Source organism: Oryzomicrobium sp. (assembly GCF_036820405.1).
In the GTDB taxonomy this organism is placed as follows: Bacteria; Pseudomonadota; Gammaproteobacteria; order Burkholderiales; family Rhodocyclaceae; genus Oryzomicrobium.
Genome location: NZ_DAISLS010000007.1, coordinates 169,650 through 224,594, shown reverse-complemented (window position 1 = coordinate 224,594; position 54,945 = coordinate 169,650). Strand labels below are relative to the sequence as shown.

General features: G+C 69.5%; 54 protein-coding genes (1 of these 54 cut by a window edge). 31 read left to right on the top strand and 23 right to left on the bottom strand.

Annotated features, from left to right (window positions below; all coding sequences use genetic code 11):
- Both V7Z98_RS08605 and V7Z98_RS08600 read left to right on the top strand, forming a co-directional pair.
- Nucleotides 1-119, top strand: the 3' portion of a protein-coding gene (locus V7Z98_RS08605) for a rhodanese-like domain-containing protein (RefSeq protein WP_293264135.1). It extends 214 nt beyond the left edge of the window; only the last 119 of its 333 coding nucleotides appear in the window; its start codon lies off the left edge, out of view; the stop codon is at nt 117-119.
- A gap of 39 nt (nt 120-158) precedes the next feature.
- Complete coding sequence (locus tag V7Z98_RS08600; RefSeq protein ID WP_334157675.1) at nt 159-1,496, top strand: TolC family outer membrane protein; 1,338 nt, start codon at nt 159-161, stop codon at nt 1,494-1,496.
- A 934-nt stretch (nt 1,497-2,430) separates the two neighbouring features.
- On the opposite strand, the gene waaA is transcribed toward V7Z98_RS08600, so the two are convergent.
- Together waaA and waaC are read right to left on the bottom strand one after the other, a co-directional pair.
- The gene (waaA, locus tag V7Z98_RS08595; RefSeq protein WP_334157674.1) at nt 2,431-3,765 is read right to left on the bottom strand and encodes a lipid IV(A) 3-deoxy-D-manno-octulosonic acid transferase; all 1,335 of its coding nucleotides are present in this window, start codon (nt 3,763-3,765) and stop codon (nt 2,431-2,433) included.
- Nucleotides 3,766-3,809: 44 nt separating this feature from the next.
- The gene (waaC, locus tag V7Z98_RS08590) at nt 3,810-4,946 is read right to left on the bottom strand and encodes a lipopolysaccharide heptosyltransferase I (protein ID WP_334157673.1); all 1,137 of its coding nucleotides are present in this window, start codon (nt 4,944-4,946) and stop codon (nt 3,810-3,812) included.
- Nucleotides 4,947-5,151: 205 nt separating this feature from the next.
- On the opposite strand from waaC, the gene V7Z98_RS08585 reads away from it, so the two are divergent.
- The 8 genes from V7Z98_RS08585 to V7Z98_RS08550 all read left to right on the top strand — a co-directional run bounded on the left by V7Z98_RS08585 (nt 5,152) and on the right by V7Z98_RS08550 (nt 12,676).
- Nucleotides 5,152-5,928: a glycosyltransferase family 2 protein gene (locus tag V7Z98_RS08585; RefSeq protein WP_334157672.1), complete on the top strand. Its 777-nt coding sequence runs from the start codon at nt 5,152-5,154 to the stop codon at nt 5,926-5,928.
- Between the two features lie 96 nt (nt 5,929-6,024).
- Nucleotides 6,025-7,041: an NAD-dependent epimerase gene (locus V7Z98_RS08580; RefSeq protein WP_334157671.1), complete on the top strand. Its 1,017-nt coding sequence runs from the start codon at nt 6,025-6,027 to the stop codon at nt 7,039-7,041.
- A gap of 48 nt (nt 7,042-7,089) precedes the next feature.
- Nucleotides 7,090-8,379, top strand: coding sequence for a nucleotide sugar dehydrogenase (locus V7Z98_RS08575; RefSeq protein WP_334157670.1), 1,290 nt, complete (start codon nt 7,090-7,092; stop codon nt 8,377-8,379).
- Between the two features lie 42 nt (nt 8,380-8,421).
- Nucleotides 8,422-9,489, top strand: coding sequence for a dTDP-glucose 4,6-dehydratase (gene rfbB / locus V7Z98_RS08570; RefSeq protein WP_334157669.1), 1,068 nt, complete (start codon nt 8,422-8,424; stop codon nt 9,487-9,489).
- 8 nt (nt 9,490-9,497) lie between these two features.
- Nucleotides 9,498-10,397, top strand: a complete 900-nt coding sequence (rfbD, locus tag V7Z98_RS08565) for a dTDP-4-dehydrorhamnose reductase (protein WP_334157683.1) — start codon at nt 9,498-9,500, stop codon at nt 10,395-10,397.
- A 5-nt stretch (nt 10,398-10,402) separates the two neighbouring features.
- Nucleotides 10,403-11,287, top strand: a complete 885-nt coding sequence (gene rfbA / locus V7Z98_RS08560) for a glucose-1-phosphate thymidylyltransferase RfbA (RefSeq protein WP_334157668.1) — start codon at nt 10,403-10,405, stop codon at nt 11,285-11,287.
- Between the two features lies 1 nt (nt 11,288).
- Nucleotides 11,289-11,837 carry a dTDP-4-dehydrorhamnose 3,5-epimerase gene (gene rfbC / locus V7Z98_RS08555; RefSeq protein WP_334157667.1) on the top strand — a complete coding sequence of 183 codons (549 nt, stop codon included), beginning with the start codon at nt 11,289-11,291 and terminating at the stop codon, nt 11,835-11,837.
- A gap of 8 nt (nt 11,838-11,845) precedes the next feature.
- Entirely contained in the window at nt 11,846-12,676 is an 831-nt protein-coding gene (locus V7Z98_RS08550) for a symmetrical bis(5'-nucleosyl)-tetraphosphatase (RefSeq protein ID WP_334157666.1), read from the top strand.
- A gap of 251 nt (nt 12,677-12,927) precedes the next feature.
- Here V7Z98_RS08550 and V7Z98_RS08545 read toward each other — a convergent pair whose 3' ends face one another.
- From V7Z98_RS08545 to V7Z98_RS08500, 10 genes are all read right to left on the bottom strand, one after another.
- Nucleotides 12,928-13,803, bottom strand: a complete 876-nt coding sequence (locus V7Z98_RS08545; RefSeq protein ID WP_334157665.1) for a lysophospholipid acyltransferase family protein — start codon at nt 13,801-13,803, stop codon at nt 12,928-12,930.
- 51 nt (nt 13,804-13,854) lie between these two features.
- Nucleotides 13,855-14,664, bottom strand: coding sequence for a GNAT family N-acetyltransferase (locus tag V7Z98_RS08540; RefSeq protein WP_334157664.1), 810 nt, complete (start codon nt 14,662-14,664; stop codon nt 13,855-13,857).
- Between the two features lie 147 nt (nt 14,665-14,811).
- Entirely contained in the window at nt 14,812-15,303 is a 492-nt protein-coding gene (locus V7Z98_RS08535; protein WP_293264109.1) for a glycine zipper 2TM domain-containing protein, read from the bottom strand.
- Between the two features lie 58 nt (nt 15,304-15,361).
- Nucleotides 15,362-16,297: a carbohydrate kinase family protein gene (locus V7Z98_RS08530; RefSeq protein WP_293264107.1), complete on the bottom strand. Its 936-nt coding sequence runs from the start codon at nt 16,295-16,297 to the stop codon at nt 15,362-15,364.
- Between the two features lie 202 nt (nt 16,298-16,499).
- The gene (locus tag V7Z98_RS08525) at nt 16,500-17,705 is read right to left on the bottom strand and encodes a DUF3426 domain-containing protein (RefSeq protein WP_334157663.1); all 1,206 of its coding nucleotides are present in this window, start codon (nt 17,703-17,705) and stop codon (nt 16,500-16,502) included.
- Between the two features lie 39 nt (nt 17,706-17,744).
- On the bottom strand, nt 17,745-18,644 hold the full coding sequence (gene prmA, locus V7Z98_RS08520; protein ID WP_293264103.1) for a 50S ribosomal protein L11 methyltransferase: 900 nt from the start codon (nt 18,642-18,644) through the stop codon (nt 17,745-17,747).
- Between the two features lie 4 nt (nt 18,645-18,648).
- Nucleotides 18,649-20,013: an acetyl-CoA carboxylase biotin carboxylase subunit gene (accC, locus tag V7Z98_RS08515; protein ID WP_293264101.1), complete on the bottom strand. Its 1,365-nt coding sequence runs from the start codon at nt 20,011-20,013 to the stop codon at nt 18,649-18,651.
- 13 nt (nt 20,014-20,026) lie between these two features.
- Nucleotides 20,027-20,482, bottom strand: coding sequence for an acetyl-CoA carboxylase biotin carboxyl carrier protein (gene accB / locus V7Z98_RS08510; RefSeq protein WP_334157662.1), 456 nt, complete (start codon nt 20,480-20,482; stop codon nt 20,027-20,029).
- Nucleotides 20,483-20,606: 124 nt separating this feature from the next.
- The gene (gene aroQ, locus V7Z98_RS08505; protein ID WP_334157661.1) at nt 20,607-21,131 is read right to left on the bottom strand and encodes a type II 3-dehydroquinate dehydratase; all 525 of its coding nucleotides are present in this window, start codon (nt 21,129-21,131) and stop codon (nt 20,607-20,609) included.
- Between the two features lie 254 nt (nt 21,132-21,385).
- A complete protein-coding gene (locus V7Z98_RS08500) occupies nt 21,386-22,015 on the bottom strand; it encodes a hypothetical protein (protein ID WP_293264097.1) in 630 nt (209 codons plus the stop codon).
- Nucleotides 22,016-22,144: 129 nt separating this feature from the next.
- Here V7Z98_RS08500 and mpl point away from each other — a divergent pair, with 129 nt between their 5' ends.
- Nucleotides 22,145-23,500, top strand: coding sequence for a UDP-N-acetylmuramate:L-alanyl-gamma-D-glutamyl-meso-diaminopimelate ligase (gene mpl / locus V7Z98_RS08495; protein ID WP_334157660.1), 1,356 nt, complete (start codon nt 22,145-22,147; stop codon nt 23,498-23,500).
- A 102-nt stretch (nt 23,501-23,602) separates the two neighbouring features.
- Here the strand turns inward: mpl and V7Z98_RS08490 are convergent, their stop codons facing one another.
- Nucleotides 23,603-24,337: a DnaJ domain-containing protein gene (locus tag V7Z98_RS08490; protein WP_334157659.1), complete on the bottom strand. Its 735-nt coding sequence runs from the start codon at nt 24,335-24,337 to the stop codon at nt 23,603-23,605.
- Between the two features lie 206 nt (nt 24,338-24,543).
- On the opposite strand from V7Z98_RS08490, the gene V7Z98_RS08485 reads away from it, so the two are divergent.
- Entirely contained in the window at nt 24,544-25,185 is a 642-nt protein-coding gene (locus tag V7Z98_RS08485) for a peroxiredoxin (RefSeq protein WP_293264093.1), read from the top strand.
- 136 nt (nt 25,186-25,321) lie between these two features.
- On the opposite strand, the gene V7Z98_RS08480 is transcribed toward V7Z98_RS08485, so the two are convergent.
- The 4 genes from V7Z98_RS08480 to V7Z98_RS08465 form a co-directional block, all read right to left on the bottom strand.
- The gene (locus V7Z98_RS08480) at nt 25,322-26,395 is read right to left on the bottom strand and encodes a COX15/CtaA family protein (RefSeq protein ID WP_334157658.1); all 1,074 of its coding nucleotides are present in this window, start codon (nt 26,393-26,395) and stop codon (nt 25,322-25,324) included.
- A 223-nt stretch (nt 26,396-26,618) separates the two neighbouring features.
- Nucleotides 26,619-27,581, bottom strand: coding sequence for a heme o synthase (locus tag V7Z98_RS08475; RefSeq protein ID WP_334157657.1), 963 nt, complete (start codon nt 27,579-27,581; stop codon nt 26,619-26,621).
- Between the two features lie 38 nt (nt 27,582-27,619).
- Complete coding sequence (locus V7Z98_RS08470; protein ID WP_334157656.1) at nt 27,620-28,195, bottom strand: hypothetical protein; 576 nt, start codon at nt 28,193-28,195, stop codon at nt 27,620-27,622.
- A complete protein-coding gene (locus V7Z98_RS08465; RefSeq protein ID WP_334157655.1) occupies nt 28,192-29,223 on the bottom strand; it encodes an SURF1 family protein in 1,032 nt (343 codons plus the stop codon). Before V7Z98_RS08465 ends, V7Z98_RS08470 begins: the two co-directional genes overlap by 4 nt.
- On the opposite strand from V7Z98_RS08465, the gene V7Z98_RS08460 reads away from it, so the two are divergent.
- The gene (locus V7Z98_RS08460) at nt 29,222-29,422 is read left to right on the top strand and encodes a twin transmembrane helix small protein (protein WP_293264083.1); all 201 of its coding nucleotides are present in this window, start codon (nt 29,222-29,224) and stop codon (nt 29,420-29,422) included. The two genes, V7Z98_RS08465 and V7Z98_RS08460, sit on opposite strands and share 2 nt — an antisense overlap.
- Nucleotides 29,423-29,463: 41 nt before the next feature.
- Here the strand turns inward: V7Z98_RS08460 and V7Z98_RS08455 are convergent, their stop codons facing one another.
- Complete coding sequence (locus V7Z98_RS08455) at nt 29,464-30,087, bottom strand: cytochrome c oxidase assembly protein (RefSeq protein ID WP_293264081.1); 624 nt, start codon at nt 30,085-30,087, stop codon at nt 29,464-29,466.
- A 196-nt stretch (nt 30,088-30,283) separates the two neighbouring features.
- On the opposite strand from V7Z98_RS08455, the gene V7Z98_RS08450 reads away from it, so the two are divergent.
- The 5 genes from V7Z98_RS08450 to V7Z98_RS08430 all read left to right on the top strand — a co-directional run bounded on the left by V7Z98_RS08450 (nt 30,284) and on the right by V7Z98_RS08430 (nt 35,759).
- Nucleotides 30,284-30,904 carry an SCO family protein gene (locus tag V7Z98_RS08450; RefSeq protein ID WP_334157654.1) on the top strand — a complete coding sequence of 207 codons (621 nt, stop codon included), beginning with the start codon at nt 30,284-30,286 and terminating at the stop codon, nt 30,902-30,904.
- Between the two features lie 326 nt (nt 30,905-31,230).
- A complete protein-coding gene (gene coxB, locus V7Z98_RS08445) occupies nt 31,231-32,469 on the top strand; it encodes a cytochrome c oxidase subunit II (RefSeq protein ID WP_334157653.1) in 1,239 nt (412 codons plus the stop codon).
- A gap of 36 nt (nt 32,470-32,505) precedes the next feature.
- A complete protein-coding gene (gene ctaD, locus V7Z98_RS08440; RefSeq protein ID WP_293264075.1) occupies nt 32,506-34,122 on the top strand; it encodes a cytochrome c oxidase subunit I in 1,617 nt (538 codons plus the stop codon).
- Nucleotides 34,123-34,174: 52 nt separating this feature from the next.
- Nucleotides 34,175-35,038 (top strand): cytochrome c oxidase subunit 3, encoded by an 864-nt coding sequence (locus tag V7Z98_RS08435; RefSeq protein ID WP_334157652.1) that lies wholly within the window; start codon nt 34,175-34,177, stop codon nt 35,036-35,038.
- A gap of 136 nt (nt 35,039-35,174) precedes the next feature.
- Nucleotides 35,175-35,759 carry a Yip1 family protein gene (locus V7Z98_RS08430; protein ID WP_293264071.1) on the top strand — a complete coding sequence of 195 codons (585 nt, stop codon included), beginning with the start codon at nt 35,175-35,177 and terminating at the stop codon, nt 35,757-35,759.
- A gap of 97 nt (nt 35,760-35,856) precedes the next feature.
- Here V7Z98_RS08430 and rpoH read toward each other — a convergent pair whose 3' ends face one another.
- Nucleotides 35,857-36,708: an RNA polymerase sigma factor RpoH gene (rpoH, locus tag V7Z98_RS08425; RefSeq protein WP_293264069.1), complete on the bottom strand. Its 852-nt coding sequence runs from the start codon at nt 36,706-36,708 to the stop codon at nt 35,857-35,859.
- Nucleotides 36,709-36,901: 193 nt separating this feature from the next.
- Between rpoH and V7Z98_RS08420 the strand changes: the two genes are divergently transcribed.
- The 11 genes from V7Z98_RS08420 to V7Z98_RS08370 all read left to right on the top strand — a co-directional run bounded on the left by V7Z98_RS08420 (nt 36,902) and on the right by V7Z98_RS08370 (nt 47,553).
- Nucleotides 36,902-37,618 (top strand): hypothetical protein, encoded by a 717-nt coding sequence (locus V7Z98_RS08420; RefSeq protein WP_334157651.1) that lies wholly within the window; start codon nt 36,902-36,904, stop codon nt 37,616-37,618.
- A 188-nt stretch (nt 37,619-37,806) separates the two neighbouring features.
- The gene (locus V7Z98_RS08415) at nt 37,807-38,172 is read left to right on the top strand and encodes a hypothetical protein (RefSeq protein WP_293264065.1); all 366 of its coding nucleotides are present in this window, start codon (nt 37,807-37,809) and stop codon (nt 38,170-38,172) included.
- 279 nt (nt 38,173-38,451) lie between these two features.
- The gene (locus V7Z98_RS08410; RefSeq protein ID WP_334157650.1) at nt 38,452-39,645 is read left to right on the top strand and encodes an ABC transporter substrate-binding protein; all 1,194 of its coding nucleotides are present in this window, start codon (nt 38,452-38,454) and stop codon (nt 39,643-39,645) included.
- Nucleotides 39,646-39,834: 189 nt separating this feature from the next.
- Complete coding sequence (locus V7Z98_RS08405; RefSeq protein ID WP_293264061.1) at nt 39,835-40,692, top strand: branched-chain amino acid ABC transporter permease; 858 nt, start codon at nt 39,835-39,837, stop codon at nt 40,690-40,692.
- Complete coding sequence (locus tag V7Z98_RS08400; protein WP_293264059.1) at nt 40,689-41,666, top strand: branched-chain amino acid ABC transporter permease; 978 nt, start codon at nt 40,689-40,691, stop codon at nt 41,664-41,666. Before V7Z98_RS08405 ends, V7Z98_RS08400 begins: the two co-directional genes overlap by 4 nt.
- Entirely contained in the window at nt 41,663-42,415 is a 753-nt protein-coding gene (locus V7Z98_RS08395) for an ABC transporter ATP-binding protein (protein WP_293264057.1), read from the top strand. The genes V7Z98_RS08400 and V7Z98_RS08395 overlap by 4 nt, the downstream gene beginning before the upstream one ends.
- Nucleotides 42,412-43,119 (top strand): ABC transporter ATP-binding protein, encoded by a 708-nt coding sequence (locus V7Z98_RS08390; protein WP_334157649.1) that lies wholly within the window; start codon nt 42,412-42,414, stop codon nt 43,117-43,119. Before V7Z98_RS08395 ends, V7Z98_RS08390 begins: the two co-directional genes overlap by 4 nt.
- The gene (locus V7Z98_RS08385) at nt 43,116-44,354 is read left to right on the top strand and encodes a thiolase family protein (RefSeq protein ID WP_334157648.1); all 1,239 of its coding nucleotides are present in this window, start codon (nt 43,116-43,118) and stop codon (nt 44,352-44,354) included. The genes V7Z98_RS08390 and V7Z98_RS08385 overlap by 4 nt, the downstream gene beginning before the upstream one ends.
- Nucleotides 44,355-44,392: 38 nt before the next feature.
- Nucleotides 44,393-45,922 carry an AMP-binding protein gene (locus V7Z98_RS08380; RefSeq protein WP_334157647.1) on the top strand — a complete coding sequence of 510 codons (1,530 nt, stop codon included), beginning with the start codon at nt 44,393-44,395 and terminating at the stop codon, nt 45,920-45,922.
- Nucleotides 45,919-46,635: a GntR family transcriptional regulator gene (locus tag V7Z98_RS08375; protein WP_334157646.1), complete on the top strand. Its 717-nt coding sequence runs from the start codon at nt 45,919-45,921 to the stop codon at nt 46,633-46,635. The genes V7Z98_RS08380 and V7Z98_RS08375 overlap by 4 nt, the downstream gene beginning before the upstream one ends.
- A gap of 111 nt (nt 46,636-46,746) precedes the next feature.
- Nucleotides 46,747-47,553 carry an SDR family NAD(P)-dependent oxidoreductase gene (locus V7Z98_RS08370; protein ID WP_334157645.1) on the top strand — a complete coding sequence of 269 codons (807 nt, stop codon included), beginning with the start codon at nt 46,747-46,749 and terminating at the stop codon, nt 47,551-47,553.
- Nucleotides 47,554-47,588: 35 nt separating this feature from the next.
- On the opposite strand, the gene V7Z98_RS08365 is transcribed toward V7Z98_RS08370, so the two are convergent.
- Nucleotides 47,589-47,978 carry a rhodanese-like domain-containing protein gene (locus V7Z98_RS08365; protein ID WP_293264045.1) on the bottom strand — a complete coding sequence of 130 codons (390 nt, stop codon included), beginning with the start codon at nt 47,976-47,978 and terminating at the stop codon, nt 47,589-47,591.
- A gap of 228 nt (nt 47,979-48,206) precedes the next feature.
- Between V7Z98_RS08365 and V7Z98_RS08360 the strand changes: the two genes are divergently transcribed.
- Entirely contained in the window at nt 48,207-48,596 is a 390-nt protein-coding gene (locus tag V7Z98_RS08360; RefSeq protein ID WP_334157644.1) for a putative zinc-binding protein, read from the top strand.
- The gene (locus V7Z98_RS08355; RefSeq protein ID WP_293264041.1) at nt 48,597-49,064 is read left to right on the top strand and encodes a YaiI/YqxD family protein; all 468 of its coding nucleotides are present in this window, start codon (nt 48,597-48,599) and stop codon (nt 49,062-49,064) included.
- Nucleotides 49,065-49,163: 99 nt separating this feature from the next.
- Here V7Z98_RS08355 and V7Z98_RS08350 read toward each other — a convergent pair whose 3' ends face one another.
- The 3 genes from V7Z98_RS08350 to V7Z98_RS08340 are packed head-to-tail and all read right to left on the bottom strand — an operon-like array spanning nt 49,164 to nt 54,899.
- Nucleotides 49,164-50,456 (bottom strand): TolC family protein, encoded by a 1,293-nt coding sequence (locus V7Z98_RS08350; RefSeq protein ID WP_334157643.1) that lies wholly within the window; start codon nt 50,454-50,456, stop codon nt 49,164-49,166.
- A complete protein-coding gene (locus tag V7Z98_RS08345) occupies nt 50,453-53,650 on the bottom strand; it encodes an efflux RND transporter permease subunit (RefSeq protein ID WP_334157642.1) in 3,198 nt (1,065 codons plus the stop codon). The genes V7Z98_RS08350 and V7Z98_RS08345 overlap by 4 nt, the downstream gene beginning before the upstream one ends.
- A 16-nt stretch (nt 53,651-53,666) precedes the next feature.
- Nucleotides 53,667-54,899, bottom strand: coding sequence for an efflux RND transporter periplasmic adaptor subunit (locus tag V7Z98_RS08340; RefSeq protein WP_334157641.1), 1,233 nt, complete (start codon nt 54,897-54,899; stop codon nt 53,667-53,669).
- Between the last annotated feature and the right edge of the window lie 46 nt (nt 54,900-54,945).

The following is a 54,945-nucleotide window of genomic DNA, read 5'->3' as shown; positions in this document are numbered from 1 at the left end:
GGCGCAGCATGCAGGTGGCGCTGTTCCTCGAACGGGCGGGGGTGGGGCCGGTCTTCAACCTGGCAGGAGGCGTTCACGGCTGGGCCGGGGACGTGGATCCGGCCATGCCCACCTACTGAGTCATCGACTCCCGCCATTCCCGTTACGGAGATTCCGGCATGTTGCTGCGCGCGTTGCTTGCCACCCTGTCCCTGACCCTGGCCGGCCAGGTTCTGGCCGCCGAAGACCTGGTGCAGATCTACCGCCAGGCCCTGGATAGCGACCCGCAGTACGCCGCTGCCCGGGCCACCCTGGAAGCGGGCCAGGAAAAGCGGCCCCAGGCCCTGTCGGGCCTGCTGCCTGTGGTGGTGGGCAACGCCAACACCACCTGGAACCACTATGACCTGAAGGTCGGCCCCTACCCGTCGGCCAAGCAGGGCTACAACTCCAACGGTTGGGCCCTCCAGCTCACCCAGCCCATCTTCCGCTGGGACCGCATTGCCACCTACCGCCAGTCCGGCGCCCTGGTGGCCCAGTCCGAGGCCCAGTTCGCCCAGGCCCGGCAGGACCTGGTGCTGCGCGTCGCCCAGGCCTATTTCGACGTGCTCTATGCCCAGGAAAACCTGGCCGCCCTGAAGGCCCAGAAGGTGGCCATCGGCCAGCAGCTGGCCCAGGCCAAGAAGAGCTTCGAGGTGGGCACCGCCACCATCACCGACACCCATGAGGCCCAGTCCCGCTTCGACCTGGCCACGGCTCAGGAACTGGCGGCCGACGCCGACCTGGAAGTGAAGCGCCGCGCCCTGGCCGCCATCATCGGCCGGGAGCCGGGGGAACTGGCCCGTCTCAAGGCCGATGCCCGCCTGACACCGCCCGAGCCCCAGGCCATGACCCCCTGGGTGGAATCGGCCCAGCGCGACAACTTCCTCGTCCAGGTGCAGCAGGCCGGCCTGGAAGCGGCCGAGCGCGAGGTGGACAAGCAGCGCGCCGGGCACCTGCCCAGCGTGGACGTGGTGGCCAACCAAGGCTATACCGGCAGTCTCAGCCAGAGTGTGCTGAACGGCTACCCAGCGGCCCTGGACAGCAAGACCAACACCTACAGCGTCGGTTTGCAGGTGACCATCCCCCTATTCCAGGGGGGCTACGTCAATTCCAAGACCCGGGAAGCCCAGGCCCAGCGCCAGGCGGCCATCGCCAACCTGGACAACGCCCGGCGCAGCGCCGCCCTGGCGGCCCAGCAGTCCTACCTGGGGGTGATGAGCGGGCTGGCCCAAGTGAAGGCCTACGAGGCGGCCCTGGCCTCGTCCAACCTGGCCCTGGAGTCGAACAAGCTCGGCTACGAGGTGGGGGTGCGCATCAACATCGACGTGCTCAACGCCGAGCAGCAGGTCTACACCACCACCCGGGACTTGGCCAAGTCGCGCCTCGATACCCTGGTGGCCCAGCTCAAGTTGAAGTCCGCCGTCGGCGCCCTGGCCGAAGAGGACATCGGCCGGGTCAACGTCCTGCTGGAGCACTGATCGCCTGGCGCCGGGCGAACCCGGCGGGCGCATCAACTCCGGACGGCGCTGGTTGGCTTCAGCCGGTATGCCGTCGAATCGGGTGGTCGCTGCCTGAAAAGGCGCGCCAGTATTGAATCTCCAGGCGCTATTCCGGGAGAGCAAGCGCTGGCGCCGTTCTCCAAGACCCCATTGTGAAGATCCAATATTGGTGCGCCTTTCCACGGTGGCTGCTCCAAGCCTTGCCTCGAATGGGGCAAACCACAGGGTGACCCACTGAGGCGCCAAGAGCATCAATGGGCACCTCGTACCGACGCGGCGAGATCGCTTTCCCTTGGTGAAGCGTGGTGCACCTTGGTGGTTCGCTTTTCAGACTCTCACATGGCGCTGGTGCAATCGGAAGCGCCGGGTTTCGCCTGACGGCGAGCTACTTTCTGTCCGGCGACAGAAAGTAGCCAAAGAACGCCGTGCCCGCTCCCCCGCCGGCAGACCAATAAAGCCGGCCTGCCGGTGCCCTGCGCTACTCGCCCGGGACGGGGGCTGCGGAACTCGGCCTACGGCCTCGGACAGTCCTCGCCCTTTCCCGTCCCGGCCTGCGTTGCTCGGCGGGGGAGAAGGGCACACGGGGGCGCACGGTTGGTGCGCCACGTTGCTTGGGCCAGTTGTGCATTACCCTGAAAGCTACGTCTGGTGCGGCGTTCCAGGGTGCGCTTTCCGAGAGCCGCGCCGGTATTGGGTTGGCGGGTATTCGCCTTGTAGATCAAGCATTGGCGCGGGGTTTCAGGTCGTGCGAGAAATTTGGCGTTGCGTACGCACCTGCCATCCCGCTGTGCTTGCCGCACCCCCGCACCCCTGCGAATGCTGCGTTGGAAGCGGTTCCGCAGGTTCGCACCTCGCGCCTCGCACCACGTAGCGATACGGCGAATCGCTTTCCTTTGCTGAAGCGTGATGCCCCTTAGCTCCGCATCGCGGCGTCGATCACCGCCATCACCCGTTCCGTCGCGCCGCGATGGGCCGTGCTGAAGGTCGTCGCGGCGTTTTGCATGGCGGCCAGCGCTGTAGGGTGGGTGAGGAGATCGGCGGCGGCCGATGCCAGTTCCGCCGCGTCTGCCACCTGCCGCGCTGCGCCGGCCGCCACCGCGTCCCGGGTGGCCTGGGCGAAGTTGAAGGTGTGGGGGCCGATCAGCACCGGGCAGCCGCAGGCTGCCGCCTCGATCAGGTTCTGCCCGCCCAGGGGCACCAGGCTGCCGCCGATGAAGGCCAGGTCGGCGCAGGCGTAGTAGGCCGGCATCTCCCCCAGCGAATCCCCCAGCCAGACGTCGGTGGCGGCATCGACCGCGGGTACCGTTTCCCCCGGCGCGGTCGAGCGGCGGGTCAGCGCGAGGCCGGCACCCTGGGCCAGGGCCGCTACCTCGTCGAAGCGCTGCGGGTGGCGCGGCACCAATACGAGCAGGGTCCGCTCCAGCCCGGGCTGGCGGCGCAGGGCGGCGAAGGCGTCCAGCACCAGGGGCTCTTCCCCTTCCCGGGTGCTGGCGGCGAGCAGCACCGGGCGCGGGCCGCCGGCCTGGAAGGCGGTGCGCCAGGCCCGGCCCCGATCGAGCAGGGCGGGGGGCGGGGCCACGTCGAATTTGACGTTGCCGCACACGGCGATGTTGCCGGCGCCGCAACCGGCCAGCCGTTCGGCGTCGGCCCGGGTCTGGGCGGCCACGGCGGCCAGGGCGGCGAAGGCCGGGCGGACCAGGGCGGAAAAGCGCCGGTAGCCCCGGGCCGAGCGTTCCGACAGGCGGGCGTTGGCCAGCACCACCGGCACTTGGCGGGCGGCGCAGCTTTGCACCAGGTTAGGCCACAGCTCGGTTTCCATCAGCACGCCGACTTTGGGGCGCCAGGCGTCGATGAAGCGGTTCACCGCCCCGGGCAGGTCGTAGGGCAGGTAGGCGACGGCTATGCGCTCGCGGCCGGGGAAGCCGGCGGCCAGGTAGAGGGATTCGGCGGTGTCCCGGCCGGTGGGGGTCATGCCGGTGATGACCAGGTGGTGGTCCGGATGATGGTCGAGCAGGGCCCGCACCACGGGCTGGGCGGCCCGGGTTTCGCCCACCGATACGGCGTGCAGCCACAGCCAGGGCGTGCCGTCGTAGGGAGTGGAACCATCCGGCGGGGCGCTGTGGCCGAAACGCTCGCCCAGATGGTGCCGGTAGCCGGGCTGGCGCCGGCCGCGCCACCACAGGCGCAGGCAGATGAGCGGCGTCAGGGCGTAGAAGAGCAGGATGTAGGCGAGGCGGGTGAGGTCCATGGCGGGCGGTGGGAACCGTGCGGGGTGGCTGGGCGCCTGGGGGGTCAGCCGGCGGCGGGCAGGTCGTGGCCGGCGAGGAAGGCGTAGGCGTGGGCGGCCACGTCTCGGGGTTCGGGACACTGGGCCTTGCCGCCCAGGTTGGCGTGCAGCCCGGCGGAGAGGACGCCGGTGAGGCCCGGGTCGGTGGCGACGAACAGGGCCAGGGTGGGGATGTTGAGCGCCGCGGCCAGGTGGGTGAGGCCGGTGTCCACGCCCACCGCCAGCCGGGCGCGGGCGATCTGGGCGGCCAGGTCGGCCAGGCCCGAGGCGGGAAGCGCCTCGGCGCGAGGGGGGGCGGAAAAGGCGCGCCCCGCCTCGATCTGCGCGAGGGGGGGCTGGAGATCGTTTATCCACGCGGGGTTTGGCGTGGTGGTGTCGGAGCTGTTGAGAGCGGAGGCGATGCGTCCGGCCCGCTCCCGCTCCCGGGGGCTGCCGCCGGGCAGGCGCAGGTCCAGGCCGGCGGCGAGCAGGGCCCGGCCCAGGGCGATCCAGTGGTCTTCCGGCCATAGCTTGTCGTCCCGGCTGGTGGCGGTGAGCAGCACGGCGTAGGGCCGTTCGGCCTCGGCGCCGATGGCCGGGGTGGGCAGGCGCAGGCTGCCGGCCAGGCCGTAATCGAGGGGCAACAGGTCGAGCTGGTCGGCGTAACCGAAGGCGGCGGCGGCCAGCCAGCGGTTGCGGGTGACGGCGTGGATGCCGGTGGGGATGCTGTAGGTCCGGTTGTAGAAGCGCGCCGCCAGGGGTTCCCGGGCCGATTCCGGGGCGTAGCCGGCCTTGGGGCCCCGGGCCTGGCGGGCGATCAGGGCGCTCTTGACCAGGCCCTGGGTGTCGAGCACAGCGTCGTAGGCAGTCTCGCGCAGGGTGCGGCGGAAGGCACCGATCTCGCCCCAGGTGGCGCCTTGCAGCAGGTGCTTACGCCAGCGCCGCACCGCCACCGGGATCGTCCGGGCCACGCCGGGGTGCAGGCCGGGCAGGGCCTGGAAGCCTTCCTCGACACACCAGTCGATGCGCGCCTCGGGGAAGTGACGGCGCAGGTCGCTGACCACCGGCAGATTGTGGATGACGTCCCCTAGGGACGAGGTCTTGACCAGCAGCAGGGTCGGCGGGGCGTGGGGGCGGGAGGCGGGAGCGGGCAGGGGCGGCAAGGTAGAATGGCGGCCGAATGAAGGGAGAATGCGCTAGTCGCGGAACAGGACCAGGCAGGCGGCATAGGCGCGGCGAATACCCACGGTATTGGCGCGGGTGGATTATACGGCCCTGCCGTCCATCCGGCCCGCCCCGCCGGGTGCCGGGCCATGCCGCCGGGCCTTCTTCCCTCTCGCCTTTCCGACCACTCCGAGTGCTCCGACCATGCCCCTGTCCGTCGTCATCATCACCCTCAACGCCGCCGCCCAGTTGCCGGCCTGCCTGGACAGCGTCGATTTCGCCGACGAGGTGCTGGTGGTGGATTCGGGCAGCAGCGACGGCACCGTGGAGCTGGCCCGCGCCCGGGGCGCCAGAGTGATCCACCAGGACTGGCTGGGGTTCGGTCCGCAGAAGCAGTTTGCCGTGGAGCAAGCGGCCCACGATTGGGTGCTGTGCCTGGATGCCGACGAGCGGGTCAGCGCGCCGCTGCGGGCGAGCATCCTGGCCGCGCTGGCGGCACCGACGGCCCGGGCCTACCGCTTCGCCCGCTGCAACCGCTTCCTCGGCCGCTACCTGCGCCACGGCGAGGGCTACCCGGACTGGAGCCTGCGCCTGTTCCACCGCGGCCATGCCCGCTGGTCCGACGACGCGGTGCACGAGAAGGTGGTGGTGGCGTCGGAGGCCGGACCGGTCGCCACCCTGGCCGGCGACCTGATGCACGATTCGGCCGAGAGCATCGCCGCCTACCTGACCAAGCAGAACCGCTACACCAGCCTGGCCGCCGAAGCGGCGGTGGCGGCGGGAAAGAGGGCGTCGGCGGGGCGGGTGGCGCTCTCGCCCCTGGTGCGCTTCTTCAAGTTCTACGTGGTGCGCCGCGGCTTCCTCGACGGCCTGCCCGGCTTCATCCACGTGACGATCGGCTGCTTCAACAGCTTTACCAAGTACGCCAAGATGCGGGAGATCGCATTGCGGGCCGGTCGGCACGGCTCCGGCCAGGGGTGATGCCTTGGGGCGGAGACGGAGTGGGGCTCCGGTATAATTTTCGTTTTGCCCGGGGCGCTATGCGTCCGGGCGGTCATTCAGGCGTGTGGGGGTAATTTGAAAGTTCTGGTCACCGGTGCCGCCGGATTCATCGGCATGCACACGTCGTTGCGCCTGCTCGACCGGGGCGACGAGGTCGTGGGGTTCGACAACTTCAACGACTACTACGATCCGACCCTCAAGGAAGCCCGGGCGGCCCGTCTGGCGGGTCACCCCAACGCAGCCCGCTTCCGCATGGTGCGCGGCGACGTGGCCGACACGGCGGCGGTGGCGGCCCTGTTCGCCCGGGAAGGCTTCGATCGGGTGGTGCACTTGGCCGCCCAGGCCGGCGTCCGTTATTCCCTGCAGAACCCCCACGCCTACGTCTCGGCCAACCTGGCGGGCTTCGTGAACATCCTCGAAGGCTGCCGCCACGGTCGCGTCGGGCACCTGGTGTACGCCTCCAGCTCCAGCGTCTACGGCGGCAACACCAAGATGCCGTTCTCCGAGCACGACAGCGTGGACCATCCGGTGAGCCTGTACGCGGCCACCAAGAAGTCCAACGAGCTGATGGCCCACACCTACAGCCACCTGTTCGGCCTGCCCACCACCGGCCTGCGCTTCTTCACCGTGTATGGCCCTTGGGGGCGCCCGGACATGGCCTTGTTCCTGTTCACCCGGGCGATCCTGGAAGGCCGTCCCATCGACGTGTTCAACCACGGCCAGATGGTGCGCGACTTCACCTATGTGGACGACATCGTCGAGGGCGTGGTCCGCGTGCTCGACCAGCCGGCCCAGCCCGACCCGGCCTTCGACCCGGCCAATCCGGACCCGGCCCGCAGCAATGCCCCATACCGGGTGTTCAACATCGGCAACCACGATCCGGTACAGCTGATGACCTACATCGAGACCCTGGAGAAGGCCCTGGGCAAGACGGCGGAAAAGAACTTCCTGCCCTTGCAGGACGGCGATGTGCCGGCCACCAGTGCCGATACCGCCGAACTGGCGACCGCCGTCGGCTTTGCTCCCGCGACCACGGTGGAAGAGGGCGTGCGCCGCTTCGTGGCGTGGTACCGGGACTACTACGCACAGTGATGCGTACGCACCAATGCACAAGAACGAGCGCAAGAAAGAGTGGAAGCGATGACTGATACCCGATTCAATCCGACCGTTGCCGTCATCGGCCTGGGCTATGTGGGGCTGCCGCTGGCGGTGGCGTTCGGCAAGCGCTTCCGTACCATCGGTTTCGACCTGGCCGAGAGCAAGGTCGCGGCTTACCGCCAGGGATTCGATCCCACCGGCGAAGTGTCCAGAGAGGAGCTGGCCGAGGCCGTGCATCTGGAGGCGACGACGGACCCGACCCAGCTTTCCCTGGCCGATTTCATCGTGGTCGCCGTGCCGACACCGGTGGACGACGCCCACCAGCCCGACTTCTCGCCCCTGGTCGGCGCCTCCGAGACCGCTGGGCGGCACATGAAGCGGGGCGCGACCCTGGTGTTCGAATCCACGGTCTACCCCGGGGCCACGGAAGAGGTGTGCATCCCGGTGCTGGAGCGGAGTTCCGGACTGCGCTGGGGGCAGGATTTCCACGTGGGCTATTCCCCGGAGCGCATCAATCCGGGCGACAAGGAGCACACGCTGACCCGCATCGTGAAGGTGGTGTCCGGGGACAGCCCCGAGACGCTGGAGCAGGTGGCGCGCCTGTACGAGTCGGTCATCGTGGCGGGGGTGCACCGCACTACCTCGATCAAGGTCGCCGAGGCGGCCAAGGTCATCGAGAACACCCAGCGCGACCTGAACATCGCCTTGATGAACGAACTGGCGCTGATCTTCGACAAGCTCGGCATCGATACCAACGAAGTGCTCGAGGCGGCCGGGACGAAGTGGAACTTCCTCAAGTTCAAGCCGGGCCTGGTCGGCGGCCACTGCATCGGCGTGGACCCCTACTACCTGACCCACAAGGCCGACATGCTGGGCTATCACCCCCAGGTGATCCTGGCCGGCCGCCGCATCAACGACGGCATGGGCAAGTTCATCGCTGAAAAGACCATCAAGCTGATGATCCAGGCGGGGCAGAACATCAAGGGCGCGCGGGTGAACGTGCTCGGCCTGACCTTCAAGGAAAACTGCCCGGACCTGCGTAACTCCCGGGTGCCGGACATCATCCGTGAGCTGGAGAGCTACGGGGTGGAGGTGTTCGTCCACGATCCCCTGGCCGATGCGGCGGAGGCAAAGCACGAATACGGCCTGACCCTGTCCGCCTGGGGCGATCTGCCGGTGGCCGAGGCGGTGGTGCTGGCGGTGGCCCACGATGCCTACCGCAACGACGGTGCCGCCATCGCCGAGAAGATTCTTCCCCGTGGCGGGCTGGCAGATGTCAAAGCCCTGTTCGGGCAGCCGCCCCGCGGCGACATCACCCTGTGGCGTCTGTGATTTCGCCGCTGTATCGACAACAAGCATAGGGAGCGGAACAACGTGATCCTGGTAACTGGCGGGGCCGGGTTCATCGGCGCCAATTTCGTGCTCGACTGGCTGGCGGAGAACGAGGAGCCAGTCCTCAACCTCGACAAGCTGACCTACGCGGGCAACCTGGAAAACCTGGCGGCGTTGGCCGGGAATCCACGCCACATCTTCATCCAGGGCGACATCGGCGACGCGGCGCTGCTCGAAAAGCTGCTGACCACGCACCAGCCCCGGGCCGTGGTGAACTTTGCCGCCGAGTCCCATGTGGACCGCTCCATCCACGGCCCCGAGGATTTCATCCAGACCAATATTGTCGGCACCTTCCGCCTCCTCGAGGCGGTCAGGGGCTACTGGAGCCGGCTCGACGACGCGGCGCGGGCGACATTCCGCTTCCTGCACGTTTCCACCGACGAGGTCTATGGCTCCCTGACCGCGGAGGCGGCGCCTTTTGCCGAGTCGCACCGTTACGAACCCAACAGCCCGTACTCGGCCTCCAAGGCCGCGTCCGACCATCTGGTGCGGGCGTATCACCATACCTACGGGTTGCCGGTTCTCACCACCAACTGTTCCAACAACTACGGCCCCTACCATTTCCCGGAAAAACTGATCCCGCTGATGATCGTCAATGCCCTGGCGGGCAAGCCCCTGCCGGTCTATGGAGACGGCATGCAGGTTCGCGACTGGCTCTACGTCAAGGACCACTGCAGTGCGATCCGGCGCGTACTCGCCGCCGGCCGCCTGGGGGAAACCTACAATGTCGGCGGTTGGAACGAGAAGCCGAACATCGAGATCGTCCATACCCTGTGCGACCTGCTGGATGAGATGCGGCCCCGGGACGACGGACAGCCCTACCGTACGCAAATCATCCATGTGGCCGATCGCCCCGGGCACGACCGCCGCTATGCGATCGATGCGCGCAAGATCGAACGGGAGTTGGGGTGGCGTCCGGCGGAAACCTTTGAATCCGGTATCCGCAAGACGGTCCGCTGGTACCTGGATAACCAGGACTGGGTCGCCAACGTGCAAAGCGGCGCATACCGCACCTGGCTGCAGACGAATTACGGCGAGGCGCTGACGTGACGGCTCCGCTGAAAATCCTGCTCTTCGGCAAGAACGGGCAGGTGGGCTGGGAACTGCAGCGCGCCCTGGCGCCGTTGGGCCACGTGCTTGCCTTGGGGACGTCGGGCCAGCCCGGTCTGGCTGGGGATTTTCGCGATTCCGAGGCGATCGCCCGGACTGTCCGGACGGTGGCGCCGGATGTGATCGTCAATGCGGCCGCCTACACTGCCGTCGACAAGGCGGAAGGCGAGCCCGAACTGGCCCGGTCCATCAATGCCGACAGCGTGGCGGCGATCGCCCGGGAAGCCGCGGCCCTGGGGGCCTGGCTGGTGCATTACTCCACGGATTACGTCTTCGATGGCAGCGGCGAGCGGCCCTGGTGCGAGCGGGACGTCCCCGCGCCCCTGTCGGTCTACGGTCAGACCAAGCTGGCGGGAGAGCAGGCAATCCAGGCGGCCGGGTGTCGCCACCTCATCTTCCGGACGAGCTGGGTCTATGCCACCCGTGGCGGCAACTTCATCAAGACCATGCTGCGCCTGGCGGCGGAACGGGACCAACTCAAGGTGATCGACGACCAGTTCGGGGCCCCGACCGGTGCCGAACTGATCGCCGACGTGACCGCCCACGCCATCCGCACCGCCCGACGGCAGGCGGACGTGGCCGGGCTTTACCATCTGGCCGCCGCTGGGGAAACCACCTGGTACGGCTACGCGCGCCATGTGATCGAATCCGCCCGCGCGGCGGGGCGCCCGGTCCTGGTCCGGCCCGAGGCCGTCCAGCCCGTGCCGACCAGCGCCTATCCCCTGCCGGCCCCGCGGCCGCACAACTCGCGTCTGGATACGGCGCTGCTGCAACAGACCTTCGATCTGGCTCTGCCCCATTGGAAAATTGGGGTGTCACGCACGTTGGCGGAACTTTTCGACAAATAATCACCATGATCCAGCGCAAAGGTATCATTCTCGCGGGCGGGGCCGGAACCCGCCTGCATCCGGCCACGTTGGCGGTGTCCAAGCAGCTTCTGCCTGTCTTCGACAAGCCGATGATCTACTATCCCCTGAGCACACTGATGCTGGCCGGGATCCGCGACATCCTGATCATTTCGACGCCCCAGGACACGCCCCGTTTCGAGCAGCTGTTGGGCGATGGCCGGCAATGGGGGTTGAACCTGACCTATGCCGTGCAGCCCAGCCCGGACGGTCTGGCCCAGGCCTTCATCATCGGCGAGTCCTTCCTTGCCGGGGCGCCAAGCGCGTTGGTGCTGGGCGACAACATCTTCTACGGCCACGATTTCCCGCAACTGCTGGGCAATGCCATGGCTCGGGAACACGGCGCCAGCGTGTTCGCCTACCACGTCCACGACCCCGAACGTTACGGCGTGGCCGAGTTCGATACGGCGGGAAAAGTCCTGAGCCTGGAGGAAAAACCTGCCCGGCCCCGGTCCAACTATGCGGTCACCGGCCTGTATTTCTACGACAGCCAGGTGGTGGAACTGGCCAAGGGATTGCAACCTTCCCCCCGTGGCGAACTGGAAATCACCGATCTCAATCGCCTCTATCTGGAACGGGGCGACCTGTCGGTCGAGATCATGGGGCGCGGCTATGCCTGGCTCGATACGGGGACCCATGAAAGCCTGCTCGAGGCGGGGCAATTCATCGCCACCCTGGAAAAGCGCCAGGGCCTGAAGGTGGCCTGTCCCGAGGAAATCGCCTGGCGCCATGGCTGGGTCGACGACGCCGAACTCGATCGGCTCGCCCAGCCCCTGGCCAAGAACGGCTATGGTCAGTACTTGCAGGGTCTGTTGAAGCAGAAGGTGTTCTAAGGTGAAAGCGGTTCCATCGACGATTCCGGACGTGATCCGCTTCGAGCCGAAAGTATTCGGCGACGAGCGCGGATTTTTCTTCGAGAGCTTCAATGCCCGCGAATTCGCCAAGGCCACGGGGTTGGAGGCACAGTTCGTCCAGGACAACCATTCCCGCTCCCGCCAGGGCGTACTGCGCGGGCTCCACTATCAATTGGCGCCGAAGGCCCAGGGCAAGCTGGTGCGGGTGACCGAGGGCGAAGTGTTCGACGTGGCGGTGGACATCCGCCGCGGTTCGCCGACTTTCGGCCAATGGGTGGGGGAGATTCTCTCCGCGGAAAACAAGCGCCAGCTGTGGATTCCAGCCGGTTTTGCCCACGGCTTCGCGGTGTTGTCCGAGAATGCCGAATTCCTGTACAAGACCACCGACTATTGGTCCCCCGAGCACGAGCGCTGCATCCGCTGGGACGATCCGACACTGGCGATCCCGTGGCCGGTGCCGGGAACGCCGCTGGTCTCCGACAAGGATCGCCAGGGGTTCAACCTGCGCGATGCCGAACTTTATGATTGAGTGATTTCATGGCCACCTACGCCATCGGCGACATCCAGGGCTGCTTCGACGCCCTGCAATGCCTGCTCGACCGCTGCCGCTTCGACCCCGCCCAGGACCGGTTGTGGTTCGTCGGCGACCTGGTGAACCGGGGGCCCCAGTCCCTGGAAACCCTGCGCTTCGTGCGCGGCCTGGGGGATGCGGCGGTGACGGTGCTGGGCAATCACGACCTGTACCTGTTGATGGTGGCCGCCGACGCGGTGCCCAAGCGGGGGCGGGATGACACCCTGGACGAGATCCTGGCCGCGCCGGACCGGGGCGAGTTGCTCGACTGGCTGCGTCGCCAGCCCCTGTGCCACCGGGAAGGCCCCTACTGCGTCGTCCATGCCGGCCTGCTGCCGGGCTGGAGCGCCGACCAGGCCCGGGTCCTGGCCCGGGAGGTGGAGCTTGAGCTGGCCGGCCCGGACTGGCGCCGCTTCCTGCAAACCCTGTGGGGCGACGAGCCGGCGGCCTGGCGCGACGATCTGGCGGGGACGGAGCGCCATCGGGTGATTGTCAACGCCATGACCCGGATGCGCTTCTGCTCGCCGGAGGGCGAGATGGAATTCCGCGCCAAGGGGGAGCTGAGCGACGCCCCCTCCGGCTTCCTGCCCTGGTTCGACGTGCCCGGGCGGCGCAGCCACGACGGCCGAACCGTGCTGGTCACCGGCCACTGGTCGGCCCTGGGCCTGTTCCTGCGCACCGATCTGCTGGCCCTGGATTCGGGCTGCCTGTGGGGTGGCGCCCTGACCGCCCTGCGCCTGGAGGATCGGCAGGTCTTCCAGGTGGAATGCGGCCAGGACGGCTGCGTCGCGCGCTGATGGGGCTGCGATCGGGCAGCCTATAAATTTTTGTTATGTTGCCCGGTGGGTGCTTCGTCAAGCTCGGCGACTGGCGCGGACCTTCTGTTTTTCACTGCCGGGCATCATTAATATTTTTAATGATGTGACCGGCTGATCGGCGCAATGCCGTCATTTCGCCGTCACTGCGGCCAAGGGCGAATCCGTAAACGGAGGGCGGCGCCTGAAAGTCAGAGGCGCCGCAAAATCAGCCCGTCAGCCTGCGGCGCCCATCAGTCCACGGCAAAACCCAGAGCGTTGGCGATGCTGGCCCGGGCGGTGCGCGCCAGGGTGCGGCGGTCGGCGCAGGGCGAATCGGGTCCGGTGTCGAGGGGGGGCAGAATCTGCACCCGCACGATCAGCCGGCGGCGCGTCAGGATGGCGCCCAGGCACTGGCCCATGGTGGTGTCCCCGGCATAGGCCGGCGCCAGGCTGGGGCGCCCGTCAGCCTCGTGGTACGACAGGGCGATGGGGATCACCGGCAGCCCTGTTTCCACCGCCGGTTGCAGCAGGGCGCCGTGGAAGTGCAGCAGATGGGTGCCGTCGGTGGTGGTGCCTTCCGGAAACAAGGCCACGTGGGCGCCGGCGGTCATCGCCGACTCGATCTCCCCGTTGACCACCTTGGCGTGGCCCCGGCTGCCGCGGCGCAGGAAGATGGTGTCGGTGTGGGCCGCCAGCCAGCCGATCACCGGCCACTGGCGCACCTCTGCCTTGGAGACGAAGGCCACCGGCAAGGTGGCGTTGAGGGCGTAGATGTCGATCCAGGACACGTGGTTGGCCACCACCAGGCCGGCAGGAGGCAGCACCGCGCCGTCGGCGTGGCGGACCTCCAGGGCGAAGCCGAGCATGGCCAGCAGTTGCCGGGCCCAGCGGCGCTTCAAGGCGCGGCGGTGGCGCGGCGAGGTCCAGGGATAGACCAGCATCAGGGTCAGCACGCCCTGGACGAGATGGAGCGCCAGCCGGGCGCAGCGGAACAGGCGCACGACCCGGGTGGTGGGGCGCGGGGCGGTGCGCGAAAGCGTGTCTGGCGCGGCCGCGGCGTTGCCGTCGGGATGGGCTAGGGAAGGAGCGGGGGCGTTCAGTTTCGGACTCGCGAGGTGAAACGACAAACGGGGAGACGCAGGCGCCTCCCCGGGATCGGGCGGTTGCCGCCGGCGCGCTCAGGCGCCGTTCTTCAGGAAGTGCTTGGCGTAGCGGGCATCCACCCGGGACATGGGCAGCAGCACCGGCAGGTCGGCGGTGTTGAAGTCCGGGTCCCAGGCCGGCTCGCCGCACACCCAGGCGCCGGCGCGCAGATAGCCCTTGACCAGGGGCGGCACCAGCGCTTCGCTGCTGGCGGCGGCTTCGCGGCTCAGGGCGTCCAGGGGCAGGGGCACCCGGGGGAAGACCCGGTATTCCAGGGGCGACATGTGCTCGGTCAGGCGATGATACAACGCGGCGGCGGCGAAGCCCCCGTCGGCCATGGACACCGAGGCGCAGCCGATCAGGTAGTCGTAGCCGTTCTCCAGCATGAAGCGGGAGAGGCCGGACCACAGCAGGGTGATGGTGGCGCCGCTGCGGTAGTCGGGATGGACGCAGGAGCGGCCCACTTCCACCAGCTTGGGGCGCAGGTGCTGCAGGCGGGTCAGGTCGAACTCGCCCTCGGTGTAGTAGTTGCCGATCTTGCGCGCGGCTTCGGGTGACAGGATGCGGTAGGTGCCCACCACCTCGCCGCTGTCCTCGTCGCGCACCACCAGGTGCTCGCAATGGGCGTCGAACATGTCCTGGTCAACGCCCGGGGTGCGGCATTGCAGGTTGGCGCCCATTTCCTGGGCGAACACCCGGTAGCGCAGGCGTTGGGCTTCTTCGATTTCACGGGGACTGCGGGTCAGGCCCACGCTCAGGTGGCGGCGCTGGCGCGCGGCGGATTGTTCCTGGGCGGCGGCGTCGGCGTTGTGCAAGACCGGGGACTGGTCGGCTGGGGTCGTCATGGAGTGCTCCCTCTCGTTCGGTGGGGACCACTGTACGGATCGACCATGACAGACCGGTTGCAGCCGCATTAACCGTCCATGACCTGGAGGGCGGAAACGCCACGGGGCCCCGCAGGGCCCCGTGATATGCCGGTATCGGCGCGCGGATCAGCGCGATACGCGGGTGGCGCCGCCGCCGGACAGCACCCGCACCCGGTCGCCAGGGGCGAACTGCTGATCGGCTTCCTGCACCACGGCGATCAGGGAGCCGTTGTCGAGGCGCACGGTGATTTCTAGGCCCTGCTTGCGGGTCAGGCCTTCCTCGGCCGCCGCGCCGGCCAGGCCGCCGGCCACGGCACCGATGATGCCGCCGATGATCTGGCCCTTGCCGCCGCCCACGTTGCTGCCGGCCACACCGCCCACCGCGGCGCCGGCCAGGCCGCCGACCGGGGTCTTGGTGCCTTCGATCTGCACCGGCTTGACGGCTTCGACCACGCCCATGCGCACCACCTGTTCCTGGCGCGCCTGGTCGCGGCTATAGACCTCGCCGGAGCGGCTGGAGGCGCAACCGGCGGAAATCAGCACGGTGCCGCCCACCAGGGCGAGCAGCGCCAGGCGGGAGGCGGAGAGGGGCATGGAGAGAGCGGCGGGGCGGGTCATGTCGGGCTCCTTGATCGTTCTTGGTGGTATGGGAAAAGCATACTGCGCTCGGCAGAGCTTACCAAGGCCGGTAGCCGAATTCGGTGACGAAGCGTTGCGCGATGTAATCGCGGGTGAAATGGTGGTTCTGCGGGCCGGCCTGGGCGATCTTGATCGCGCCGAGCAGGGAGGCCAGGCGCCCGGTGGTTTCCCAGTCGAAACCGGCGGCAATGCCGTAGAGCAGGCCGGCCCGGTAGGCGTCGCCGCAGCCGGTGGGGTCCACCACGGCCTCGGCCTTGACGCAGGGGATGGTGAGCTTGCGGCCGCCCACGTAGATGTCCGAGCCTTCGGCGCCCTTGGTGACGATCAGGGCAGTGACCTTCTCCGCCAGGGCCTCCAGGGAGAGGCCGGTGCGGTCCATCAGCAGCTGGGCCTCGTAATCGTTGAAGGCGGCGTAGGTGGCCTGCTCGAGGAAGGCCAGCAGGTCGGCGCCGTCGAACATGGGCATGCCCTGGCCCGGATCGAAGATGAAGGGGATGCCGGCCGCGGCGAACTGGCGGGCGTGCTCGATCATGCCGTCCCGGCCGTCCGGGGCGACGATGCCCAGCACCACGTCCTTGGCGTCGGCCACCTTGTTCTCGTGGGAGAAGCTCATGGCGCCCGGGTGGAAGGCGGTGATCTGGTTGTCCGACAGGTCGGTGGTGATGAAGCACTGGGCGGTGTAGCTGCCCGGCACCAGGCGCACGTGGTCCTGATTCAACCCCAGGTCGCCGAGGCGCTGCCGGTAGGGAGCGACGTCCTCGCCCACGGTGGCCATGATCAGGGGTTCGCCGCCGAGCAGCTTGAGGCTGTAGGCGATGTTGCCGGCGCAGCCGCCGAATTCCCGGCGCAGCTGGGGCACCAGGAACGATACGTTCAGCATGTGGATCTTGTCCGGCAGGATGTGATTCTTGAAGTGGTCCGGAAAGACCATGATGTTGTCGTAGGCGATGGAGCCGCAGATCAGGGTGCGCATGGGAATGGTGGCGGGAATAGGAATGGGCGGGTTGGAATGGCCGGGGCGGCGGGCCGCTCCGGAAAACCCGCAAGTTTAGCGCGAAAAAAACGGCCCGCCGTTGCCGGCGGGCCGAAAGCTATTCCCGAGAGACTTGCAGGGCAGGACTATGCCTGCGCCAGATGACCGGGCGATTACGGCGGCGCAGCGCCTGCCGCCGGGGTCAGGGGTAGAACACCACCAGCCGGTAGCCGGCGGCTTCCAGGGGCTTGATGTCCAGCCACACCTTGACGGCCAGGTCGGCCCCCGGGGCGAACTCGGCGGGGGCGCCCGCCGGCAGGTAGTCCGCCGGAGCCAGGGTGCGGCGCAGCACCACCGTGTCGCCCACGTCGGTGAGGGCCAGGTCCAGGGACGGGTAGGCCTGGGCGAAGGCCGCCCGGTTGCGCAGGGTGGCCTGCAGCACCAGAAGGCCGCGGCTGGCGTCGGATTGCAGGTCGGAGGCTTCCAGGCTGATCTTTTCGGTGACCCGAGGCAGGGGCACCTTCATGCCCAGGGCGGCGAACACGCCGCGCAGGGCCGGCACGCTGGTGCACAGCTCGGTGCGCCAGTAGGCGGCGGCCTGGCCGAGCAGGACGAGCACGAGCAGGGTCGCCGCCAGGGCGTAGGGCCAGGCGGGGCGCTGCTGGGATGCACCCAGGCCCAGGCCACCGGCGCCGCCGGCCAGGGGGGCCTGGGCCCATTTGCTGTAGCCGGGAATCTCGGTGTGGTCCCGGGCCAGGATCGGGTCGCTCGGGTCCGGGGTCAGGACCGGGTTGAGGGGGGCGGCGGGGGCAGCTTCCTCGGCGGCAGGTTCGGCGTTGGGCTCGGATTGGAGCTCGGCATCGGCCGGGCCGGGTTCGGCGCCCGGCTCATCCGGCGGTATTGCGCGGCCGTCCGCGGCGATGGCGCCGTCTGGGACGGGTTTCGCCTCCTCCGGCGCCATGTCGGGGCGCGGGACGAGTACGGTTTCGCCCGCCGGGTCCCAGTCCGGGCCGGGGGCGAGGAGGGTTTCCCCGGCCGGGTCCCAGGCGGGGTCGAGCAGGGGCGCGGCCTCGACGGGGGACTCCGACACGTCGAGTGCCAGGGGCTGGGGCGCCGACTGGAACTCCAGGTCGGCGGGGAGCCGGGTGGGGGCGTCCAGCGGCAGGTCGGCGGGATGCGCTGCGGGGGAGATTGCCGGGGGCTCGGCGGCTGGAGCCTGCGGCGCCGTCGCCTCGGCAGGTTCCAGGGGCGCGGCCAGGATGGTTTCGTCGCTGGGGTCTGCTTCCAGGTGTTCCCGGGCGTCGAAGACGTGCTGGCACTGGCCGCAGCGCACCCGTCCGGACCGGGCCTGGAGCTGTTCCGGGGTGATGCGGAAGGTGGTCTGGCAAGCGGGGCAGCGGGTCAGCATGACAAAACTCCGGGAGCGGGCGCGGTCAGCGCCCGGCCGTCAGGGATGGCGTTGGCCGGCCAAGCATACCCAGCCTTCCCGGCTGTCGGCCAGGGCGGTGGGCAGGTAGGTGGAGTAGAGGGCGCACATTTCCTCGGCCTGTTCCGCCAGGATACCCGAGAGCACCAGCCAGCCGCCGGGACGGACGTGGCCGGCCAGGGCCGGGGCGAGCATCTTGAGCGGATTGGAGAGGATGTTGGCCACCACCACGTCGAACAGGCCGTCCACCGGCGCGGCCGAGTCGTGGAAGCGGCACTGGGCGGCGACCGCGTTGCGCTCGGCGTTGGCGACGGCAGCGTCCACCGCCTGGGGATCGATGTCCACCCCAACCACGCTGGCGGCGCCCAGCCGGGCGGCGGCGATGCCGAGGATGCCCGAGCCGCAGCCGTAGTCGAGGACGGTCTCGCCGCCCTTCAGGTTGGCCTCCAGCCACTCCAGGCACAGCCGGGTGGTGGGGTGGGAGCCGGTGCCGAAGGCCATGCCCGGGTCGAGGATCAGGTTCACCGCGCCCGGGTCCGGCGCCTCGTGCCAGGAGGGCACGATCCACAGCCGGCCGGAAATGGGGATGGGGTCGAACTGGCTCTGGGTGAGCTGCACCCAGTTCTGCTCTTCCACAGTCTCGGTGGTGAAGGGGGGAACGGCGTTGAGGCCGGCCTCCCCGGCGGCCAGCGCCAGGCTGGCGGCCAGGTCGGCGTCGGCGTCGAACAGGGCGACCACCGCCGAGCGTTTCCAGCCCGGCTGGGTGATCATGCCCGGTTCGCCGAACTGGGGTTCCTCGTCGGGGGTGCCGGCGTCGGCATCCTCGATCGAGGCGGTCAGCGCCCCGTGCTCCATCAGGGCGTCGGCCAGCGCTTCGGCGCCGGCCGCATCGGTAATCAGCCGCACCGAAAGCCAGGCCATGACGTCAGTCCTTCTTCTTGATCTCGCCGCGGGCGGCGAGCTTCTCTTCCAGGTAGTGGATGCTGGTGCCGCCTTCGACGAAGCGGGCGTCCTGCATCAATTCCTGGTGTAGCGCGATGTTGGTCTTGATGCCGGTGACGGCCATTTCCGACAGGGCGATGCGCATGCGGCGGATGGCCTGCTCCCGGGTTTCGCCATAGGCGATCACCTTGCCGATCATCGAATCGTAGTGGGGCGGGACGCGGTAGCCGGCATAGACGTGGGAATCCACGCGAATGCCGGGGCCGCCGGGCGGGTGCCAGCCGTCGATGGTGCCGGGGGAGGGCACGAAGTTGAACGGGTCTTCGGCGTTGATGCGGCATTCGATGGCGTGGCCCTTGAGCACGATGTCGCGCTGCTTGACGCGCAGCTTCTCGCCGGCGGCGACGCGGATCTGCTCCTGGACGATGTCGATGCCGGTGATCAGCTCGGTGACCGGGTGTTCCACCTGGACCCGGGTGTTCATCTCGATGAAGTAGAACTCGCCGTTTTCATAGAGGAATTCGAAGGTGCCGGCGCCCCGGTAGCCGATCTTGCGGCAGGCCTCGGCGCAGCGCTCGCCCACCTTGGCAATCAGCCGCGGGGGAATGCCCGGGGCCGGCGCCTCTTCGATCACCTTCTGGTGGCGGCGCTGCATCGAGCAGTCCCGTTCGCCCAGATACACGGCGTTGCCGTGCTGGTCGGCGAGCACCTGGATTTCCACGTGGCGCGGATTCTCCAGGAACTTCTCCATGTACACGGTCGGGTTGCCGAAGGCGGTCTGGGCTTCCTGGCGGGTCATTTGCACGGCGTTAACCAGGGCGGCCTCGGTGTGCACCACGCGCATGCCGCGGCCACCGCCGCCGCCGGCGGCCTTGATGATCACCGGGTAGCCGACGCTGCGGGCGATCTTGACGATCTCCTTGGGGTCTTCCGGCAGGGCGCCGTCGGAACCGGGCACGCAGGGCACGCCGGCGGCCTTCATGGCGTCTTTGGCGGAGACCTTGTCGCCCATCAGGCGGATGGTGTCGGCTTTGGGGCCGATGAAGACGAAGCCCGAGGACTCGACCCGCTCGGCGAAGTCGGCGTTCTCGGAAAGGAAGCCGTAGCCCGGGTGGATGGCCTGGGAGTCGGTGACTTCCGCCGCCGAAATGATGGCGGGGATGTTGAGGTAGCTCTGGGCGGAGGGGGCCGGGCCGATGCACACCGACTCGTCGGCGAGCTTGACGTACTTGGCTTCGCGGTCGGCCTCGGAGTGCACCACCACCGTCTTGATGCCCAGTTCCCGGCAGGCGCGCTGCACACGCAGCGCGATCTCGCCCCGGTTGGCGATGAGGACCTTGTCGAACATGCTGTCCGACTCCTTAGCCGATGACGAACAGCGGCTCGCCGAATTCTACCGGCTGGCCGTTCTCGATCAGGATGGCCTTCACGGTGCCCGAGACTTCTGCCTCGATTTCGTTGAGGAGCTTCATGGCCTCGATGATGCACAGGGTCTCGCCGGCCTTGACCGCCTGGCCCACCTCGACGAAGGCGCTGGCGCCGGGGGAGGGGGAACGATAGAAGGTGCCGACCATGGGGCTCTTGACCACGGTGCCTTCCGGCAGGGCGTCGGCTGCGGGGGCCTCCGGCGCCACAGTGGCGGCCACGGGGGCAGCGGCGGCCGGGGCGGCGGGCATCACATAGGCCTGGGGGGCGGCGGTGGGGGCGGCCAAGTGTTTGGCGATGCGCACCTTCTCTTCGCCTTCGGTCACCTCCAGCTCGGAGATGCCGGACTCTTGCACCAGGTCGATCAGTTTCTTGAGCTTACGCAGATCCATTCTTGATTTCTCCCCAAAAAAAGCGCGCAACGGGGCGCACGGGATGATTTATGCAGGACGTTTTGAACTTGGAAATTTGGTTGGGGCGACAAGATGGCCGCCCCGGAAGGCTGTCCGACGGAGCTCAGGCCGTGTCGCTGGCGGCGACGCGGGCCAGGACGTATTCCAGGGCCAGGGAATAGCCCTCGGCCCCCAGGCCGCAGACGACGCCCACGGCCAGGTCGGAGAAGTAGGAATGCTGCCGGAAAGGTTCCCGGGCATGCACGTTCGACAGATGCACCTCGATGAAGGGGATGCCGACGCCTGCCAGGGCATCGCGCAGGGCGACACTGGTGTGGGTGTACGCCGCCGGATTGATGATGATGAACGCCACGCCTTCGTCCCGGGCCGCGTGGATGCGCTCGATCAGCGCCCCCTCGTGGTTGCTCTGGAACGCCACCAGCTCGACGCCTGCCGCTTCGGCCCGGCGCGCCAGGGCCAGGTTGATGTCGGCCAGGGTGGTGGAACCGTAGATTTGCGGTTCCCGGGTGCCCAGCAGGTTGAGGTTGGGGCCGTGCAAGACCAGTAGCCGCGGCGTGCGCGCCTCGACCGCGGAGGCGCCTTCGTGGGCGGTTTTGGTTTTGCCGGAGGTGGATTTTCGGCGCTGCATGCCGGCAAGTTTGCCGGAAATCGCCGGAGTTTGTCCAGACGGGAATCACGTAGCCCGGGGCGGCGCCTGGGGGGCGAAAACGCCGTCATGGGGCCGTTTTGCGCCTGGCATGGTCGGGGGAGGCCGGCCCCGGGCGGGTTGGCCGGCCATTTGGAGCGCGTTGGCGGTGGCGTGGGGCGCTATGCCTGCTGCAAACCAGTTTGTCCGACGTTCGCCACAGATGGCCGCTTTTACCCCGTGCCGTGGCGCCGGAGTCAGGCGTTGGCGGCGACCAGGGATTCCACCGCCTCGCGGCGGGCCCGTTCCCGCACCCGGCCGTCCCGGCTGCGGAAGGTCACCCGCTCGTCGTCCGGCGGGTAGATCACCAGGTTCACCGGGGCACCGTGCCAATCCAGTTGCAACACCGCTTCGACCCGGTCGTGGCGCGGGGTGACGTGCTCGAAGGGAATGTTGCGGTTGAGCAGGTAGATTTCCACGTCCTTGGCCGAGTCCGGGTAGAGCAGCAGGTCGATCTCGGCGTAGCGCCCGGCGGTGCCGTCGAGCACCGAGCCGGTCAGATAAGGGCTGAAACGCTCGAACTCGCGCATCGCCTCCAGGGCCACCTGGCGCATTCCCTGGAGCCGGTCGCGCTGTTCGTCGCCCTGGTAGAGGGCCTGGTGGGTGCGCAGGGCCGATTCCACCTCGGCGTTGGTGGGCAGCCCCTCGCCGTCGGCGAGGTTGAGCTGGCGGGCGGCCTTGCGCTTGGCCAGTTCGTAGTCGAGGGAGCCGTCCTCGGCGATCAGCCGGGCGGCGGTGGAGGCGATGGTCTGGCGCAGCATTTCGGCCTGGCGCGGGCTGGCCGGGTGCTGGCGGCGGGACGGAGTGGCGGTGTTGCGACGGGGCATGGCGATGGCCTCGGGTAGGGGACGGGCTCGGGTAGAATCCCGTCCAGTCCTCGGGGGCGGCGGCGTGTGGCGCAGCCCCCAGTCCACGCGTCCCATTGTATCCCGCCCCCAACGCATTCCCATTACAACATGCACATCCACATTCTCGGCGTCTGCGGCACCTTCATGGGCGGCATCGCCCAGCTGGCCGCCGCCGCCGGCCACCGGGTCACCGGCTGCGACCTGAACGTCTATCCTCCGATGAGCGACCAGCTGGTCGCCGCCGGCATCGAGCTGGTGTCCGGCTACGGCGAGGAGCAACTGGCCCTGGAACCCGACCTGTTCGTGGTCGGCAACGCCATCTCCCGGGGCAACCCGCTGCTGGAGGCCATTCTCGACAAGGGGTTGCCCTACGTCTCCGGCCCCCAGTGGTTCGCCGAGCACATCCTGCAAGGCCGCTGGGTACTGGCGGTGGCTGGCACCCACGGTAAGACCACCACCTCGTCGATGCTGGCCTGGATTCTCGAAGACTGCGGCTACGCCCCGGGCTTCCTGATCGGTGGGGTGCCGCTCAACTTCGGCGTGTCGGCCCGGCTGGGCGGCTCGCCCTTCTTCGTGGTCGAGGCCGACGAGTACGACACGGCCTTCTGCGACAAGCGCTCCAAGTTCATCCACTACCGGCCCAAGACCGCCATCCTCAACAACCTGGAGTTCGATCACGCCGACATCTTCGCCGATCTGGCGGCGATCGAGACCCAGTTCCACCATCTGGTGCGGACCATGCCGCGCATTGGCCAGATCGTCACCAACCGGGGCGAGGCCAGCCTGGAGCGGGTCCTGGCCCGGGGCTGCTGGTCCGAGCAGGTGGGGTTCAACGACCCGGCGAGCTTCCACGCCCGGGGCGACGACGCCAGCGGCGCCCTGGCGCTCTACGAGGGCGAGCGCCTGGTGGGCGAGACCACCTGGGAGGTGACCGGCGACCACAACCGGGCCAACGCCGTGGCCGCCCTGCTCGCCGCCCGCCACGTCGGCGTGCGCCTGGAGGACGGCCTGGCCGCCCTGTCCCGCTTCAAGAACGTCAAGCGGCGCATGGAAGTGCGCGGCGTGGCCGGCGGGGTGACGGTGGTGGACGACTTCGCCCATCATCCGACCGCCATCGCCACCACCGTGGCCGGCCTGCGCCGCAAGGTGGGGGCGGACACCCGCATCCTGGCGGTGCTGGAGCCCCGCTCCAACACCATGAAACTGGGGGTGATGAAAAACGCCCTGCCCGGCTCCCTGGCCGAGGCCGACCGGGTGTTCTGCTACGCCGCCAACCTGGGCTGGGACGCCGCTGCCGCCCTGGCGCCCCTCGGCGACAAGGCCGTGGTGCGCGACGACCTGGACGCCCTGGTGGCCGAGGTGGCCGCCGCCGCCCGGCCCGGCGACCAGGTGCTGGTGATGAGCAACGGCGGCTTCGGCGGCATCCACGGCAAGCTGCTCGACGCCCTGGCGGCGCGGGGCTGACCCGGCCCCCGGGCGCCGTTCGGCGCTCGGGCTGCCGCCCCTTCCTTTTTCCCCTTCCCGGCCTAATCGTCCGGAGCGCCCGATTCAGGCGCCTTGGGGGGGTCAATAGCTGCGGTAGCTCGGTCCGCGCCGGTTGTCGTATTCCATCTGGCGCAGGGTCGCCTTGTCCCGCTCCAGGCGCTGCTGGGCTTCGCGCTGGCGTTCCTGTTCCAGGGCGAGCACCTGTTGCTGCTGGCGGCGGTTTTCCCGGGCGGCGTTGGCGGCAGCCACTTCCCGGGAATGCAATGCCGCGTCGGCCCGGGCATTGGCGACCTCGTAGCTGTGCTGGGCGTCCCGTTCGGCCTGGGCCTGGAGCTGGGCCTGCTGGCGGGCTTCGGCGGCCTCCTGGAGCAGGCGCGTCTTTTCCAGTTCGGCGGCCAGTTCGAGGGCGCGCCGCTCCTTGGCCTGACGTTCGACCTCGGCCAGGGCGCGGGCTTTTTCGGCCTCCTGCCGGCTCTGGTATTGCCAGCCGCCGACCAGGGCGGCGCCGATCAGCAGGACGGCCACCCAGCCCAGGCGCCGCGATGGCGGGGGCGCAAGCATCGCCGCCGTGGCGGCGGCATTGGCCTTGGACGCCAATTGCTGGTCGTAGCGCTGGCGCGATTCGGGGCGGGACAGCACCTGGAAGGCGTCGTTGATCGCCTTGTAGCGGTTGAGCGCGTCTCCGTCGTCCGCCGTGCCCTGGTTGTGGGGCGCGTGGGGGTGGTACTTCTCGGCCAGGCGCTGGTGGGCGGCGGCGATGGTTTCGGCGGAGGCGGTGGACGAGACTTCGAGCAGGTCGTAGAGGGTCTTGCTCATGATGGCTGGGGCGGTGGCGGTAATGTAAAACGCGTGAATCGGTCAGAAATCCGTCAGGCCGTGACGATGACATAGCCGCGCCCGGCGGGCAAGGTGCCGGAGGGGGGCGGGACGAAGCCCGGGTTCTAAGCTCATCAGCAAACGTTATTTGGCCCCGGGGCGGCCGCTGTCCAGAATGAATTCACCTGTTCCTTCCGGAGATCCGCATGGCTTCCCTGCGCCTGGGCGATACCGCCCCCGACTTCGAGCAAGAGTCCTCCCTGGGCCCGATCCGCTTTCACGAGTGGCTGGGCGACAGCTGGGGCATCCTGTTCTCCCACCCGGCCGATTTCACTCCGGTGTGCACTACCGAGCTGGGCTTCACCGCCAAGCTGGCCGACGAATTCAAGAAGCGCAACGTCAAGGTCATCGCCCTGTCGGTGGACCCGGTGGAGTCCCACAAACGCTGGATCGAGGACATCAACGAGACCCAGAAGACGGTGGTCAATTTCCCGATCATCGCCGACGCCGACCGCAAGGTGTCCGAGTTGTACGACCTGATCCACCCCAACGCCAGCGCCACCGCCACGGTGCGTTCCCTGTTCGTCATCGACCCGCAGAAGAAGGTGCGCCTGACCATCACCTACCCGGCCAGCACCGGGCGCAACTTCAACGAAATCCTGCGGGTGGTGGATTCGCTCCAGCTCACCGAGTACCACAGCGTGGCCACCCCGGCGAACTGGCAGGACGGCGACGACGTGGTGATCGTGCCCTCCATCACCGACCCCGAGGTGCTCAAGGCCAAGTTCCCCAAGGGCTGGAACGCCATCAAGCCCTACCTGCGCCTGACGCCCCAGCCCAACCGCTGATTCAATCGCTGATCGCCGGACGTTTGCGTCCAACGGCAAAAAGCCCGCTTCGTGCGGGCTTTTTGCCGTTCATGGGGTGATTTTTGCTGCGATTGGCGGCGAACGTCGGTCAATCGTTGCGGGGCGGCGGCGCCGTTCACCCGGCCGGATGCAACTGGCGCCAGCCGCCGGGCCGGGGGACCGGTGCGTCCCGATCCCGTCGGGGTGCCCGGGCCAGGCGGTGGCATAGCGCCAGGGCGCCGGCCAGGAGCAGGGCGGCGCCCGTGTTGTGGGCCACCGCCAGGGGCAGGGGCAAGGTCGCCAGCACGTTGGCGACCCCCAGCCCGGCCTGGAGCAGCGTCAGCCCGGCCAGGGCGGCGGCCGCGCCGCGGTGCCCCTGGCGCAGCAAAGCCAAGGCCAGGGCCACGGCGGCGGCCAGCACCGCCAGGGCGCCGGCCCGGTGGGCCAAGTGGATGGCGGTGAGCGCCGCGCCGGGCAGCAGCGCGCCGTCGGCGGTGGCGCCCAGGCTGCGGTCGAGGGTGAAGGCGTGGTGCCAGTCCGCCGCCGGCCAGGCTTGGCCGCCGGTGCAGGCGGGGAAATCGCCGCAGGCCAGGGCCGCGTAGTTGCTGCTCACCCAGCCCCCCAGGGCGATCTGGCCCAGCACCAGCAGCACGAACAGGGCGGCGCCCCGGCGCAATCCCGGGCTGGCCGCCGGCAGCCGCTCCGGCGCCGGCGTCAGGTTCGGGCGCAGTTGCAGGTTGAGGGCCAGCAGGCCGCCCCAGGTGAGCATGCCGCCCAGCAGGTGGGCGGTGACCACCAGGGGCTTGAGCAGCAGGGTCACGGTCCACATACCAAGCAGGGCCTGGAACAGCACCAGCCCGACCAGGGCCGTGGGCAGGGCGCGGCGCAGCGGCCCGCGCTCGGTCCATACCCCGCGCCAGGCGCCCACCGCCAGGGCGGCGATGAGCAGGCCCAGGGTGCCGGCGGCGTAGCGGTGGATCATCTCCTTCCACGCCTTGGCCGCTTCCACAGGCCGGTCGGGGAACAGCCGGGCCGCCTGGGCGTGCTCGTGGGGGGCGTCCGGCACCCCCACCAGATGGCCGTAGCAGCCGGGCCAGTCGGGGCAACCCAGGCCGGCGTCGGACAGGCGCACGTAGGCGCCCAGGGCGACCACCCCCAGTGCGAGCAGGGCGGCGAGCAGGGCGAGGCGGCGGTAAAGAGCGAGGGTCATGATGGACTCGGGCGGGAGGGCAAGAGTGGGCGATGGGGGTGAAAAAAGGCGGGCGCGGACGCCGGCGGATCGGCCGCCTTCCGGCGGGCCGTGGCGGCCGATGTATTAATAAATTTCATGTATTGGCTTGGCTCTAAATACAAGGTCCGCGCCAGTATTGGAGTTTGGCGATGTCCCGATTTGAATACATGAACGAAATTGATATATCGATGCCGCCGCCGCCTCAGGCCGCACCCGGCAGGCCCAGGAAGTGGTCGGCCAGCAGCGCGGCGAACAGGCCGAACAGGTAGATGATCGAGGTGCGGAACACCTTGCGTGCCAGGGCGTCGGAATAGGCCCGCCACAGCTGCCAGGTGCGCGCCAGGAACAGGGCGTCGAGGGCCAGCACCGCCGCCAGGTAGAGGCCGCCGGCCATGCCGATGGCCACCGGCAGCAGGCTCACGCCGCACAGGGCGATCACGTACACCAGGCTCTGGGTGCAGGTGTGGGCCACCCCGTGGGTCACCGGCAGCATGGGCAGGCCGGCGCGGGCGTAGTCGTCGCGCCGGTAGCAGGCCAGGGGCCAGAAGTGGGGCGGGGTCCAGGTGAAGACGATGAGGAACAGGGCCAGGGCCTCGGCCCCCACCTGGCCGGTCACCGCCGCCCAGCCGAGCAGCGGCGGCATGGCTCCGGAGGCGCCGCCGATGACGATGTTCATGGGCGTGGCCGGCTTGAGGATGACCGTGTAGATCACTGCGTAGCCGAGGAAAGTGGCCAGGGTCAGCCACATGGTCAGGTCGTTCACCCACAGGTGCAGCACCGCCAGGCCGGTGCCCCCCACCAGGGTGGCGAGGGTCAGGGTCTCGACGGCGCCGATCTCGCCGCGCACCAGGGGGCGGCCCCGGGTGCGGGCCATGCGCGCGTCGATGTGGCGCTCCACCAGGCAGTTGATGGCCGCCGCCGCCCCGGCCACCAGGGCGATGCCCAGGGAGGCGGCGACGAACACCCCGGCGCCGGGCAGCCCCGGGGTGGCCAGGACCATGCCGATCATGGCGGTGAACACGATCAGGCTGTTCACCCGGGGTTTGCACTGGCGCCAGAAGGCGGCGAGCTTGAGGGCGAGGGGCTGGGGCCGGGCCAGGATGGCGGCGCGGGCGTGGGTGTGGGCAGCCTCCGGACCGGCGGGCGTGGGGGTGGCGGTCAGCATGGTCTCCTCCTTTTCTTGTTCGGGCCGGACGGACGTCCCTAGCCCACCCAGGAATACTTGAGCAGCCGGTCCAGGTCCTGGCGCAGGTCGCCCCAGGGCACGGCGGCCGGATAGGCCAGGATCAGCCGGCCCAAGGGGTCGGCCAGGTAGAAGCGGTAGGCGGCCGGGGGCTGGCCGGCGGTGCCCAGGTCGGGCGGCGTTACGGGCACTTCGCGCAGGGCCACCCGGTCGGCGTTCTTGCCCAGGGTGGCGCGCAACTGGGTCAGGGAGCGGCGGGCCGCCTGGCAGTCGGTGCCGCAGGGCCCCTTGCCCACCAGCAGCACCTGCCAGCGGCCGGCGGTCGGCGCATTGGCGTCGTTGGCCGCCAGGGCCGGCGGCAGGGGCTGGGGCGGCTGGATCAGGACGCCGTGGGGCGAGCCGCCGGGCCGCCAGCCCAGGGCGAACAACCCCCAGCCGAGCACCAGGGGCAGGGCGAACAGGGCGAACACGCCGGCCATCGGCCAGAAGCGGCGGCGGGCGGCCTGGATGGGGGAGTCGGGTGAGGGAGGCGCCGCTGGCGGCGCGGGCTGGGGCCGGGCAGCGGTGCGGCGCAGGGGGATCAGGGTGGCGGTCATGGGCGGCGCCTCAGGTTGAGTCCGACGTAGAGCGCCGCCAGGGTGGCGGCGAAGGCAAACCATTGCCCGGCGTAGGCCCGGTTGCGCGCGGCGCCGTCGTCCGGGGGCAGGGGGGCAAGGGGGAGGGGCTGGAGCTGGGGGGCGGTCCGGGATGCGGGTGCGACAGCGACGCTTTCGCCGCGGGCTTCGCCGCCGCGCCCGGGCGCGGCACCGTCCGGGGCGGTCAGCTGGAGCACCACCGGGAGCACCACCGGCGCCACGTCCACGGCGGGGGCGGCGGGGGCAGTATTGGCGGCCTGGCGGGCGGCGGCGTAGCGTTCCGGGGTGAGGTATTGCCAAACCCCGCGCCAGTGGCCGTTTTCCAGGCCGGGCTCTTCGGGAGCGAGGAGGAACGCGGCTTTCGTCGGGGGCATGGCGGTTCCCCGCGCCAGCACCGGGCCTTGGGGCGCCGGCACCTGGGGGGCATGGCCGCGATCGGCCGGGGCCGGCACCCAGCCCCGGTCCACCAGGATCTGTTGCGGCCGGTCGCCGCCGGCCAGGGTGAGGGGGGTGATGACCCGGTAGCCGGCCTGGCCGTCGTGCACCTGATTGTCCAGCAGCATCTGGTGGGCGGCGTCGTACTCGCCCGCGGCCTCGACCGGCCGGTAGGCCAGGGCCTCGGCGGTGGGCAGGGGGGCGGTGCCGTCCAGGCGCCAGGGGGCGAACTGGCTGCGGGCCGCCAGTTCGGCGCGGCGCGCCTCCTTGGTCTCGGCCCGGCCGAGCTGCCACTGCCCGAGGGCGATCAACAGGGGCAGCAGCAGGGCGGTGGCCAGGGTGGCGGGCCAGCCGGGGCGGAACCGCCAGCGGCGCGGGGCGCTCTGAGAGGGAGAAGGTTCGTGCGCTGCGCCGCCCAGCGGGCCGTCCGCCGGCACCAGGGCGGGGTGGAGCGGACGGCAGAGCGCGCAGGGTTCCGCCGGGGGCTCGGGGAATGGAGCGACCGGATCGATCGAATCGAACGACTCGAATGAAGGGAAGGGAGCGTCGGCCATGGTCTTCAAACTGGTGGTGATCGCGGTGTTGCTGGCCATCGTCGCCAGCCTGTTTTCCGGGCTGGTGTTCCTCTACCGCGACCGGGGCCAGGGCACCCGGGCGGTGCGGGCGCTGACGGTGCGCATCGGCTTGTCCATCATGCTGTTCCTCCTCCTGCTCGTGGCGTTCCGCCTGGGCTGGCTGCCGGCGGTACGCTAGGGTAGGGTTGGGCGTTCGGATTCAGGCGAATTCAGGCAGATTCAGGACCGGGGGCCGGGCTGGATGAAGAAGGCGTAGGACAGGGTCACGTCCCGCACGTCCGGGTCCAGGGCCGGGTCGAGGATGAAGGTCACCACCAGTTCCCGGGTTTCCCCGGGGGCCAGGGTCTGCTGCTGGAAGCAGAAGCAGTCGAGCTTGTTGAAGTACTGGGCGGCGTTGCCCGGCGAGACGCTGGGGATGGCCTGGCCGACGATGCTGCGCTCCGAGCGGTTGTGCACCACGAAGCGGGCCTGGTGGACCTCGCCCGGATGCAGGTCGAGGCGGCCGGTGATCGGCCGCACTTCCCAGGGTAGGCCGGGCATGGCGGTGCCGACGAAATCGAGGGAGACGGTGCGGGCCAGGTCGACCCGGGAGGCGGGGGCGCTGGCTACCAGCGGTGCCGCCGGAGTGTTGGCGGTCTTGCCGTTGATGCCGGTGAGACGGCAGAAGGTGTCGTAGAGCGGCACCAGGGCGAAGCCGAAGGCGAAGGCCCCGGCCACCAGCCAGAGCAGGCGTTTGACCAGCCGGCGGTTGGCCGCGGCAGTGGCGGCCGCAACCACCGGCGGCGCGGGCATCGCGGCGGCAGTTGCGCAAGGCTTGGTGGGCGGCACGGGCGGAGGCATCATCCCGATCTCCTGGGCAGGAAGGTGGGGCGGCGGGGCCGCCCGGGCGATCGCTTCGCAGGGTTTGAAGCCTGCCCGGCCCGTTTAGTTTCGTCGTCCCGCCATGCCCCGAGAATTTTTTCCGCCCGGGCCGGCCATAATCCAGGCCTGGCGCGGGCGGAGCGCGCCGGATATTGAGAGGACGAGAGGAGAAAGAGCGATGCGGCGACGGCCGGAATGGATGAACGGGATGGGCGCCCTGGCGGCGGCGCTGGCCGTGGCGTTGTTGCTGGCCGCCTGCGGCGAACCGGCACCGCCGCCCTTCCGCGCCACCGACATCACCGGCGCCTCGGTGGGGCCGGACTTTCCCCGGCCGCTCACCGACACCCGGGGCCAGCCGCGCCGCTTGGCCGACTACCGGGGCAAGGCGGTGGTGCTGTTCTTCGGCTACACCCATTGCCCGGACGTGTGCCCCACGGCCCTGACCCGCTTCGCCGCGGCGATGCAGGCCCTGGGCGACGAGGCGAAGCGGGTCCAGGTGGTGTTCGTCAGCATCGACCCGGCCCGGGACACTCCGGCCCAGCTGGCCGGCTACGTGCCCTGGTTCAACCCGGATTTCGTCGGCCTGACCGGCAGCGCCGAGGACGTGGCCGCCGCCGCCCAGGCTTTCCGCATCTACGCCGCCCGGCGCGACGTGCCCGGGGGCATGGGCTACGTCATGGACCATTCCGCCGGCGCCTACGTGCTCGATACCGCCGGCCGGCCGCGCCTGTACCTGCGCGACGACGCGCCGGTGGAGGACATCGTCGCCGACCTGCGCCGGCTCCTGGCCGGGGGCTGAGGGGCGCTGTAGGGCCACGCCCCGGGCGCTTCCCGCGCCGCGCCTCCGCCTGTTTTCCGCCCGCGTTCCCGCTCGTTTCCCCATTCCGGCCGGCCCAGGCGGGACGGGCCGTTCCGGTGGTCGCTTCATGCCGCTGGGAACTTGTTCGGTGCCGTCGCACTCCCACGCCTTGAGCTTTGCCGGCAGCTGGTCGGGGTAACGGGGCGTGCTGGATGCCCCCACCCCGCCGCCGCCGGCAAGGCGCCCGCCAGGCCCGATCGCCCGGGCCCTGGCCTCGCCGGGAGCGCGGTCGCAAGTCCGCCCTTCCGCCGTTGAGGAGGGGGTCGATGAAAAAGAACGATGGCTGGAGACAGGCGACGGCGTGCCGGCGGGGCATCCCCCGGACCATGCCGCTGCTGTGCGCGTTCCTCGCCGGGGCGCTGCCGCCGGGCCTGGCCCGGGCGGAATTCGCCCTTAACCTGCAAGCGCCGGCGACGGTCATCGCCCGGCAGATCGTGGATCTGCACACCACCATCCTGTGGATCTGCGGCGTCATCCTGGTGGTGGTCTTCCTGCCCCTGGTCTATGCCCTGATCCGCTTTCGCCGCTCCCGGGGCGCCCAGGCCAGCCAGTTCCACGACAACACGCCCCTGGAGATCGTCTGGACCATCATTCCGGCGGTGATCCTGGTGGCCATGGCCTGGCCGGCCACCGAGACGGTGCTGGCGATGAAGGACACCAGCGCTTCGGACATGACCATCAAGGTCACCGGCCACCAGTGGAAGTGGGAATACGAGTACCTGGCCCGGGACGGCACGCCGGAAAGCGACGAACCGGTGCGCTTCTTCAGCAACCTGGCCACCCCCCGGGAGCAGATCGAGAACCAGGAGGCCAAGGGCGAGCATTACCTGCTCGAAGTGGACAATCCCCTGGTGGTGCCCACGGGCAAGAAGATCCGGCTGGTGCTGACCGCCGCCGACGTGATCCATTCGTGGTGGGTGCCGGCCTTCGGGGTCAAGCAGGACGCCTTTCCCGGCTTCATCCGCGACACCTGGTTCAAGGTGGACGAGCCCGGCGTGTACCGGGGCCAGTGCGCCGAGCTGTGCGGGGTGAACCACGGCTACATGCCGGTGGTGGTGAAGGCCGTGCCGCCGGCGGAGTTCGACGCCTGGCTGGCGAGCCAGAAGCAGCTGCACGCCGCCGCCCGGGCCGCCGCGACCCGCACCTATGCCCTGGCCGACCTGAAGGCCCAGGGCGAGAAGGTGTACGCCACCAACTGCGCTGCCTGCCACCAGCCCACCGGCAAGGGCATCCCCGGCGCTTTCCCGGCCCTGGACGGCTCCAAGGTGGCCACCGGCCCGGTGGAAGGGCACCTGGACGTAGTGCTGCACGGCCGCCCGGGCACCGCCATGCAGGCCTTCGGCAAGCAGCTGTCCGACCTGGAGATCGCGGCGGTGCTGACCTACGAGCGCAATTCCTGGAGCAACCGGGCCGGGGCCGCGGTCCAGCCTACCGACGTGGCGGCTGCCCGGGCCAAGGATGCAGCCGGCGGCGCCGGCATGGCCCAGGCTCCGGCAGGCAAATGAACTAGCCGAGCGCATCGGCCCAGACGAGGAGGCCCCATGGACGCCCACTCCGCCAATCCTGCCATTCCCGTGCCCGGGCAACCGCCCCGGGACTACGCCGAGGAGCACCACGGCGCGCCTCCCGGCGGGTTGCGCCGCTGGCTGACCTCCACCAACCACAAGGACATCGGCACCCTGTACCTGTGGTTCTCCTTCGCCATGTTCCTCTTCGCCGGGGCCCTGGCCATGCTGATCCGGGCCGAGCTGGCGCGGCCGGGCATCCAGCTGGTGGAGCCGGCGGTGTTCAACCAGCTCACCGCCCTGCACGGGCTGATCATGATCTTCGGCGCGATCATGCCGGCCTTCGTCGGCTTCGCGAACTGGATGGTGCCCTTGCAGATCGGCGCGCCGGACATGGCCTTTCCGCGCATGAACAACTGGAGCTTCTGGCTGCTGCCGGCGGCGGGCACCCTGCTCATTTCGTCCTTCTTCGTCCCCGGCGGGGCGGCGGCGGCGGGGTGGACCATGTACCCGCCCCTCTACCTCCAGGGCGGCATCTCCTACGACATGACCATTCTGGCGATCCACATCCTGGGCCTGTCGTCGATCATGGGGGCGATCAACATCATCGTCACCATCCTCAACATGCGGGCGCCGGGCATGACGCCGATGAAGATGCCCCTGTTCGTGTGGACCTGGCTGATCACCGCCTTCCTGCTGGTGGCGGTGATGCCGGTGCTGGCCTGCGCCATCACCATGCTGCTCACCGACCGGCACTTCGGCACCCACTTCTTCTCGGCGGCCGGCGGCGGCGACCCGGTGCTGTTCCAGCACGTGTTCTGGTTCTTCGGCCACCCGGAGGTGTACATCATGATCCTGCCGGCGTTCGGTATCGTTTCCACCATCTTGCCGACCTTCGCCCGCAAGCCCCTGTTCGGCTACACCTCGATGGTCTGGGCGGTGGCCTCGATCGCCTTCCTGTCGTTCCTGGTATGGGCGCACCACATGTTCACCACCGGCATGCCGGCCGCCGGCCAGCTGTTCTTCATGTACACCACCATGCTGATCGCCATCCCCACCGGGGTGAAGGTGTTCAACTGGGTGGCGACCCTGTGGAAGGGCTCCTTGACCTTCGAGACGCCGATGCTGTTCGCCATCGCCTTCATCTGCCTGTTCACCATCGGTGGCTTCTCCGGCCTGGTGCTGGCCCTGGTGCCGGTGGACATCCAGTTGCAGGACACCTACTACGTGGTGGCCCACTTCCACTACGTACTGTTTTCCGGGGCGGCCATGAGCATCATGGCCGGGGTGTATTACTGGCTGCCGAAATGGACCGGCCACATGTACGACGAAACCCTGGGCAAGACCCACTTCTGGCTCACCGCCATCGCCTTCAACGTCACCTTCTTCCCCATGCACTTCCTCGGCCTGGCCGGGATGCCGCGGCGCATCCCCGACTACGCCCTGCAATTCGCCGAGTTCAACCTGATCGCCAGCATCGGCGCCTTCGTCCTCGGTGCGGCCCAGCTGCTCTTCCTCTACAACGTGGTCCGCTGCATCCGCGGCGGCAAGCCGGCCGGGGCCAAGCCCTGGGAGGGGGCCGACACCCTGGAGTGGACCCTGTCCTCGCCGCCGCCCTACCACTCCTTCACCACCCCGCCGACGGTCCGCTAGCCGCCATCGCCCCCACCGCCATCGTTACACGCGCCGTCCCCGGAGGTCCGCCATGTCCCTGCCCTCCCAGCCCGGAAACCTCGCCGCCCACGCCGCCCCCGGCGGCTACTACACGCCGCCGCCGTCCTGGTGGCCCCTGGTCGGCTCGGTGGCCCTGCTTACCCTGGCCTCGGGCTTCATCCTGCTGCTCGCCAAGGTGGGCGCCGGCCCCTGGGTGATGGCCCTGGGCTTCGCCATCCTGGTGTTCATGCTGTTCGGCTGGTTCGGCAACGTCATCCGCGAGAGCCTGGCTGGGCGCTACAACCCCCAGGTGGATCGCTCGTTCCGCTGGGGCATGGTGTGGTTCATCTTTTCCGAGGTGATGTTCTTCGGCGGCTTTTTCGGCGCGCTCTTCTACGTACGCGAGTTCGCCATCCCCTGGCTGGCCCATACCCCCCTGCTGTGGCCCGGCTACGAGGGCGCCTGGCCTACCGAGGGGCCGGGGCTGAAGGACGCCTTCACCCCCATGGCGGCCTGGGGCCTGCCGGCGATCAACACCCTGATCCTGCTCAGTTCCGGCGCCACCGTGACCTGGGCCCACTGGGGGCTGAAGAGCGGCCGGCGCGGCCAGCTCGCCCTGGGGCTGTTGCTGACGGTGCTGCTCGGCGCCCTGTTCCTCACCTTCCAGGCCTACGAGTACCACGAGGCCACCTTTTCGCTGAAGACCGGCATCTACGGCGCCACTTTCTTCATGCTTACCGGCTTCCACGGCCTGCACGTGACCCTGGGGGCGGTGATGCTGACGGTGATCCTGCTGCGCGTGCAGGCCGGCCATTTCACCCCGGACCACCACTTCGCTTTCGAGGCGGTGTCCTGGTACTGGCACTTCGTGGACGTGGTCTGGCTGCTGCTGTTCGTCTTCGTCTACTGGCTGTGAGGGTGACAGAACGGCCCTGCTCCGGCGAGGTCCAATTCAATGTAGTGAAGCAGTGAATTTGTGGTGCTTGGCAGTCGTTGCAAGGGGGCTCAGGGAGTGGTTTGCACTATGCGTCTTGCCTGAAAGGAGGTACGCCATGAGTCCGATGATGTTCCCGAAGATGCTGTCGTCCCATGGCGAGGGCTGGGACTGGCTGATGAAGGTCCACCCCTCGGTCACCAAGATGTTCTGGATGTACGTGGTGCCCATGTCCCTGGTGCCGCCGGCAATGATGCTCTACGCCTGGTCGGCCTACCACGAGACGGTGAACCTGCCGACGATCGGGCGGCAGATGATGATGGGCATTGCCGTGCTGTTCTACGTCACCGAGCTGGTGGCGGTGCCGGTGATGGCCCGCATCATCCAGCAACTGGGCGATGTGATCGACGCCCGGCCGTCCTACCAGGACGCCTTCACCCTGGCGGCGGTGGCGCCCACCCCCCTGTGGATCGCGCCGGTGGCCTTCTTCGCACCCAGCCTGCTGTTCAACGTGGCGGTGGCCATCCTCGCCCTGTTCGCGGTGGGCGTGCTCATCTACCAAGGCGTCAACCGGGTGTTCCACATGGGTGACGACGACGGCCATGCCCTGCTGCTGTGGGGCTCGGTGCTGGCTGCCGGCCTGTGCGCCTGGGTGGTGATGATGTTGCTCACCTTCGTCGCCCTGGGCTGGGCGGTGGGCTGATCCTGCAACCGGGGCCTTGCCCGCGTGCAGGCCCCATAAACACAACGGCCGGAGCGCACACGCATCCGGCCGTTGTGTTTATGGGGCGGCGGAAAGGTCAGGCCGCCAGTACCCCGCGCAGGGACTTGAGGGCCTTGGCCTCGATCTGGCGGATGCGTTCGGCGGAAACGCCGAATTCGGCCGCCAGGTCGTGCAGGGTGGCGCCGCCGTCCTCGGCCAGCCAGCGGGCCTCGATGATGCGGCGGCTGCGCGCATCCAGGGTGGCCAGGGCGCCGCGCAGGCCCTCGTTGTGCAGGCGCTCCTCTTCCCGGGCTTCCAGCACCCGGGTCGGCTCCAGGCGCGAGTCGGCCAGGGTGGCGATGGGGGCCAGGCGGCCTTCCTCGTCGTCCGGGTTGCCTTCCAGGGCCAGGTCGTGGCCGCTCAGGCGAGTTTCCATCTCCACCACTTCCTCGGGCTTGACGCCCAGGGTGGCGGCCACTTCGTTGGCCTGCTCCGGCGTCAGCGCTTCGCTGCCCGGCTTCATGCTGCGCAGGTTGAAGAACAGCTTGCGCTGGGCCTTGGTGGTGGCCACCTTGACCAGGCGCCAGTTCTTCACGATGTATTCGTGAATCTCGGCCTTGATCCAGTGGATGGCGAACGACACCAAGCGCACGCCCCGGTCCGGGTCGAAGCGCTTCACGGCCTTCATCAGGCCGATGTTGCCTTCCTGGATCAGGTCGGCGTGGGGCAGGCCGTAGCCCAGGTAGCCCCGGGCGATGGCGATCACCACCCGCAGGTGCGACAGCACCAACTGGCGGGCGGCACTCAGATCATCGTCGTCGCGGAAGCGGCGAGCCAAGGCCTTCTCTTCCTCGTCGGAAAGCAGCGGAAAGCGTTGGGCGGTCTGGATGTAGGCGTCCAAATTGCCCACCGCCACCGGTAGATGCATCAGCGAAGCGGTCTGGGTCATGGAGGTCCTCCAAAAGGGTCAATCTGATTTTAGCACTCGTTGCCTTTGAGTGCTAAAGGGGGGGTGAGTTCTGGGGAATCGCAGCTGGTGGCACCTGGTTAGGCCGCGCGGAACTGAGCCGGGAAGAGCATTCAAGATTGGCGTTTGGCATAAAACATGCTGCTTGGAAGAACTCGCCTTCCAAGGACTTCCCATGATCGTCCAGAGCGCCTTTGGCGCCGCCTCGCTGTATGCCGCCTCCGGTACGCCGGCCGTGCAGCGGCAAGTCTTGGCAACCACCGATCCGGGCACGGCAAAATCTGCCGAACCGGTGTCCATTTCGGCAGCCGCCCGGGAGCGGCTGGCTGGTGAGCAGCGGGCGGCCGCATCGGCCCCGTCCCCGACCGTGGCTTTCGATACCAACCAGGGAACCGTTAACCTGGACGTCGAGTCGTACCTGACCGGAAAGTCCTGGTCCGGCACGGGGGAGATTCCCCCGCTGCTGATGCCGACCCAGCGGAACATCGACGCCCTGGGGCAGTACGTTTCGAGCAACATGCCGGGGCTGCTGGCCGCCCACGGCATTCCCTATGCGCCTGCCCAGATCGGCTTCGATTCCCAGGGGCAGGTCCAGTTTCCTAGCGACTACCCCTACGGCGCCCAGTTGAAGGAGGCGTTGCAACAGTCGCCGGCCATGGAGCGGGCCCTGGGTTGGAGCCAGGGCTTGTCGGAAAGCAAGGCGGCGCTGGATGAGGCCGTCGGCTTCCAGGCCGAATACCGGGGCGCGGCGTCGCCGCAGGAATTGCAGGCGGTGATCGCCAAGTACGGCAGCCTGCTGTCGGGCAACCGGACGTCGGCCCAGGTGGTCCTGAATTTCAACTCCGCCGGGCAGTTGAACATCACGGTCAATGGCGCGCCCCAGCGCACGTGAGCCAGGGGCGGCGGCGTGGCGGGGGCCGACGAACGTGCGCCGTCCCGGCCCGGGCGGGGGGTGTGGCGGCTGTGCAGCGAGTTGCAACAGTCGGTAAATCCAGGGGCGGCGGGTCGGCGCGGCAGCTGGTTCCGGCGTTAAATGCTCATGGATCGACGCTTTCCAACATTGCACAACAAGGAACCGCCATGCGCACCAAGCTGCTACTCGTTGCCCTCGCCACCGCCGCCGCCCTGTCCGGCTGCGTCGTCGCCCCCGTTGGCCGGCCGTATTACGGCCCGGCCTATTCCGAACCGGTGATGGTGGCTCCGCCGCCGCCCCAGGTTGAAGTCGTGGGCCCGCCCCCCGTGGTTGGCCAGATCTGGATCGGCGGCTTCTGGAACTGGACCGGCCACCGGCACGAATGGGTGCCCGGCCACTGGGAGAACCCCCGTCCCGGCTATACCTGGGTGCCCCACCGCTGGGAGCAAGCCGGCAACGGCTGGCGACATACCGGCGGCCACTGGGAAGAAGACCGGGGCCGGGGCGAGCGCGAGCGCCGCGACTGGCGCTGAACCAACCACCCGCTCAGTCAGGGCCGGCAGCGTGATGCTTCACGCTGCCGGCCCTTTTCCTTTGTGCCGCTCCGACGACTGTGCGGGGTGCTGCCGTCCGCCGCTGGACGCATTGCCGGAGTGGCTGGGAGCGTGTTCGACAGCCCCGCTGCGGCGGTATGAGAGCAGTGGCGATTCCCTTAATCGAAACGTGTTGCATATCAGAAAACAGGTGCTAATATATCAGCAGGCTGAACTGACATATCAGGGCGGCTTCCCTAAAAAACAGAGGAGACAAACATGGTTGCTGGTATCAAGGCCCGTCATGGCGTGCTGTTCGGAGCGATGGCCGTTGCCCTGTTGTGTACGGGGCCGGCCCGGGCGGCCGACCCGGACAAGTTCAAGATCGGCGGGGTGGTGTCCCTGTCCGGCACCTACGGAATCTTCGGCGAGGACATGCGCAAGGGCGTCGAGATCGCCATCGAGCAGCGCGGCGGCAAGGTCCTCGGCAAGCCGATCCAGGTGATTTGGGAAGACGACGAGACCAAGCCCCAGCCGGCGGTGCAGAAGACCACCCGGTTGATCTCCGAAGGGGTGCAGATGATCTTCGGCGCGGTCAGCTCCGCCTCCAGCATCGCCATCATGAACATCGCCAAGCAGCGCAAGATTCCCCACCTGGTGACCATGTCCGCCGACGACAAGATCACCGTGCCCAACGGCTCCCGCTACACCTTCCGCACCTCCAACACCCTGGGCATGGAGCAGCGCATGGCCCTCAGCTTCACCAAGGAACAGAAGCTCAAGCGGGTCTACGGCGTCACCGCCGACTACCAGGCCACCCGCGACAGCTGGGAGTGGTACCGCCGCGAGGCGGAGAAGGCCGGCGTCGAGATCGTCGGCGCCGACTTCGCCCCCCTGGGCAACCGGGATTACTCCTCCATCGTGGACAAGATCGCCCGCTCCAACGCCGACGGCGTGGCCCTGTTCATGACCGGCTCCGACGCCGTGACCATGGTCAAGCAGGCTGGCCAGGTGGACCTGGGCAAGACGCGCAAGATCTTCGGCCCGGTGATCGCCGATGAAACCATGGCGGCGGGGGTGGGCCCCGCTTCCATCGGCGTCTATTCCGGGGTGCGCTACCACTTCACCGTGGATAACCCGGCCAACCGCAAGTTCGTCGAAGCCTTCCGCAAGAAGTACAACGAACTGCCCTCCAGCGCCGCCGGCGAAGCCTACGACGGCATGGCCTGGTGGCTCGACACGGTCGAGCAGACCGGCTCCTGGGACAAGGAGAAATGGGTCGCGGCCTTCGAGAACAGCGTGCGCGAGAACTCGGTGGAAGGGCGCAAGTCCATGCGCGCCTGCGACCACCAGGCGATGCAGGATGGCCTGTGGGGCGTGGTCGAGAAGGGCGCACCGCCGGCGCCGGCCTACACCATGAAGATCGTCAAGGTGTTCCCGCCCAACCAGGTCTTCGACGCCTGCCAGCCCTGAGCGCCGGCCCCGTCCGCCCCTGGGCGGCGCGTTGGGCCTAGCGCCTGACCGTCGTCCCCAGGGGCCGGGTTTCCTGCCGGTGCCGCGCGCACCGGCCGACTGACCGATGGAGGGAGTCCCCCGGAGGCGGCCTGGCCGCCCTCCCGGGCGGCGCTCATCCCTACGATCCCTCCGCCGCGGAGATACCTCATGTCTACCCTCATCATCGGGCTCAGCCTGGGGATGCTGCTGTTCCTGCTCGCCTCGGGGCTGACCCTCATCTTCGGCATGCTGGGCGTGATCAACTTCGCCCACGGCGCCCTGTACATGCTCGGTGCCTACATCGCCTTCGACATCGGCCGCCACACCGGCTCCTTCGTCGCCGGGCTGATCGGCGCCACCGTGCTGGTGGCCGCCGCCGGCGCCCTGATCGAGCGCCTGGCCCTGCGCCCGCTCTACAACCGACCCCACTTCTACCAACTGATCCTGACCTTCGGCGTGATCCTGGTGATCAGTGAGCTGGTCAAGATCGTCTGGGGCCTGGGCTACCAGGAATCGACCATGCCCGAGGCCCTGGCCGGCACCGTGGAGCTGTTCGGCAGCACCATCCCGGTCTACCGCCTGTTCGTCATCGGCTTCGGCGCCCTGGTTTCCGGCGGCCTGTTCCTGCTCATCGAGAAAAGCACCTTCGGCATGCTGGTGCGCGCCGCCAGCAGCGACGGCGAAATGGTGCGCCTGCTCGGCCTGCCCGTGTCGTCGGTGCGCATGGCTGTGTTCGCCCTCGGTTCGGGGCTGGCCGGCCTGGCCGGGGCCATCGCCGCGCCGCTCTTTCCCATTGAGCTGGGCATGGCCACCAACACCATCATCGACTGCTTCATCGTCGTCATCCTCGGGGGCCTGGGCAACATCCGCGGTGCCGTGGCGGCCTCGCTGCTGATCGGCCTGGTGCGCGCCCTCGGCTACGCCTACATGCCGAGCTGGGTGGACATCCTGACCTTCGCCCTGCTCATCGCGACCCTGCTCACCCGGCCCCAGGGCCTCTTCTTCCGCGCAACGAGGTCCGCATGAACGTCTCCCGTTTCGACCTGTGGCTCGGCCTGCCCCTGGCGGCCGTTGCCCTGCTGCTGCCTTTCACCGGCCCAAGCGACTTCCTGCTCAACCTGGCGACTCTGGTGATGATCTGGGCGATCTTCGCCATCGGCTTCGACTTCGTCTTCGGCCTGCTCGGCATGGTTTCCTTCGGCCACGCCAGCTTCCTCGGCCTGGGCGGCTACGCCCTGGCCCTGGCCACCCAGCTGTGGGGCCTGCCCTTCAGCGCCGGCCTGGGCCTGGCCATCGTCGCCGGCGCCCTGTGCGCCTGGCTGTTCAGCTTCTTCGCCCTGCGCGTCTCGGGCATCTTCTTTGCCCTGGTCACCCTGGCCCTGTCGCAACTGCTCTACATCCTGGCCGACTCCAAGCTGCGCGCATGGACCGGCGGCGCCGACGGCCTGCCCGGGGTGGAGCGGCCCGGCCTGGGCGGCATCGATTTCTTCGATTCGACCCACTTCTACTGGTACGTGGTGGCGGTGTTCGCCCTGGTCATGGCGGCGGTGGCGGTGCTGCGCCGCTCACCCTTTGGCCGGGTCATCGCTGGCATCCGCCAGAACGAGACCCGGGCCGAGCAGCTGGGCTTCGACGTGCACCGCTACAAGCAGATCACCTTCATCGTCTCCGGGGCCATCAGCGGCCTGGCCGGGGCGCTGCTGGCCTCCCTGCTGATGTACGTGAATCCCCAGATGCTGCATTGGACCACCTCCGGCGACGTCATCATCATGACCCTGCTCGGCGGCGCCGGCACCCTGTGGGGGCCGGTGGTGGGGGTGCTCGCCTTCGAGGTGCTCAAGGAGTGGTTGAGCGGCTGGACCCAATACTGGTACGGCTTGCTCGGCCTGGTCTTCATCCTCGCCACCCTGTTCTTCCCCAAGGGCATCGTCGGCGAATTGCAGGAGCGCTTCGGGCAATGGCAGGACAAGGCCGCCCGGCGCGACGGGAGGTCCTCATGAGCGACATCGCCCTGAAATGCGACGGCGTGACGGTGAGCTACGGCGCCCTCAAGGCCATCGACGGCGTCAGCCATTCGTTCGAGCAGGGCCGCATCTACGGCCTGATCGGCCCCAACGGGGCGGGCAAGACCACCCTGCTCAACGTCCTGGCCGGGCGGCAGATGCGCCATAGCGGCAGCATCCACTGCTTCGGCGCTGACATCACCCGCACCCCACCCCACGAGCGCGCCCACCTGGGCATCGGCCGCAGCTTCCAGATCACCAAGATCTTTGCCGAGATGACGGTGCTGGACAACCTGCGCATCGCCGCCCAGATCAAGCACTCGCGCTTCCAGCCGTTCTGGATCGCGCCGCGCTACGAGCGGCGCCTGGCCGGCGACATCGACGCCATGCTCGAACTGACCGGCCTCACCGCCCGCCGCGACGACATCGCCGGGACCCTCTCCTACGGCCTGCAACGGGCCCTGGAGCTGGGCATCACCCTGATGCCGGACCCGCGCATCCTGCTCCTCGACGAGCCCCTGGCCGGCGTCGGCCAGCACGAGATCGAAAGCTCGACGCGCCTGATCAAGGCCGTATCGGCCGGGCGCACCGTGCTGCTGATCGAACACAACATGGACGCCATCATGTCGCTCTCCGAAGAGATCGTGGTGATGAGCAACGGCCGGGTGATCGCCGTCGGCGCCCCGGAACAGATCCGCAACGACGCCACCGTGCGCTCGGTTTATCTCGGGGAGGATGCATCGTGATCGCGCTCGAACACGCCAGCGTCAAGTACGGCCACGCCCTGGCCCTGGAAGACATTTCGATCGAGGTCGGGCTGCACGAGATCGTCGCCATCGTCGGCCGCAACGGCGCCGGCAAATCCACCACCCTCAAGACCCTGGTCGGCCTGCTGCCGTTGGTGGCGGGGCGGCGGGTGTTCGGCGAGCGCGACATCTCGCGCCTCTCGGTTGAGCAGATCGCCCGCCTGGGCATCGCCCTGGTGCCCGATACCCGGCGCATCTTCCCCAACCTGTCGGTGCGCGAAAACCTGCGCATCGGCGCCGTCGCCCACCAGCCCGGCTACTGGACCGAGGAGCGGGTGCTGGAAATCTTCCCCCGCCTGGGCGAGCGCATCGACTTCGGCGGCGACCAGCTGTCCGGCGGCGAACAGCAGATGCTGGCGATTGCCCGGGCCCTGCTCGGCAACCCGCGCATCCTGCTCCTCGACGAACCCACCGAGGGTCTGGCGCCCCTGATCGTGGACCAGCTGGTGGAGGTGTTCGCCCACGTCCACCGCCAGGGCACCGGCATCGTCCTGGTCGAGCAGAACCTCAAGGTGCCGATGAAGCTGGCCCACCGCCAGTACGTGCTCGACCACGGCCAGGTGGTCTGGTCGGGCACCTCGGCCGAACTGCAACAACAGCGGCAACTCGTGGAAAACCTCATCACTACCGGAGCGGCACAATGAGCAAGCAGAACCTCTACATCGTCGGCGTCGGCATCACCCATTTCGCCAAGCACCCGGACAAGACCGTCAAGGACCTGGTGCGCGAGGCGGTCGAGGGCGCCCTCCAGGACGCCGGCTGCGGCCGCGAGCTGATCCAGGCCGCCTACTTCGCCACCGCCGGCCAGGGGGTCATCGAAGGCCAGCACATGGTGGCCGGCGAAGTGGCGCTCAAGGCCATGGGCATCACCGGCATCCCGGTGACCAACGTCGAGAACGCCTGCGCCAGCTCCAGCACCGCCCTCAACGCCGCCCAGCTGTACGTGGCCGCCGGCGAAGGCGACATCTGCCTGGCGGTGGGCGTGGACAAGCTGTTCTCGCCGGACAAGGAAAAGAGCTTCAGCGTCTTCGACGGCGCCTTCGACGTGAACAACAGGGACGGCCAGCTGGCCCTGCTGCACGGCCTGGCGCCGACGGTGACGCTGCCGGCGGGCATCAAGGAAGCGGAGCAGCGCAGCATCTTCATGGACATCTACGCCAGCCTGGCGCGGCTGCACATGGAGCGCTTCGGCACCACCCAGCGGCAGATCGCCGCAGTGGCCGCCAAGAACCACGTCCATTCCACCCGCAACCCCCTGGCCCAGTTCCAGTACCCCCTGACCATCGACGAGGTGCTGGCGGCGCGCACCATCGCCTGGCCCCTCACCCTGCCCATGTGCGCCCCCATCGGCGACGGGGCGGCGGCGGCCATCGTCTGCAACGAGGACGGCCTGCGCAAGTTGCAGCGCAGCCGCGCCGTGCGCCTCATGGCCAGCGTGCTGCGCACCGCCACCGAGCGGCCCGCCGACCAGTACGAACGCCACCTCTGCCACCTGGCTGCCTTCGAGGCCTACGAGCGGGCCGGGGTCGGCCCCGAGGACATGTCCCTGGCCGAGGTGCACGACGCCACCGCCTTCGCCGAGATCCAGCAGACCGAAGCCCTGGGCTTCTGCCCCTTCGGCGAGGGCGGGCCGATGGCCGAATCCGGCGCCACCAGCCTGGGCGGGCGCATCCCCATCAACGTCTCCGGCGGCCTGCTCTCCCGCGGCCATCCGATCGGCGCCACCGGCCTGGCCCAGGTGTACGAGATGGTCACCCAGCTGCGCGGCGAGGCCGGCGCCCGCCAGGTGGACAAGGCCCGCTTCGCCATCGCCGAGAACGGCGGCGGCTTCAACGGCGTCGAGGAAGCCGTCACCTGCATCACCATCCTGGGCCGCTGATCCACGCCATCCGCATCGTTTATTGCGACGAGACCACCATGCACCTCAACCAACTTTTCCAGCGCACCGTGCGCCTGCACGGCGACCGTCCCGCCCTGGCCCGGGGCCGGGGGCCGAGCCTCACCTACCGGCAACTGGAGCGGCGCGTCGCCGCCCTGGCCGGCTGGCTGCGCCACGACCTGGGCTTGCAGCCCGGCGACCGGGTCACCCTGGCGATGAAGAACTGCATCCAGTACGCCGAATCCATGCTGGCCATCTGGCACGCCGGCCTGTGCGCCGTGCCGGTCAACGCCAAGCTGCACCCCAACGAGCTGGAGTACGTACTGCACGATTCCGGCTCCGCCGCCTGCCTGTCCAGCGGCGAGCTGTACCGGGGGCTGCTGCCGGTGGCCGAGCGCCTGCCCGGCCTGCAACTGATCGACGTGGAGGCGGACAGCTACACCGCCGCCCTGGGCCGGACGCCCATCGCCCCGGTGGCCGGCAACGGCGGCGACCTGGCCTGGCTGTTCTACACCAGCGGCACCACCGGCCGGCCCAAGGGGGTGATGCTGACCCACGACAACCTGCTCGCCACCTCCCTCAACTTCTACGCCGACGTGCAGCCGGTGGATGGCGACGACGTGCTGGTGCACGTGGCCCCCATGTCCCACGGCAGCGGCCTCTACAGCGTGCCCTACTTCATCCGCGGCGCCTTGCAGGTGGTGCCCGAGAGCGGCGGCTTCGACGAGGCCGAGCTGTTCGAGCTGCTCGGCCACTACCGCTCGGCCAGCCTGTTCGCCGCGCCGACCATCGTCCAGCGCATGGCCCAGCACGCGGCGGACCACGGTAGCGCCTTCCCCGGCCTGCGCGCCTTGATCGTCGGCGGCGCGCCGTTCTACGTCGAGGACATCAAGGCGGCGGTGGCCTGCTTCGGTCCGCGCATCGCCCAGATCTACGGCCAGGGCGAAAGCCCGATGTCGATCACCGCCCTGTCGGCGGAGCAGACCGCCGCCGCCGTGGCCGGCAACGACCTGGCCATGCTGGCCTCGGTGGGGGCCAGCCAGACCTCGGTGGAAGTGGCGGTGCTCGGCCCCGACGGCCAGCCGGCCCCGGCCGGCACCCTGGGCGAGGTGGTGGCCCGGGGACCCTCGGTGATGAAGGGCTACTGGAACAATCCGGACGCCACCCGCCAGACCCTGGCCGGGGGCTGGCTGCACACCGGCGACGTGGGCGAGCTCGACGAGCGCGGCCTGCTCCAGCTGAAAGACCGCTCCAAGGACGTCATCATTAGCGGCGGCACCAACATCTACCCCCGGGAAGTGGAGGAGGTGCTGCTCCAGCACGCCGCGGTCCAGGAAGTGTCGGTGATCGGCGTGCCCGACCGGGAATGGGGCGAGTCGATCGCCGCCTTCGTCGTCTGCCGCGACGGCATGGCGGTCGGCGAAGCCGACCTGGAGGCCCTGTGCCTGCGTTCCATCGCCCGCTTCAAGCGGCCGCGCTGGTACTTCTTCGTCGCCGAACTGCCGAAGAACGGCACTGGTAAAGTGCTGAAAACCCAACTGCGCAAACTCGCCACGCCGACCTCATGACCGACGCCGACGCCAATCCCCTCTTTGCCCGCCACACCGCCAGCCAGACCGAGAAGGCTTATTGCGCCCTCGAAGAGATGGTCGTCACCGGAGAGCTGCCCCCGGGCAGCCAGTGGTCCGAGGTGGCCCTGAGCGAGAAGGTCGGCTTCGGCCGCACCCCCACCCGGGAGGCCCTGCACAAGCTGGCCTACCAGCGCCTGGTGCACATCGCGCCGCGCCAGGGGGTGTTCATCTCCGAGATCGACTACCAGGGCCAGCTGAAGATCATCCAGGCGCGCCGCGAGATCGAGCGCCTGATCGTCTCCCAGGCAGCCCTGTGTGCCAGCGACGCCGAGCGGGCGGCGCTGCGCCAGCTGGCGGGCGAGCTGGAAGGGCTGAAGGCCCTCAACGACATGCGGGTCTACATGCGCCTGCACTTCTGCCTCACCAGCCGCCTCGGCGAGGCGGCGCGCAATACCTACGCCGCCGAGTTCTACGCCATGTTGCAGACCCTGGCGCGGCGCTTCCTGTACTTCCACCAGAAGCGCCACTCCAACCTGGCCCACATCTGCGACCTGCACATCGCCCAGATCAACGCCATCGCCGACGGCGATGCGGAGCGGGCGATGGCGGCGGCCACGGCGCGCAACGACTACGCCGAGCAGCTGGCGCGCAACATCCTGATGGAATTGATCGTCACCTCGGCGGTGACGATCAGCCCGGCCGAACGCTGACCGGTCCTGGCCGGGGCGCGGAGTTTGCAGAATCTGCGGCCCGGCATAGCCGATAACCAAAACAACCAACGAGGTGCGCCGCCACCGGCAGGCGTACCCAGGAGACGTTCCATGACCCCACCCCAACCGGGCCGTCGCGCCCTCGTCACCGGCTCGCTGCAAGGCATCGGGCTGTCCATCGCCACCGCCCTGGCCGAAGAGCAATGCCACCTGGTCCTGCACGGGCTGGGGGACGCCGAGCAGCAGGAACGGGCGCGCCAGGCGGTGCTCGCCGCCGGCGCCCTGTCGGCCACCGTCCATGGCCACGACCTGAGCGACGCCGCCCAGGTCCAGGCCCTGATGGCCGCCGTCCTGGCCGACGGCCCCCTGGACATCCTGGTCAACAACGCCGGCATCCAGCAGACCATGGCCCTGGCCGAGGTGCCCTTGGAGCTGTGGCAGCGCTTTCTGGCGGTCAATCTGTCGGCGGCCTTCCTCACCATGCAGGCCGCCCTGCCGGGCATGGCGGCGCGGGGTTACGGCCGGGTGGTGAACATCGCTTCGGTGCACGGCCTGGTGGCCTCGGTGCACAAGGCCCCCTACGTGGCCTCCAAGTTCGGCCTGGTGGGCGTGAGCAAGGTGGCGGCCCTGGAGTACGCCCGGGCCGGCAGCCGGGGGCAGGGCGGGGTGACCGTGAACTGCATCTGCCCGGGCTGGACCGAGACCGCCCTGCTCGAACCCCAGATACTGGACCGGGCCGCCCAGGTCGGCGGCGACCGGGAGGCCGGGGTGCGTTCCCTGCTCGCCGAAAAACAGCCCAGCCAGCGCATGTCGCTGCCGGTTGAGATCGCCCAGCTGGCGGCCTGGTTGTGCCATCCCGTGGCCCACAACATCACCGGGGCGGCGATTCCCGTCGAGGGAGGCTGGACCAGCCAGTAGTCGCAGGGCAGGGCGGGTGGCCGGGTGGCCCCGCCTCAATCGAAGGCGATGTCCCGGGGCACCACCACCGGGCGGCTGTCCTCCTGCCAGGCTTCGAAGCCGCCCGCCAGGGAAGTCACGTTCTCGAAGCCCATGGACTGGAGCGATTTCACCGCCAGGGCGGCGCGGCCGCTGGTCTTGCAATAGACGATCACCGGCCGGGTCACGTCCTGGAGAGCGGGCTCGCTGGAAATCTTGAATTCGAGCAGGCCCCGGGGAATGTTCAGGGCGCCCTGGATGTGCCCCTGGCGGTACTCGTCCGGTTCGCGCACGTCGAGCAGCAGGGTGTCCGGCGCCGTCGCCCGCCGGGCCTGGAGCTCGGCGGGGGAGCATTCGTCTATGGTCAGGCGGGCCGCCTGGACGAGGGTGTGGGCAGGGGTGAACATGGGGGCCTCCGCAAACGTGGCAAGGGCATGGCCCGCCGCCGGGGCGGCCATGACAGGGTGGAGAAGGATCAGTTTTTTCTAATTTAGCACGGCCGCCGCCGTGCAGCCCCCAGGTCTTCAGCTACCGTTACGTCGGCCCTTTTGCCGGCCCCTTGCCGGAAATGCCGATTGGTCGCCGCCGCCGTCGGGCCTACACTGGCGCCTCCTTTCACCGCGCCGGAGACGCCCATGTCCCGCCCCGCCGACCTCCCCTTGGTCTATTCCTGTTCCGGCTGCTCCAGCGCCGCCCAGATGGCCAATCACATCGCCGTGCAGCTGGACCGGCGCGGCGAGGCCGAAATGTCCTGCATCGCCGGGGTCGGCGGCGACGTGCCCCACCTGGTGCGCATCGCCCGTTCCGGCCGGGCGATCCTGGCCCTGGACGGCTGCCCGTTGCAATGCGTCAAGCACAGCCTGGCCCAGCGCGGGGTGACGCCCGACCGGCAACTGCTGCTGCACGAGCACGGCATCAAGAAGCGTCTGCGCACCGATTTCGACCTGGACGACGCCGCGCGGATGCTTGAGGTGGCGACGGCCGCCGCCCGTGACCTGCGCCAGCCGGCGGCGGAGGTGGCGTAAGTGGGCAAGGCCGCCATCTGGGTCGATGCCGACGCCTGCCCCAAGGTCATCAAGGAAATCCTCTTCCGCGTCGCGGTGCGGGCCGAGATGGTGGTCACTCTGGTGGCCAACCAGGCCCTGTTCGCTCCGCCTTCTCCCTTTGTGCGCAGCCTCCAGGTGCCGCGCGGCTTCGACGTGGCCGACCAGGCCATCGTCGAGCGGGTGGCAGAGGGCGACCTGGTGATCACCGCCGACATTCCCCTGGCCGCCGAAGTCATCGCCAAGGGGGCCCGGGTGCTGACGCCCCGGGGCGAGCCCTACGGGCCGGACACCATCCAGGCGGCCCTGACCCTGCGCAACTTCATGGACACCTTGCGCTCCTCCGGGGTGGAGACCGGCGGTCCGGCGGCCTTCAACCACGACGACCGCCGCGCCTTCGCCCGAGAGCTGGAGCGCTTCGTCGTCAAGGCCGGACGCCGGGTGGAGTAATCCTGCTGCGCAGATCCACGGACCCCTAGCCTTGCGGCGGTGCCGTGGCGCCGCCTCCCACTTCGTCTTCGCTCTCCGCCCGTTCCTGCTCAGGGCGTCTCAATCGACGTCGTAATCCCAGAGCTGGTGGGCGTCCAGCTCCAGCCGGTAGCGGGCTTCCAGGGCGTCCAGGCGGGTCTGTTCGGCGGCCAGCCGGCCCTCGCCGGCCTGGCGGCGGGCGAGTAGCACCTCGGCCAGGGGCGCCTCCCCCAGGGATTGGGCCCGGGCGGTCAGGTCGGCGCTGGCCTCTAGTTGCCGGGCCGCCTGGTCGGCACGTTGCCAGGCGATCTGGGTGGCGCTGGCCAGGGCGTGGCGGCTGGCGATGTCGGCGCTCACCTGGCGGCGCAGCCCGTCCTCCCGGTAGGACGCCGCATTGGCCCGGGCCGCCTGGCTGCGCGCCGCGGCACCCCGGGCGGCGCCGGGCAGGGGAATGGTGACCGACACCCCCACCAGCTTTTCCTCGCCGCCCCGCTCGCTGCCGACGTGCACGCCGAACACCGGGTCCGGGGTGCGCTCGGCCTCGGCGCGCTGGGCGGCCAGCCGGGCCTGGCGGGTCTCGGCGCCGGCCAGGGCCAGTTCGTGGCTCTTGCCGGCGATGCGCTCCTGCCAGGCGGCCAGGGTGCCTTCCAGGGGCTCGGGGGCCGGCAGGCTCACCCGCTCCGGCTGGGCAATGGCGGGAAAGCGCGCCCGCAGGTCTTCGCTGGCAGCCTGGAGGCGGGCCCGGGCCTGCTGCCACTGGGCGTCGGCCTGGGCGGCGGCGGCTTCGGCCTGCATCGCCTCCAGCCGTGCCGCGTCGCCCAGCTTGAGCCGCCGGCCGGTACTGTCGGCCAGCCGGGCCAGCAGCTTGGCCTGGGTCTGGGCCTGGTCGGCGGCGACCCGGGTGCGCAGCCACTGGAACCAGGCGGCGAGCAACTGGCGGGCGGTTTCGTGCTGGGCGTCCTCCACGGCGATGCGGGCGGTGCTCTCGCCCTGTTCGCCCAGGGCCCGGTCGGCATCGGCCTTGGCCGGCAGGCGCAGCGGCCGTTCCAGGGTCACCAGCCATTCGTTGTACGGCCCGCCCGGGCCTTCGCTGGGGGTGCTGCGCAGGCGCCGGCGCTGGTCCATGAGCCGGGTGGTCCACTCGTGGGGGCCGGCGTCGAGCCGTTCCCGGTTGGCGCTTTCCGCGCTCAGGTCGGCCCGGGCGGCGGCCACCAGGGGGGCGGCGGCGATGGCGGCCTTGACCTCGGCGGCGGCAGGCAGGCCGTCGCCGGTCTCGGCCCGGGCGTCCGGGGCAGCCAGCAGCAGAGCCAGCAATAGGCTCAGAGGCAGGGTCAGCGGCAGGGATGAAACGGCGGTGGGGAAATGCGGGGTCATGACGGTTGCACCACGGAAGAGTCGTTGCCGCTATTGCTGCCGTCGCTTTCCGCGTTCCGGGGAACGCCGAAGCGGCGGTAGAGGATGGGCAGCAGCACCAGGGTGAGCAGGGTCGAGCTGATCAGTCCGCCCACCACGACGATGGCCAGGGGGCGCTGGATTTCCGAGCCGGGGCCGCTGGCGAAGAGCAGGGGCACCAGGCCGAAGGCGGTGATCGAGGCGGTCATCAGCACCGGGCGCAGCCGGCGCCGGGCGCCCTCGCGCACCACTTCGTCCAGGGGCAGGCCCTGGTCGCGCAGGGTGTTGAAGTAGCTGACCAGCACCACCCCGTTGAGCACGGCGATGCCGAGCAGGGCGATGAAGCCCACCGAGGCCGGCACCGACAGGTATTCGCCGGAGACGAACAGGGAGATGGCGCCGCCCACCAGGGCGAAGGGGATGTTGGCCAGCACCAGGGCGGCCTGGCGCAGGGAGCCGAAGGTGACGAAGAGCAGGCCGAAGATCAGCAGTAGGGCCATGGGCACCACCAGGGCGAGCCGGGCCGCGGCGCGCTGCTGGTTTTCGAACTGGCCGCCCCAGGCGATGCGGTAGCCGGCCGGCAGCTTGACCTTGGCCGCGACCGCGGCCCGGGCGTCGTCCACGAAGCCCACCAGGTCCCGGTCGCGCACGTTGCTCTGCACCACCACGTAACGCTGGGCGTTTTCCCGGTCCACCTTCACCGGGCCTTCGACCCGCTTCAGGGTGGCCACCGCCGACAGAGGCACGGCCCGGCCGTCGGGCAGTTGCAGGCGCAGATCGGCCAGGGCCGGGGCGGTGCTGTCGGCGCCGGGGCCGCGCAGCAGCAGCGGGGTGCGCCGGCCCGGCTCCACCACCACCCCCACCGGGGTGCCCTCGATCAGGCGCTTCAGGTCCGCTTCCAGGGCGTTCACCGAGAAACCCAGGCGGCCGGCGGCAAGCCGGTCGATGCCCACCGACAGGTACTGGACGCCCTCGTTCTTGAGGGTGATCACGTCCTCGGCGCCGGGCACGCCCTTCACCGCGCCCTGGACCTGGGCGGCCAGGCCGTTGAGGGTGTCGATGTCCGGGCCGTAGATCTTGATCGCCACGTCGCCGCGCACCCCGGTGAGCATTTCCGAGACGCGCATCTCGATGGGCTGGGTGAAGCTGTAGACCACCCCGGGGAAGCGGTCGAGCACCTGGCGCAGCTGGTCGGCCAGCCAGGCCTTGTCCGGTGTGCGCCACTCGTCCACGGGCTTGAGCACCAGGAAGGTGTCGGTCTGGTTGAGGCCCATCGGGTCCAGGCCCAGCTCGTCGGCGCCGGTGCGGGCGACGATGCGCCGGACCTCGGGGATGTCCTGGAGGATCGCCGCCTGGACCTGCTGGTCCAGGGCGGTGGAGGCGGACAGGCCGATGGAGGGGAGCTTTTCCAGCTGGACGATCAGGTCGCCTTCGTCCAGGGTGGGCATGAAGGTCTTGCCGGTGCCCAGGTAGGCGCCCACCGCCAGCACCAGGGACAGGCCGGCGCCGATCAGCACCGGGCGCGGGTTGGCCAGGGCCCGGGGCAGCAGCCGGTCGTACAGGGCGGTGAGCTTGCGCACCAGCCAGGGATCGCCGTGGGCCGGCTTGAGCAGCAGGGAGGCAGCCGCCGGCACCACGGTGAAGGCCAGCAGCAGGGAGGCGCCCAGGGCGAAGACGATGGCCAGGGCCACCGGCATGAACAGCTTGCCTTCCAGCCCTTCCAGGGTCAGCAGCGGCAGGAAGACGATGGCGATGATCGCCACACCCGAAGCCACCGGCGGCGCCACCTCGACCACCGCCCGGAACACCAGGGCCAGCTTGTCGTGGGCCGACAGGGCGGTCGGGTTGCCGGCGGCCCGGGCGTGCAGATGGGATTCGATGTTCTCCACCACCACCACGGCGCCGTCCACCAGCATGCCGATGGCGATGGCCAGGCCGCCCAGGCTCATCAGGTTGGCCGACAGGTCGTAGTGCCCCATCAGGATGAAGGTGGCCAGGGCCGACAGGGGCAGGATCGCCGCCACCACCACGGCGGCGCGCAGGCTGCCGAGGAAGGCGAACAGCAGGATCGCCACCAGCACCACCGCTTCGAGCAGGGCCTTGGTCACGGTGTGCACCGCCCGGGCCACCAGCTCGCCCCGGTTGTAGAAGGGCACCAGGCGGGTGCCGGCGGGCAGGGTGGGCTCGATCTCGGCCAGCTTGGCCGACACCGCCTCCACCACCGCCCGGGCGTTGGCGCCGCGCAGGCCGAGCACCAGCCCTTCCACAGCCTCGCCCTGGGCCAGGGCCGGGCCGGCAGCGTTGGCATCGTTGGCTTGGCCGGCGTGGTCCGGCTGGGAGCGCTGGGTTACCGCGCCGTAGCGGGTCAGGGCGCCGAGGCGCACCTCGGCCACGTCGCCGACCCGCACCGGGGCGCCGCCGCGCACCGCCACCACCACGTTGCGCAGGTCGTCTACGTCGCGGATGGCGCCCTCGGCCCGCACCAGCAGGGCTTCCTCGCCCTCGTTCACCCGGCCGGCGCCGTCGTTGCGGTTGTTCTCGGCCAGGGCCGTTTCCAGGTCAGTCAGGGATAACTGGCGGGCGTTGAGCGCCGCCACGTCGGGCACCACCTCGAAGGCCCGGGCGTTGCCTCCCAGGCTGTTCACGTCGGCCACGCCGCGCAGGGTGCGCAGCTGGGGGCGGATCACCCAGTCGAGCAGGGTGCGCTTCTCCTCCAGGGAGAGGGGGCCCTCGACGGTGAACATGAACATCTCGCCCAGGGGCGTGGTGATCGGCGCTAGGCCGCCGGAGGCTTGCGGCGGCAGGTCCTTGAGCACGTTGCCGAGGCGCTCGCCCACCTGCTGGCGGGCCCAATAGATGTCGGTGCCGTCGTCGAAGTCGATGGTGATGTCGGCCAGGGCGTACTTGGAGGTGGAGCGCAGGATGTGCTGCTTGGGAATGCCCAGCATCTCCTGCTCGATGGGCACGGTGATGCGGGTTTCCACCTCTTCCGGGGTCATGCCCGGGGACTTGATGATGATCTTGACCTGGGTGGTGGAGACGTCAGGGAAGGCGTCGATGGGCAGGTTCTGCAGGCTCACCATGCCGAAGCCGGCCAGCAGCAGGGCGGCCAGCCCCACCAGCAGGCGCTGGGCCAGGGAGAGGGCGACGAGCTGGGAGAAGAAGCGGGCGATCATGGCTGGTTCCGCCGCCTCATTCCACGTTCTGGCCGAGCCAGGCGGCCTTCAGCGCCGCCACACCGGCCGTCGCCACCCGGCTCTTGTCGTTCAGGGGGGGGGCGCCGGCGGACTTGACCAGCCAGCCCCCGGGCACCGGGCCAAGCACCGTCACCGGCTGAGGCATGAAGCGGCTTTCCCGGGCGTCCTCCTGCACGGCAACGAACACGTAGGCCGTCGTCACCTGCTTGCCCGGGCTGGCGGCGCCGCTGCGGTAGGTCAGGGCCGCGCCGGGGATGCGCACCGCGCCGGCCAGGGCGGGCAGTCCTGCCAGGCCGATCTCGGCTTCCACCGCCTGGCCGGGGCGCAGGGGCAGGGCGGCGGTGCCCGCCGCGGGACGCTCCAGGCTGGCGCGTACGGCCACGGTCTGGGCGGCGCCCACCTGGCGGCCGACGCTCACCACCTTGCCGCGCACACTGCGGCCGTCGGCCAGGGTGGCGGTGACCGGCGCCCCGTCCGGCAACAGGGCGGCCAGGCTGGCGGCTACCTGTATCTCCAGCCCCAGGGCACTGGTTTCGGCCAGGGAGAAGAGGGGGGCGGCGGCATCGACCCGCTGCCCCGGCGTGGCCATCTGCTCCAGCACGTAGCCGGAGAGGGGGGCGGTCAGGGCGGCGGCGCCCGGGCCGGATTTGGTCGCCGCCGACAGGCCGGCCACTCCCAGGGACAGTCGCTTTTCCTCGGCCTGGGCGGCGGCCTGGGCCGCACTGGCCCGGGTGGCCTCCAGGCGGGAGGCGGGGATGATGCCCTCGTTGTACAGCGCTTCGTCCCGGCGCCGGGCGCTGGCCGCCAGCTCGGCCTGGCTGCGGGCGATGCTGGCGTCCCGTTGCAGGGCCAGCAGTTCCGGGCTGGCGAAGATGGCCAGCACCTCGCCCTTGCGCACCTGCTGCCCCGGCACCACCTTCACCGATTCCACCAGGCCGGCGGCGGGGGCGGCCACCAGGCGCAATTGGCCCAGGGGCACGTTCACCGTGGCCGGCAGGCGCGACAGGCTGGCGCCGCCGGCGCCGGCCGGTGTCGCCGGGGTGCTGCGCACGCCCAGGGCCTGGACCTGGGCGGCGCTGAGCACCAGGGGCGGGGCCGGCGGCTCGCCGGCCCCCAGGGCGGGCAGGGGGAGCGTTGCCTGGGTCGCCAGGGCCAGGGCCGCCAGACGGCGGCGCCAGGGGGCGGGCAGGAGGGGAAGGCGCGGGACGGCGGGCAGTGGCTGGCGCATGGCTGGCGGGGAGCAAGGGGAGAATGGCCGCCAGCTTAGGCCGTCC

Bases quoted from the DNA above. Each gene is read 5' to 3' on its own strand.
- V7Z98_RS08600 (WP_334157675.1), top strand. From the start codon at position 159: ATGTTGCTGCGCGCGTTGCTTGCCACCCTGTCCCTGACCCTGGCCGGC.
- waaA (WP_334157674.1), bottom strand. From the start codon at position 3,765: ATGGACCTCACCCGCCTCGCCTACATCCTGCTCTTCTACGCCCTGACG.
- V7Z98_RS08585 (WP_334157672.1), top strand. From the start codon at position 5,152: ATGCCCCTGTCCGTCGTCATCATCACCCTCAACGCCGCCGCCCAGTTG.
- V7Z98_RS08575 (WP_334157670.1), top strand. From the start codon at position 7,090: ATGACTGATACCCGATTCAATCCGACCGTTGCCGTCATCGGCCTGGGC.
- rfbA (WP_334157668.1), top strand. From the start codon at position 10,403: ATGATCCAGCGCAAAGGTATCATTCTCGCGGGCGGGGCCGGAACCCGC.
- V7Z98_RS08550 (WP_334157666.1), top strand. From the start codon at position 11,846: ATGGCCACCTACGCCATCGGCGACATCCAGGGCTGCTTCGACGCCCTG.
- V7Z98_RS08540 (WP_334157664.1), bottom strand. From the start codon at position 14,664: ATGACGACCCCAGCCGACCAGTCCCCGGTCTTGCACAACGCCGACGCC.
- V7Z98_RS08535 (WP_293264109.1), bottom strand. From the start codon at position 15,303: ATGACCCGCCCCGCCGCTCTCTCCATGCCCCTCTCCGCCTCCCGCCTG.
- V7Z98_RS08530 (WP_293264107.1), bottom strand. From the start codon at position 16,297: ATGCGCACCCTGATCTGCGGCTCCATCGCCTACGACAACATCATGGTC.
- V7Z98_RS08525 (WP_334157663.1), bottom strand. From the start codon at position 17,705: ATGCTGACCCGCTGCCCCGCTTGCCAGACCACCTTCCGCATCACCCCG.
- prmA (WP_293264103.1), bottom strand. From the start codon at position 18,644: ATGGCCTGGCTTTCGGTGCGGCTGATTACCGATGCGGCCGGCGCCGAA.
- accC (WP_293264101.1), bottom strand. From the start codon at position 20,013: ATGTTCGACAAGGTCCTCATCGCCAACCGGGGCGAGATCGCGCTGCGT.
- accB (WP_334157662.1), bottom strand. From the start codon at position 20,482: ATGGATCTGCGTAAGCTCAAGAAACTGATCGACCTGGTGCAAGAGTCC.
- aroQ (WP_334157661.1), bottom strand. From the start codon at position 21,131: ATGCAGCGCCGAAAATCCACCTCCGGCAAAACCAAAACCGCCCACGAA.
- V7Z98_RS08500 (WP_293264097.1), bottom strand. From the start codon at position 22,015: ATGCCCCGTCGCAACACCGCCACTCCGTCCCGCCGCCAGCACCCGGCC.
- mpl (WP_334157660.1), top strand. From the start codon at position 22,145: ATGCACATCCACATTCTCGGCGTCTGCGGCACCTTCATGGGCGGCATC.
- V7Z98_RS08490 (WP_334157659.1), bottom strand. From the start codon at position 24,337: ATGAGCAAGACCCTCTACGACCTGCTCGAAGTCTCGTCCACCGCCTCC.
- V7Z98_RS08485 (WP_293264093.1), top strand. From the start codon at position 24,544: ATGGCTTCCCTGCGCCTGGGCGATACCGCCCCCGACTTCGAGCAAGAG.
- V7Z98_RS08480 (WP_334157658.1), bottom strand. From the start codon at position 26,395: ATGACCCTCGCTCTTTACCGCCGCCTCGCCCTGCTCGCCGCCCTGCTC.
- V7Z98_RS08475 (WP_334157657.1), bottom strand. From the start codon at position 27,581: ATGCTGACCGCCACCCCCACGCCCGCCGGTCCGGAGGCTGCCCACACC.
- V7Z98_RS08470 (WP_334157656.1), bottom strand. From the start codon at position 28,195: ATGACCGCCACCCTGATCCCCCTGCGCCGCACCGCTGCCCGGCCCCAG.
- V7Z98_RS08460 (WP_293264083.1), top strand. From the start codon at position 29,222: ATGGTCTTCAAACTGGTGGTGATCGCGGTGTTGCTGGCCATCGTCGCC.
- V7Z98_RS08465 (WP_334157655.1), bottom strand. From the start codon at position 29,223: ATGGCCGACGCTCCCTTCCCTTCATTCGAGTCGTTCGATTCGATCGAT.
- V7Z98_RS08455 (WP_293264081.1), bottom strand. From the start codon at position 30,087: ATGATGCCTCCGCCCGTGCCGCCCACCAAGCCTTGCGCAACTGCCGCC.
- V7Z98_RS08450 (WP_334157654.1), top strand. From the start codon at position 30,284: ATGCGGCGACGGCCGGAATGGATGAACGGGATGGGCGCCCTGGCGGCG.
- coxB (WP_334157653.1), top strand. From the start codon at position 31,231: ATGAAAAAGAACGATGGCTGGAGACAGGCGACGGCGTGCCGGCGGGGC.
- ctaD (WP_293264075.1), top strand. From the start codon at position 32,506: ATGGACGCCCACTCCGCCAATCCTGCCATTCCCGTGCCCGGGCAACCG.
- V7Z98_RS08435 (WP_334157652.1), top strand. From the start codon at position 34,175: ATGTCCCTGCCCTCCCAGCCCGGAAACCTCGCCGCCCACGCCGCCCCC.
- V7Z98_RS08430 (WP_293264071.1), top strand. From the start codon at position 35,175: ATGAGTCCGATGATGTTCCCGAAGATGCTGTCGTCCCATGGCGAGGGC.
- rpoH (WP_293264069.1), bottom strand. From the start codon at position 36,708: ATGACCCAGACCGCTTCGCTGATGCATCTACCGGTGGCGGTGGGCAAT.
- V7Z98_RS08420 (WP_334157651.1), top strand. From the start codon at position 36,902: ATGATCGTCCAGAGCGCCTTTGGCGCCGCCTCGCTGTATGCCGCCTCC.
- V7Z98_RS08415 (WP_293264065.1), top strand. From the start codon at position 37,807: ATGCGCACCAAGCTGCTACTCGTTGCCCTCGCCACCGCCGCCGCCCTG.
- V7Z98_RS08410 (WP_334157650.1), top strand. From the start codon at position 38,452: ATGGTTGCTGGTATCAAGGCCCGTCATGGCGTGCTGTTCGGAGCGATG.
- V7Z98_RS08405 (WP_293264061.1), top strand. From the start codon at position 39,835: ATGTCTACCCTCATCATCGGGCTCAGCCTGGGGATGCTGCTGTTCCTG.
- V7Z98_RS08400 (WP_293264059.1), top strand. From the start codon at position 40,689: ATGAACGTCTCCCGTTTCGACCTGTGGCTCGGCCTGCCCCTGGCGGCC.
- V7Z98_RS08395 (WP_293264057.1), top strand. From the start codon at position 41,663: ATGAGCGACATCGCCCTGAAATGCGACGGCGTGACGGTGAGCTACGGC.
- V7Z98_RS08385 (WP_334157648.1), top strand. From the start codon at position 43,116: ATGAGCAAGCAGAACCTCTACATCGTCGGCGTCGGCATCACCCATTTC.
- V7Z98_RS08380 (WP_334157647.1), top strand. From the start codon at position 44,393: ATGCACCTCAACCAACTTTTCCAGCGCACCGTGCGCCTGCACGGCGAC.
- V7Z98_RS08375 (WP_334157646.1), top strand. From the start codon at position 45,919: ATGACCGACGCCGACGCCAATCCCCTCTTTGCCCGCCACACCGCCAGC.
- V7Z98_RS08370 (WP_334157645.1), top strand. From the start codon at position 46,747: ATGACCCCACCCCAACCGGGCCGTCGCGCCCTCGTCACCGGCTCGCTG.
- V7Z98_RS08365 (WP_293264045.1), bottom strand. From the start codon at position 47,978: ATGTTCACCCCTGCCCACACCCTCGTCCAGGCGGCCCGCCTGACCATA.
- V7Z98_RS08360 (WP_334157644.1), top strand. From the start codon at position 48,207: ATGTCCCGCCCCGCCGACCTCCCCTTGGTCTATTCCTGTTCCGGCTGC.
- V7Z98_RS08350 (WP_334157643.1), bottom strand. From the start codon at position 50,456: ATGACCCCGCATTTCCCCACCGCCGTTTCATCCCTGCCGCTGACCCTG.
- V7Z98_RS08345 (WP_334157642.1), bottom strand. From the start codon at position 53,650: ATGATCGCCCGCTTCTTCTCCCAGCTCGTCGCCCTCTCCCTGGCCCAG.
- V7Z98_RS08340 (WP_334157641.1), bottom strand. From the start codon at position 54,899: ATGCGCCAGCCACTGCCCGCCGTCCCGCGCCTTCCCCTCCTGCCCGCC.